The 57,541-nt window shown below is 66.9% G+C and carries 46 protein-coding genes; 26 read left to right on the top strand and 20 right to left on the bottom strand.

Features of this window, described 5'->3' with window-relative positions:
- Positions 1 to 36: 36 nt before the first annotated feature.
- The 3 genes from AX676_RS05350 to AX676_RS05340 all read left to right on the top strand — a co-directional run bounded on the left by AX676_RS05350 (position 37) and on the right by AX676_RS05340 (position 2,535).
- Positions 37 to 1,698: an FAD-dependent oxidoreductase gene (locus tag AX676_RS05350; RefSeq protein ID WP_066480411.1), complete on the top strand. Its 1,662-nt coding sequence runs from the start codon at positions 37 to 39 to the stop codon at positions 1,696 to 1,698.
- 11 nt (positions 1,699 to 1,709) lie between these two features.
- Complete coding sequence (locus AX676_RS05345) at positions 1,710 to 1,991, top strand: DUF3297 family protein (RefSeq protein WP_066480412.1); 282 nt, start codon at positions 1,710 to 1,712, stop codon at positions 1,989 to 1,991.
- Positions 1,992 to 2,058: 67 nt separating this feature from the next.
- Positions 2,059 to 2,535, top strand: a complete 477-nt coding sequence (locus AX676_RS05340; protein WP_231726055.1) for a hypothetical protein — start codon at positions 2,059 to 2,061, stop codon at positions 2,533 to 2,535.
- Here the strand turns inward: AX676_RS05340 and aac(3) are convergent.
- The 3 genes from aac(3) to AX676_RS05325 form a co-directional block, all read right to left on the bottom strand.
- Entirely contained in the window at positions 2,519 to 3,337 is an 819-nt protein-coding gene (gene aac(3) / locus AX676_RS05335; RefSeq protein WP_066480414.1) for an aminoglycoside 3-N-acetyltransferase, read from the bottom strand. The genes AX676_RS05340 and aac(3) overlap by 17 nt on opposite strands.
- Positions 3,338 to 3,437: 100 nt before the next feature.
- Complete coding sequence (locus tag AX676_RS05330) at positions 3,438 to 4,241, bottom strand: LytR/AlgR family response regulator transcription factor (RefSeq protein WP_066480415.1); 804 nt, start codon at positions 4,239 to 4,241, stop codon at positions 3,438 to 3,440.
- Positions 4,238 to 5,332 (bottom strand): sensor histidine kinase, encoded by a 1,095-nt coding sequence (locus AX676_RS05325; protein WP_066480416.1) that lies wholly within the window; start codon positions 5,330 to 5,332, stop codon positions 4,238 to 4,240. Before AX676_RS05325 ends, AX676_RS05330 begins: the two co-directional genes overlap by 4 nt.
- A 117-nt stretch (positions 5,333 to 5,449) precedes the next feature.
- Between AX676_RS05325 and AX676_RS05320 the strand changes: the two genes are divergently transcribed.
- On the top strand, positions 5,450 to 6,058 hold the full coding sequence (locus tag AX676_RS05320) for an HD domain-containing protein (protein ID WP_066480609.1): 609 nt from the start codon (positions 5,450 to 5,452) through the stop codon (positions 6,056 to 6,058).
- A gap of 95 nt (positions 6,059 to 6,153) precedes the next feature.
- On the opposite strand, the gene AX676_RS05315 is transcribed toward AX676_RS05320, so the two are convergent.
- The 3 genes from AX676_RS05315 to AX676_RS05305 form a co-directional block, all read right to left on the bottom strand.
- A complete protein-coding gene (locus tag AX676_RS05315) occupies positions 6,154 to 9,327 on the bottom strand; it encodes a TonB-dependent receptor (RefSeq protein WP_066480418.1) in 3,174 nt (1,057 codons plus the stop codon).
- Between the two features lie 174 nt (positions 9,328 to 9,501).
- Positions 9,502 to 11,556, bottom strand: a complete 2,055-nt coding sequence (ligA, locus tag AX676_RS05310; RefSeq protein WP_066480611.1) for an NAD-dependent DNA ligase LigA — start codon at positions 11,554 to 11,556, stop codon at positions 9,502 to 9,504.
- Positions 11,557 to 11,632: 76 nt separating this feature from the next.
- Positions 11,633 to 13,645 carry an EAL domain-containing protein gene (locus AX676_RS05305; protein WP_066544165.1) on the bottom strand — a complete coding sequence of 671 codons (2,013 nt, stop codon included), beginning with the start codon at positions 13,643 to 13,645 and terminating at the stop codon, positions 11,633 to 11,635.
- A 210-nt stretch (positions 13,646 to 13,855) separates the two neighbouring features.
- Here AX676_RS05305 and AX676_RS05300 point away from each other — a divergent pair, with 210 nt between their 5' ends.
- The 4 genes from AX676_RS05300 to AX676_RS05285 all read left to right on the top strand — a co-directional run bounded on the left by AX676_RS05300 (position 13,856) and on the right by AX676_RS05285 (position 17,477).
- Positions 13,856 to 15,373: a fumarate hydratase gene (locus AX676_RS05300; protein WP_066480422.1), complete on the top strand. Its 1,518-nt coding sequence runs from the start codon at positions 13,856 to 13,858 to the stop codon at positions 15,371 to 15,373.
- Between the two features lie 63 nt (positions 15,374 to 15,436).
- A complete protein-coding gene (locus AX676_RS17055) occupies positions 15,437 to 15,841 on the top strand; it encodes an endonuclease domain-containing protein (protein ID WP_156437754.1) in 405 nt (134 codons plus the stop codon).
- On the top strand, positions 15,838 to 17,052 hold the full coding sequence (locus AX676_RS05290) for an MBL fold metallo-hydrolase (RefSeq protein ID WP_066480424.1): 1,215 nt from the start codon (positions 15,838 to 15,840) through the stop codon (positions 17,050 to 17,052). The genes AX676_RS17055 and AX676_RS05290 overlap by 4 nt, the downstream gene beginning before the upstream one ends.
- Positions 17,049 to 17,477 (top strand): hypothetical protein, encoded by a 429-nt coding sequence (locus tag AX676_RS05285; RefSeq protein ID WP_066480426.1) that lies wholly within the window; start codon positions 17,049 to 17,051, stop codon positions 17,475 to 17,477. The genes AX676_RS05290 and AX676_RS05285 overlap by 4 nt, the downstream gene beginning before the upstream one ends.
- 12 nt (positions 17,478 to 17,489) lie before the next feature.
- Here AX676_RS05285 and AX676_RS05280 read toward each other — a convergent pair whose 3' ends face one another.
- From AX676_RS05280 to AX676_RS05270, 3 genes are read right to left on the bottom strand one after another with little or no spacing between them, the layout of a single operon-like run.
- Positions 17,490 to 17,882, bottom strand: a complete 393-nt coding sequence (locus AX676_RS05280; protein ID WP_066480428.1) for a VOC family protein — start codon at positions 17,880 to 17,882, stop codon at positions 17,490 to 17,492.
- A gap of 39 nt (positions 17,883 to 17,921) precedes the next feature.
- Positions 17,922 to 18,503 (bottom strand): DUF3617 domain-containing protein, encoded by a 582-nt coding sequence (locus tag AX676_RS05275; protein ID WP_066480430.1) that lies wholly within the window; start codon positions 18,501 to 18,503, stop codon positions 17,922 to 17,924.
- Entirely contained in the window at positions 18,500 to 19,858 is a 1,359-nt protein-coding gene (locus AX676_RS05270) for an amidohydrolase (RefSeq protein ID WP_066480431.1), read from the bottom strand. Before AX676_RS05270 ends, AX676_RS05275 begins: the two co-directional genes overlap by 4 nt.
- A gap of 277 nt (positions 19,859 to 20,135) precedes the next feature.
- Here AX676_RS05270 and uvrB point away from each other — a divergent pair, with 277 nt between their 5' ends.
- From uvrB to AX676_RS05250, 4 genes are all read left to right on the top strand, one after another.
- Positions 20,136 to 22,340, top strand: coding sequence for an excinuclease ABC subunit UvrB (gene uvrB, locus AX676_RS05265; RefSeq protein WP_066480432.1), 2,205 nt, complete (start codon positions 20,136 to 20,138; stop codon positions 22,338 to 22,340).
- 178 nt (positions 22,341 to 22,518) lie between these two features.
- Positions 22,519 to 22,800, top strand: coding sequence for a type II toxin-antitoxin system RelE/ParE family toxin (locus tag AX676_RS05260; RefSeq protein WP_066480436.1), 282 nt, complete (start codon positions 22,519 to 22,521; stop codon positions 22,798 to 22,800).
- Positions 22,766 to 23,092 carry a HigA family addiction module antitoxin gene (locus AX676_RS05255; protein WP_066480437.1) on the top strand — a complete coding sequence of 109 codons (327 nt, stop codon included), beginning with the start codon at positions 22,766 to 22,768 and terminating at the stop codon, positions 23,090 to 23,092. The genes AX676_RS05260 and AX676_RS05255 overlap by 35 nt, the downstream gene beginning before the upstream one ends.
- A 56-nt stretch (positions 23,093 to 23,148) precedes the next feature.
- Positions 23,149 to 23,658, top strand: coding sequence for a hypothetical protein (locus AX676_RS05250; RefSeq protein WP_066480438.1), 510 nt, complete (start codon positions 23,149 to 23,151; stop codon positions 23,656 to 23,658).
- 549 nt (positions 23,659 to 24,207) lie between these two features.
- On the opposite strand, the gene mutS is transcribed toward AX676_RS05250, so the two are convergent.
- Positions 24,208 to 26,787, bottom strand: a complete 2,580-nt coding sequence (mutS, locus tag AX676_RS05245) for a DNA mismatch repair protein MutS (protein ID WP_066480613.1) — start codon at positions 26,785 to 26,787, stop codon at positions 24,208 to 24,210.
- 724 nt (positions 26,788 to 27,511) lie between these two features.
- Here mutS and AX676_RS05240 point away from each other — a divergent pair.
- Positions 27,512 to 29,773: an NADP-dependent malic enzyme gene (locus AX676_RS05240; protein ID WP_066480439.1), complete on the top strand. Its 2,262-nt coding sequence runs from the start codon at positions 27,512 to 27,514 to the stop codon at positions 29,771 to 29,773.
- A 32-nt stretch (positions 29,774 to 29,805) separates the two neighbouring features.
- On the opposite strand, the gene AX676_RS05235 is transcribed toward AX676_RS05240, so the two are convergent.
- The 3 genes from AX676_RS05235 to AX676_RS05225 all read right to left on the bottom strand — a co-directional run bounded on the left by AX676_RS05235 (position 29,806) and on the right by AX676_RS05225 (position 33,124).
- Positions 29,806 to 30,921 carry an acyltransferase family protein gene (locus tag AX676_RS05235; RefSeq protein WP_066480616.1) on the bottom strand — a complete coding sequence of 372 codons (1,116 nt, stop codon included), beginning with the start codon at positions 30,919 to 30,921 and terminating at the stop codon, positions 29,806 to 29,808.
- Positions 30,922 to 31,030: 109 nt separating this feature from the next.
- A complete protein-coding gene (locus AX676_RS05230; RefSeq protein WP_066480441.1) occupies positions 31,031 to 31,819 on the bottom strand; it encodes an SDR family oxidoreductase in 789 nt (262 codons plus the stop codon).
- Between the two features lie 159 nt (positions 31,820 to 31,978).
- Positions 31,979 to 33,124, bottom strand: coding sequence for an acyl-CoA dehydrogenase family protein (locus AX676_RS05225; RefSeq protein ID WP_066480442.1), 1,146 nt, complete (start codon positions 33,122 to 33,124; stop codon positions 31,979 to 31,981).
- Between the two features lie 206 nt (positions 33,125 to 33,330).
- Here AX676_RS05225 and AX676_RS05220 point away from each other — a divergent pair, with 206 nt between their 5' ends.
- Genes AX676_RS05220 through AX676_RS05210 form a run of 3 tightly spaced genes read left to right on the top strand, consistent with a single transcriptional unit; the run spans position 33,331 to position 35,415 of the window.
- On the top strand, positions 33,331 to 34,791 hold the full coding sequence (locus tag AX676_RS05220) for an MFS transporter (RefSeq protein WP_082731019.1): 1,461 nt from the start codon (positions 33,331 to 33,333) through the stop codon (positions 34,789 to 34,791).
- Positions 34,792 to 34,798: 7 nt separating this feature from the next.
- Entirely contained in the window at positions 34,799 to 35,026 is a 228-nt protein-coding gene (locus AX676_RS05215; protein ID WP_066480443.1) for an AbrB/MazE/SpoVT family DNA-binding domain-containing protein, read from the top strand.
- A 20-nt stretch (positions 35,027 to 35,046) separates the two neighbouring features.
- Entirely contained in the window at positions 35,047 to 35,415 is a 369-nt protein-coding gene (locus AX676_RS05210; RefSeq protein ID WP_231726113.1) for a type II toxin-antitoxin system death-on-curing family toxin, read from the top strand.
- Positions 35,416 to 35,615: 200 nt separating this feature from the next.
- Here AX676_RS05210 and aceA read toward each other — a convergent pair whose 3' ends face one another.
- Positions 35,616 to 36,896: an isocitrate lyase gene (gene aceA / locus AX676_RS05205; RefSeq protein ID WP_066480446.1), complete on the bottom strand. Its 1,281-nt coding sequence runs from the start codon at positions 36,894 to 36,896 to the stop codon at positions 35,616 to 35,618.
- Between the two features lie 163 nt (positions 36,897 to 37,059).
- On the opposite strand from aceA, the gene AX676_RS05200 reads away from it, so the two are divergent.
- Positions 37,060 to 38,445 carry a helix-turn-helix domain-containing protein gene (locus tag AX676_RS05200; RefSeq protein WP_066480449.1) on the top strand — a complete coding sequence of 462 codons (1,386 nt, stop codon included), beginning with the start codon at positions 37,060 to 37,062 and terminating at the stop codon, positions 38,443 to 38,445.
- 17 nt (positions 38,446 to 38,462) lie between these two features.
- Here the strand turns inward: AX676_RS05200 and AX676_RS05195 are convergent, their stop codons facing one another.
- On the bottom strand, positions 38,463 to 38,741 hold the full coding sequence (locus AX676_RS05195) for a hypothetical protein (RefSeq protein WP_066480450.1): 279 nt from the start codon (positions 38,739 to 38,741) through the stop codon (positions 38,463 to 38,465).
- A 157-nt stretch (positions 38,742 to 38,898) separates the two neighbouring features.
- Here AX676_RS05195 and AX676_RS05190 point away from each other — a divergent pair, with 157 nt between their 5' ends.
- From AX676_RS05190 to metH, 4 genes are all read left to right on the top strand, one after another.
- Positions 38,899 to 39,858 (top strand): ArsR/SmtB family transcription factor, encoded by a 960-nt coding sequence (locus tag AX676_RS05190; protein WP_066480451.1) that lies wholly within the window; start codon positions 38,899 to 38,901, stop codon positions 39,856 to 39,858.
- Positions 39,855 to 40,796, top strand: a complete 942-nt coding sequence (metF, locus tag AX676_RS05185; RefSeq protein ID WP_066480452.1) for a methylenetetrahydrofolate reductase [NAD(P)H] — start codon at positions 39,855 to 39,857, stop codon at positions 40,794 to 40,796. Before AX676_RS05190 ends, metF begins: the two co-directional genes overlap by 4 nt.
- 164 nt (positions 40,797 to 40,960) lie before the next feature.
- Positions 40,961 to 42,007 (top strand): homocysteine S-methyltransferase family protein, encoded by a 1,047-nt coding sequence (locus AX676_RS05180; protein ID WP_066480453.1) that lies wholly within the window; start codon positions 40,961 to 40,963, stop codon positions 42,005 to 42,007.
- Between the two features lie 125 nt (positions 42,008 to 42,132).
- Complete coding sequence (gene metH / locus AX676_RS05175) at positions 42,133 to 44,748, top strand: methionine synthase (RefSeq protein WP_066480454.1); 2,616 nt, start codon at positions 42,133 to 42,135, stop codon at positions 44,746 to 44,748.
- A 128-nt stretch (positions 44,749 to 44,876) separates the two neighbouring features.
- Here metH and AX676_RS05170 read toward each other — a convergent pair whose 3' ends face one another.
- Entirely contained in the window at positions 44,877 to 46,076 is a 1,200-nt protein-coding gene (locus AX676_RS05170; RefSeq protein WP_066480455.1) for a cation:proton antiporter, read from the bottom strand.
- A gap of 208 nt (positions 46,077 to 46,284) precedes the next feature.
- Between AX676_RS05170 and AX676_RS05165 the strand changes: the two genes are divergently transcribed.
- A complete protein-coding gene (locus tag AX676_RS05165; protein ID WP_082731021.1) occupies positions 46,285 to 47,838 on the top strand; it encodes an MFS transporter in 1,554 nt (517 codons plus the stop codon).
- Positions 47,839 to 47,890: 52 nt separating this feature from the next.
- The gene (gene alr / locus AX676_RS05160; RefSeq protein ID WP_066480457.1) at positions 47,891 to 48,946 is read left to right on the top strand and encodes an alanine racemase; all 1,056 of its coding nucleotides are present in this window, start codon (positions 47,891 to 47,893) and stop codon (positions 48,944 to 48,946) included.
- A gap of 60 nt (positions 48,947 to 49,006) precedes the next feature.
- On the opposite strand, the gene AX676_RS05155 is transcribed toward alr, so the two are convergent.
- The 3 genes from AX676_RS05155 to AX676_RS05145 form a co-directional block, all read right to left on the bottom strand.
- Positions 49,007 to 52,075: a TonB-dependent receptor domain-containing protein gene (locus AX676_RS05155; RefSeq protein ID WP_066480458.1), complete on the bottom strand. Its 3,069-nt coding sequence runs from the start codon at positions 52,073 to 52,075 to the stop codon at positions 49,007 to 49,009.
- A gap of 239 nt (positions 52,076 to 52,314) precedes the next feature.
- Entirely contained in the window at positions 52,315 to 53,487 is a 1,173-nt protein-coding gene (locus tag AX676_RS05150; RefSeq protein ID WP_066480459.1) for an acetyl-CoA C-acetyltransferase, read from the bottom strand.
- 64 nt (positions 53,488 to 53,551) lie between these two features.
- Positions 53,552 to 54,568 (bottom strand): alpha/beta hydrolase, encoded by a 1,017-nt coding sequence (locus tag AX676_RS05145; protein WP_156437755.1) that lies wholly within the window; start codon positions 54,566 to 54,568, stop codon positions 53,552 to 53,554.
- A gap of 94 nt (positions 54,569 to 54,662) precedes the next feature.
- Here AX676_RS05145 and phaR point away from each other — a divergent pair, with 94 nt between their 5' ends.
- Positions 54,663 to 55,232: a polyhydroxyalkanoate synthesis repressor PhaR gene (gene phaR, locus AX676_RS05140; RefSeq protein WP_066480462.1), complete on the top strand. Its 570-nt coding sequence runs from the start codon at positions 54,663 to 54,665 to the stop codon at positions 55,230 to 55,232.
- Positions 55,233 to 55,400: 168 nt separating this feature from the next.
- Positions 55,401 to 55,868, top strand: a complete 468-nt coding sequence (locus AX676_RS05135; RefSeq protein WP_066480464.1) for a GNAT family N-acetyltransferase — start codon at positions 55,401 to 55,403, stop codon at positions 55,866 to 55,868.
- Between the two features lie 351 nt (positions 55,869 to 56,219).
- Here the strand turns inward: AX676_RS05135 and AX676_RS05130 are convergent, their stop codons facing one another.
- Positions 56,220 to 57,032 (bottom strand): class I SAM-dependent methyltransferase, encoded by an 813-nt coding sequence (locus tag AX676_RS05130; protein WP_082731020.1) that lies wholly within the window; start codon positions 57,030 to 57,032, stop codon positions 56,220 to 56,222.
- Positions 57,033 to 57,093: 61 nt separating this feature from the next.
- Here AX676_RS05130 and AX676_RS05125 point away from each other — a divergent pair, with 61 nt between their 5' ends.
- On the top strand, positions 57,094 to 57,288 hold the full coding sequence (locus AX676_RS05125; RefSeq protein ID WP_066544159.1) for a hypothetical protein: 195 nt from the start codon (positions 57,094 to 57,096) through the stop codon (positions 57,286 to 57,288).
- The last annotated feature ends 253 nt before the right edge of the window (positions 57,289 to 57,541 follow it).

Below are 57,541 nucleotides of genomic sequence, written 5' to 3'. Positions count from 1 at the left end.
TCGCAATATCGTGCCGGGCGCGTTATGGGATGACGCATGAGCAGCCCGCCAGATTCGCCGCCACGTGCCGGGCTCGACCCGTCCGATCCCTATGCCCGCACGGCGCAAACCTTTCCGGTGCTCGACGACGCCATGGCGGAGCGGGTCGCGTCATTCGGCACGATCGAGACGGTCGAGGACGGGACCTTCATTTTCGAGCGCGGCCAGCGCAGCGTCGATTTCTTCCTGATCCTGTCGGGCGAGATCGAGATCATCGATCATAGCGGCGAGACGGACAGCATCGTCCACAGTCATCGCGCCAACCAGTTCACCGGCGAGCTCGACCTGTTCAACGACCGCAAGATCCTGGTCAGCGGGCGCGCAATCGGCGACACGCGCGTGGTCCGCATCAAGCGGCCCGATTTCCGGCGCATGATCGCGGCCGAGCCCGACATCGGCGAGATCATCATGCGGGCCTTCATCCTGCGCCGCGTCGCGCTGATGAAGCATGCCCAAGGCGGCGTGACGCTGGTCGGCCCGGCGCACCTCTCGAACATGGTGCGGCTGGAGACGTTCCTGACCCGCAACGGCTATCCGCATCGGACCATCGACACCGAAAGCGACGCCGATGCGGCCGGCTTCCTCGCCTGCTTCAACTTGACCGAGGCGGACCTGCCGGTGGTGATCGCCGAGGGGGCGCCGCTGCGCAACCCGACCAACGCCGCGCTCGCCGATGCGCTGGGCCTGACAGTGCAGATCGATTGCAACCGGGTCCACCATCTTGCCGTCATCGGCGCGGGCCCCTCCGGATTGGCGGCGGCCGTCTATGCGGCGTCCGAGGGGTTGGAGACGGTGGTGGTCGAGGCAGTCGCGCCGGGCGGCCAGGCAGGCACCAGCAGCAAGATCGAGAATTATCTCGGCTTTCCCACCGGAATCTCCGGCCAGGCATTGGCGGGGCGCGCCCAGGTACAGGCCCAGAAATTCGGTGCCCAACTCGCTATCTCGCGCGCCGTCGCCGAACTCGACTGCAGCGAACGTCCGTTCCGCCTGCGGCTGGAGGACGGCCAGCAACTTTGCGCCGAAGCCATCGTGGTTGCGACCGGCGCGCGCTATCGCAAGCTCGACCTGCCCGACTATGCGCGGTTCGAGGGCAACGGCATTCATTATGCCGCAACCGCGATGGAGGCGTCGCTATGCGCCGACACGCATGTCGTCGTGGTCGGCGGCGGCAACTCGGCTGGGCAGGCCGCGATCTTCCTGTCGCGGACCGTCGCGCACGTCCACATCATGGTGCGCGGGGAGGGGCTGGCGTCGACGATGTCCCGCTACCTGATCGAGCGGATCGAGGCAGCCGACAAGATCACGCTTCATCCGTTCACCGAAATCAGCGAACTCCACGGCGATGCCCAGCTGCGCGAGGTGACCTGGACCGACCGGCGCAGCGGCGCGACGCATCGGCAGGCGGTCGGCGCGCTGTTCGTGATGATCGGTGCCGAGCCCAACACCCACTGGCTCGACGGGTGCCTCGAACTCGATGAAAAGGGCTTCGTGCTGACCGATCGCAATTCGCGGCTGTTCGAAACGTCGCGCCCGGGCATTTTCGCGGTCGGCGACGTGCGATCGGGATCGATCAAGCGGGTCGCTTCGGGCGTGGGCGAGGGGTCGGTCGTGGTGTCCGCCATTCACAAATATCTGGCGGAAATCGGCGCGGTCGAGTAACGGCGCTCGCCATGAGCGATACACCCCCCGACCGCCTGTCGATCAATCCGCGCAGCCCGTATTTCGACGGCGACCTGCTGCAACGCGGCATAGGCATCCGCTTCAAAGGTACCGAGCGCAAGGATGTCGAGGAATATTCGATTTCCGAAGGCTGGATCCGCGTCGCCGTCGGCAAGAAGGTCGACCGGCACGGCCACCCGCTGACGATCAAGCTGAGCGGCCCGGTCGAGGCATGGTTCCAGGACAGCGGCGTCGGTGCCGATGCGGCGGACGCGGACGCGGGCGAGGCGTGACGCACGCGACGCGGTCACGGCGGCTGCGTCCATGCTTTCTTAGGCAGCCCCGGCTATGTTCGGCGTCATGACCGACGTCCCGTGCATGAAGCCGGTCGAGCCGCTCGCGCTGAACCACAGCTGGCCGCTGTTCGATCGCACCCGGCGGTTCGACCTCGGATCGGTTCAGCTCGAACCCGTGCTGCGCTGGCCGCTCGATCCGAATGCCGCGCAGAGCCAGGCGCTCGCCGAGCATGGCGTCGGGCTGTGGGAATGCGATCTGTCGAGCGGGCGTCTCGCATGGTCGGGTGCCGTGCACGACCTGTTCGGCGTACCGCGCCACGTGGCGCCCAGCCGTCCGCACGCGCTGTCGGTCTATGCCGACGAATCACGCGCGGCGATGGAGCGCCTGCGCGACTATGCGATCAAGCATCGCCGCGGTTTTACGATCGATGTCGAGCTCCGCCCCGGCGGGACGACACGCTGGATGCGTCTGATCGCCGCGCCGGTCTGTGCCGACGATGGCACCCCGCTCAGCCTTCACGGGATCAAGTTCGCGCTCTAGCCGCGGCCCGCTCGATCCAGCCGACCGCGAAGGCGGTGATGTCGGCTGCATCCACCAAGATCGCCGTTGCGCTGCCGACCCGCCCCGTGCTTCCGGAACCGGTGGCGAGATAGTCGGCGACGATCTCGTCGAAATATCTGTCGGACAGGCCCTCGACGATCGCCTCGCTGTCCTCGAAATAGGTGCACCACCGCCATGATGTGCCGCCATCCGGGTTGCGAAACGGGATTTCGACCCGGAAGGTGCGCTTGTCGGGAATGTCGGCAAGATGTTCGGCGTGGTGCAGAAGGGTCAGCGATTGGCCCGGTGCGCCGATCAACAATGCGCGCCCCTGCGCCTCGACCAGCCGGGCGAGCGGCGACCCGGGGCCATAGCCATAGTCGAGCGGTTGCCCATCGGTGAGCCACGCAGCGCGCGCGCCGATCGCGGCCATGCTGCAATTCGGATTGCCGCTTCGCCTCGCGCCCGGAGTCGTCCGGACGAATTCGGCGAAGGCGCCATTTTCGCGCATCGACCGCGACGTGAGCGGATCGAAGGGGGGCACATGATCCCGCCATTGCGCGGGTACGCTGCCGTCCTCGGCCGTCAGGCTCTCCTGATAGTCTCCGTTCCAGTCGGTGGCGACCAGCAGCGTGCCGCCATCGCCGATCGTGTCGCGGATCGCGCCGATCAGCGTGTCCGGCCCGCCCAGGATCGGCCCGACGGCGCGCAGCCCGACATGCACCTCGACCGTGTCGCTCGCACCCAGCCCGAGCGCGGCCAGGTCACGGGCCAGCGCGGTGCGCGTCCACAGCTCAGTCATCCGCGATGTGCCGCGGTTGCCGCCGCGATCCCGGATCGTGGCGCATCCGAAACGCCCCGGTCAGCCATATGATCGGCGGGTCGCATCCAGCGGTCCGCGATCAGTGGACGAAGCGCGCCACGACGTCGCGATAGGAGCGGCTGACCTTCACCTGCGCGCCCGAATCGAGCACCAGGAAACATTCGCCGTTGGTGTGCGGCTTGACCTGCTTGACCAGGTCGAGATTGACGATCGTCGACCGGTGCACGCGCTGGAAACGACGGGGATCGAGGCGCTTTTCCAGGTCCTTCATCGTTTCGCGCAGGATCAGCGTGTTGTCGGCGGTATAGATGCACATGTAATCGCCCGCCGCGTCGATGCGTTCGATCGTGTCGACGTCGACGCGGAAAATCTGGCCGCGGTCCTTGATGTTGATCAGCCGCTCGAACCGGCTGGACGTCACCGGATCGGTGCCCGCATCGGCAAATTCCTCGGCGGCTTCGGGCGCGACCTCGGCCAGCACTTCCTTGAGCTTCTCGACCTCGGCCTGGCCGCGCTTTTCCGACAGGCGCTGGCGCACGCGGTCCAGCGTGTCGGCAAGCCGCGCCTCCTCGACCGGCTTGAGCAGATAGTCGACCGCCTGCGCCTCGAACGCGCGGATGGCATGGTCGGAATAGGCGGTCACGAAGACGAACAGCGGCGGTTCGACCTCCATCAGCCCCTGGACGACCGAAAAGCCGTCGAACCCCGGCATCTGGATGTCGAGGAACACCAGATCGGGCTTGTGGGTCTTGATCGCGCGGATCGCCTCGCGACCGTTGACGCATTTGTCGATGATCTCGACGTCCTCATGCTCCTGCAGCCGGAGCTCCAGTCCCTGGATCGCCAGGGGTTCGTCGTCGACTAGGATGGTACGGATGGTCATGCTGCCTCGCGGTTGGGTTCTTCAACCTGGAACGGTATCTCGATTTCAACGCGGAACCCGCCGCCCGGGTTCGATCGTGCTTCGAAACGGTGATCGGGACCGAACGCCTGTGCCAACCGCTCCCTCGTATTGGCCAGACCCACGCCCGTGGACAGGCTTGGCCGACGCGCGCGTTCGTTCAAGCCCGGACCGGTGTCGGACACGATGATCTGCACCCTGTCTCCGTTCAACCGTGCGGCGACCGCGATATCCGCACCCTCCTCCAGCGGCGTCACGGCATATTTGATCGCGTTCTCGACCAGCGGTTGCAGCAGCAGCGACGGCAGGCGCGCCTTCACGGTGCGCGCGTCGATGTCGAAGCTCGTGCGCAGCCGCTCGTCGAAGCGCATCTTCTCGATATCGAGATAGAGTTTCAGCGTCTCGACTTCCTGTGCCAGCGTCACCTGTGCGGTCGGTTCGTTGGCGAGCGTGTAGCGCAGGAACGAGGACAGCCGGCTGAGCATCGCATTGGCGCGCTCGGTCTGCTTGAGCAGCACCAGCGTCGAGATCGAGTTGAGCGTGTTGAAGAGAAAATGGGGGTTGAGCTGATAGCGCAGCATCGCCAGCTGCGCGGTCGACGCCTGGCTTTCCAGCAGCTGCATCTGGTCGATCTGCCGTTCGACGATCAGGTAGAAGTTGATCCCGAAATACAGCGCCGACCACCCCGCCAGCACGGTGAAGGTGAGGAACAGCACGCCGAGGAAGAAGCGCAGCGTGATCTCCGGCGTGCCGGTGCGGATGAACGAGAAGATGAAGGCGTCGATGAACGCATAGAGGACGGTCGCCGCCGCCAGCGTCGCGATCGTCAGCGCGATGCTCTGGAACCGCGGCAGCTTGCGCGAATAGCCGTAGAGCACCGACATGAGCAGCGTCAGGCAATAGCCGACGATCGCCTCGATGATCGCCGCCACCGCCGGCTCGATCGACGGGTTGTTGCCGAGCAGCGAAACCGCGCGCAGGATGAGGTAGCCGCTCCAGCCCGCCGCCTGCAGGATCCAGAAGGCGCGGGATTTGTCCTCGAAAAACGGCCGGGAGAGCAGGGCGGAGGTCATGGGCGGGCGTGCGGTCTTTCGGGTCGGCGCAGTGCCCTCTCACATATCCCGGCTTAACGATTGCGGCAAACCGGCATAGGCTGGCGTCACGACACGATGATGGAAAGGACGAGCCGGATGACCGATCATCCCCATGCCGATCAGGCGCGCGCGCAGTTTCGGGCCATGACCGAGGGGACGGCTGAGGACTGGGCGATCATTGCCGGGCATTTCCGCGACTTTGCCGACGGGCTCGCCGACCGCGTGCTCGCGCATCTCCGGCTGCTCGACGGCGACTATGGCGGCTTTCCGGTCGACCGGCTGACTCATTCGCTGCAGACCGCGACCCGTGCGCATCGCGACGGGCGGGGCGAGGATTACGTCGTGATGGCGCTGCTCCACGACATCGGCGACACGCTCGGCAGCTACAACCATCCCGAAATCGCCGCCGCGATCCTCAAGCCCTTCGTGTCGGAGGAGTTGCACTGGATTGCGCAGAACCATGGCGCGTTCCAGGGCTATTATTATTTCCACCACCTCGGCATGGACCGCGACCTGCGCGAGCGGTTCCGCGGCAGCGCGCATTACGACGCCTGTGCCGAGTTCTGCCATCTCTACGACCAGGCCGCGTTCGATCCCGACTATGCGAGCGAGCCGCTCGCGTTCTTCGAGCCGATGGTGCGCCGCGTCTTCGCGCGCCCGATCAACAGCATGTACGCGAAGGTGAGCGCCCCGGCGGCCGCCTGAGCCCCACGCCCGCTCACCAAAGGACACGGCACCAGCGAAAACCGCCGCCCCATTGCTGGGGCGGCGGCTGTCGTTTCGTTCGGCCTTGCGGCGCGTCAGAAGCGGAAACGCGCGCCCAGACGGATCTGATACAGCGACGGACGCGTCACCAGCTGGACGTTCGGCTGCTCGACGCGCGAGTAGCGATACTGGGTGCAGTTGCCGCCGCTGAGCGCCGCGCACTCGACGGTGACCGCAGCCGCGGTCTGCGGGAACGCCACCTGGCGCAGCGAGCCCCAGTCCGAGTCGATCAGGTTGAGGACGTTTTCGATGTCCGCATAGACCTCGATCCGGCTCTTTCCGATGAAGGTCGGAATTTCCTGACCGACGTGCAGGTCGACCTTGAAGAAGTCGGGCGACTGCTCGCTGTTCTTGCGCACCACCGCGCCGCGCTTCAGGCCGAACTGGTCGACCAGATTGTTGAACGCGGTCTCGGTCGCCGCCGAGTCGAATACGACGCGGGGATCGTTGAGCTGGGGCACGTAAAGCAGGACGCGCGAACCGTTGCCGACGGTTCCGAACACCGGCAGACGCCCGGTGCCGCGATCGATCATGGTCAGGCTGTACGGCCGACCCGAGCGATATTCGCCGAACAGGCTGACGCGCGTCTTGTAGTCGCCGAAGAAGGCGTGGTTGTAATCGATCGAGAATTTGTACTGGTCCTTGATCTGATAGATCGAGGTGCCTTCCGCCGGGATGTTCGGGTCCACGAACGCGTTGTTGCTGTAGAGCGAACCCGCCGTCGCCGAGGTGATCGCATTGACGTCGGTGACGTCGGAGCGGGTGTAGCTCGCATCGACAGTCAGGCCGAAATCCCAGGCCTTGCTGACCCGCGCGACGCCGATAAACGAGCGTCCGCCGGTCGAATTGGTCATCACCAGGTCCTGGTTGGTCGTCGCGATGCCGTTCAGCGGGCCATAGCGGGTGCGGCCGTCCGGAAGCGTGCCGATCGGCACCGAGCGCCGGTCCGTCCACTGATAGGCATTGACGATATTGCCGTAGAGGAAGTCGGCGCCGAACAGCCAGCCGTCACCGAGCGGGCCGAGATCGGCTTCATAGCTGGCCGACAGGGTCGCGCGCAGCTGCGATGCCAGTTCCAGGTCCGGATCGATCGCATTGACCGGTGCCAGCGCGAGCGACGCCGTGTTGTTGACCAGGAAGTTGGTCAGCGACGCCGGGTAGCTGGTGCCGGTCACGCCATCCAGCGCGCCGCAGGTGCCGGAAGCCGCGCAATTGGCGCGCGTGATGTCGACCAGGTTGGTCAGCTGGCCCGTGTTGGAAAAGCTGTTCGACAGGAACACGTCGGGCGTGCCGCCGCCGAAGATGCCCGCGCCGCCGCGAATGATCAGGCGATCGGTCGCCTGCCAGTTGAAGCCGATACGCGGCTGGAGCACGCCGCGACCGGTGAACGTGAAGCTGTTGGGAAAGCCGAGGCGGCCGGTGAAGTTGGTGTTCAGCTGCGGGCGCTCGGGATTGTTGAACAGGTCGTAGCGCGCACCATAGGTCAGCTGGAAATCGGTCGTGATCTGCCAGTCGTCCTGGAACCCGATCGTGTACGACTGGGTCGAGAAGCGCGCGGCGGCGTCGTCCGAATCGAGGCTCGGCACCGCACCGGCAAGGCGAAGGCGATCGGCACGGCGCGCCTGGAACGACGCGATCGAGTCGAAATAGATGTCGCCCAGCGAGCGCTGCAGGAACAGGTTGAAGGTCGAGATGTCGGTATAGCCGAACAGCGCGCGGATGGTGTGATCGCCCAGCGTCGCGCGGGCGGTGAAATCGAGCGACAGGTTTTCCTGGCGCAGCGAGTTGGCGTGGCGGCTGATGTCCGGACCGAAGAACAGACGCGAGCCGTTGCAAACTGTCGCCGAGCCGACCGACGTCGGATCGAGGCAGACTTCGAACTGGCCGATGTCGCGGCCGCCGAACGGATCCTGGTTACGGTTATAGTCGCGATAGCTGGCGCGGAACTCGGTCGAGAAATTGTCCGACCAGGTCGAATTGAGCTGGAAGACGCCCGAATTGACCTCTTCGCGCAGCTCATAGCCGTTCGACTGCAGGCCCAGCGCCTGGGGGGCGGTCAGGACGACGTTCTGCTGGAGCTGCTGCGTGCCGACGTTGCGGATATAGGTCAGCGACGCGCGGTGATCATTGCTGATGTTCCAGTCGAGCTTGCCGGCGAACTTCTCGTCGCTCTCGACCGCGTTCTGGATCAGGCCCTGGGTGTCGTAATTGTAGACCGACTGCGCGATCGATGAGACCTGATCGACATTGGCGAGCGTGATGCCCGGAACCTGGTTCGCGAACCCCGGGCCGACGCCGTCGTCGAACGGATCCTTCTCATCCAGCCGCTCATAGGCGAACATGAAGAACAGCTTGTCCTTGATGATCGGACCGCTGATCAGGCCGCCATATTGCTTCGAATCAAACTCCAACGCGATGTCGCGGCCGCGGCTGCGCGAGCCGGTCAGGCTCTGGTCGGTGTAGGTGAAGAAACCCGAGCCCGAAAATTCGTTGGTGCCTGAACGCAGGATGACGTTGATCGCGCCGCCCTGGAAGTCGCCTTCGGAAATGTCGTACGGCGCGACCTTGACCGACAGCTGCTCGATCGCGTCGAACGGCACCGGGCCGCGGCTGGTGGGCAGACCGCCATTGTTCAGGCCGAAGTCGTCGGAAAACTGCACGCCGTCGACCGAGAAGCGGTTGAGGCGGCCGTTCTGGCCGGCGATTTCGATGGTCCGCGAGTTGGACAGGTCGATGGTCGCGAACGGATCGCGACGAACGATGTCGCGAATGTCGCGGTTGACGGTCGCGATGCCGTCAATGTCCTCACGGTTCAGCGTCGTGAGCGGGCCGTTGCTCTGCACGCGCGCGATCCGCGAGCCGGTGATGACGATGTCCGCGGTCGCGAGCTCGACGTTCACGCGCGACACCTGGCCCGCGGTCAGGAACACGTCGGACACTTCGCCCGTCTGGCCCTCGGCCGTCCGCGCGGTGATGGTGAAGGGACCGCCGACGCGAAGGCCGGAGGCATTGAAGTTGCCGCCTTCGTCGGTCGTCGCGGTGCTGGTCGTGTTCGAGGGCAGGTGCGTGATCGTCACCTCCGCATTGGCCGCGGGCGCGCCTTCGATCACGACCTGGCCGCGGATCGATGACGTGGTATCCTGGGCATAGGCCGCTACGGGAACGACCAGGGCAGCCGCAGCTGCGCCGAAAAGCAGATGATGTCGCATCGAAAACCCCTTGGTTTTTGAAAGAACCGGCTCAACCGGCCGGTTTTGATTCCGTTAACGCGGCCCCTGCGCGCGGAATGTGTCAGATGAGTTACAGCTTTGACGAGTCCGCAATGTCGGTCATGCTGCGTTGCAAAATAGCATCACCGCCCGCGGACGGTATCGTGCCGGGCGTCAGGCGCGTGCCGCCGCGACAATCGCGGCCCAGGCGGCTTCGTCGATCACCTGAACCCCGAATTCGGCGGCTTTTTTGAGCTTCGATCCCGCGCCGGGACCGGCGACGACCAGGTCGGTCTTTGCCGACACCGATCCGCTGACCCGCGCGCCCAGCGCTTCGGCCTGGGCCTTGGCCTCGTCGCGACTCAGCGTCTCGAGGGTGCCGGTGAAGACGACGGTCTTGCCGGTTACCTCCGACTGCGCGACCACGTGGACGAACGCGTTCGGCTGGACCTGGGTCAGCAGGTCGTCCCACACCGCGACATTGTGCGGCTCGGCGAAGAAGTCGCTCAGCGCCTGCGCGACGCTGGGGCCGATGCCATCGATCGCCTCGATCTCGCCGCGGCGATCGGAGTCGCGGGCGACGGCAGCGACCGCCTCGACCGTCCCGAAGGCTTTCAGCAGGTCGCGCGCAGTGACCTGGCCGACATGGCGGATACCCAGCCCGAACAGGAAGCGCACCGGATCGGGCCTGCGCTTCGCCTCGATCGCGGCGAGCAGATTGTCGACCGACGTCTCCGCCCAGCGTTCGCGGCCCAGCAGCACGTCGCGCCGTGCGTGCAGGCGGAAGATGTCGGCAGGCGAATGGACCAGGCCGTCGCGGAAGAAGGTCTCGATAGTGACCCCGCCCATCCCCTCGATGTCCATCGCGGCGCGGCTGACGAAATGGCGCAGGCGTTCGACGCGCTGGGCGGGACAGATGAGCCCGCCGGTGCAGCGGATGTCGACTTCGCCCGCCTCGGCGACCGCGTCCGACCCGCATTCGGGGCAGGCGGCGGGGAAGGTCCATGCCGCCCGCGCGACCTCGCGCGTCAGGTTCTCGACGATCTGGGGAATGACGTCGCCCGCGCGCTGCACGACGACGCGGTCGCCGGGGCGCACGCCCAGCCGGGCAATCTCGTCGGCATTGTGCAGCGTCGCGTTGGTCACGACGACGCCGCCGACCGTCACCGGTTCCAGCCGCGCGACCGGGGTCAGCTTGCCGGTGCGGCCGACCTGGATGTCGATCGCGCGCAGCGTCGTTTCGGCGCGCTCGGCCGGGAATTTGTGCGCCAGCGCCCAGCGCGGCGCGCGTCCGACGAAGCCAAGCCGCGCCTGCCAGTCGAGCCGGTCGACCTTGTACACCACACCGTCGATGTCGAAGGGCAGGTCGGCGCGCGCGCGCTCGATCGCGCGATAGACCGCAAGCGCGCCGTCGATGTCGTCGGTGACGGCGAAGGCGTCGGCGACCCCGAAGCCAAAGCCGCGCAATGCGGCGACCACCTCGCCCTGGGTTTCGCCCGGCACCCGGCTCGCCTCGCCCCAGCCATGCGCCAGGAAGCGCAACGGCCGCGATGCGGTGACGCCGGCGTCCTTCTGGCGCAGCGATCCGGCGGCGGCATTGCGGGGATTGGCGAACTGGCGTGCCGGCTTGCCGGTCGCCTCTGCCGCCGCAGCCAGTTGCCGGTTCAGCGCGGCAAAGGCGGCCTTCTCCATATAGACTTCGCCGCGCACCTCGAACACGTCCGGGGCGCCGGCCAGCGTCGCGGGAATATCCGCAATCGTGCGGACATTGGCGGTCACGTCCTCACCCACCTGGCCATCGCCGCGTGTCAGCGCACGCACCAGCGCGCCGCGCTCATAGCGCAGCGCGCAGGACAGGCCGTCGATCTTGGGCTCGGCGGTCAGCCGCACCGGGGCGTCGTCGGGCAGCGCCAGAAACCGGCGGACGCGCGCGACGAAATCGGCGACATCCTCGTCCGAAAAGCCGTTGTCGAGGCTGAGCATCGGGCGGCTGTGCGCGACCTTGGCGAGATGCTCGGCGGGGGCCGCACCGACGCTCAGCGACGGCGAATCGCTGCGCACCAGATGCGGAAACGCCGCCTCGATCGCGGCATTGCGGCGGACCAGCGCATCGAACGCCGCATCGCTGATCTCGGGTGCGTCGTCGCCGTGATAGCGCGCGTTGTGATAGGCGATCTGCTCGGCCAGCCGCGCCAGCTCGGCTTCAGCCTCGATATCGGTGGCGGGCAGGGGCTCGGGCGGGCTCACGACGCGTGCGGTACGAAGCGCGGCGGCCTCGATCAAGCCCCTGTGCGTCGCCGCAGGCTCAGCCCGTGCGGCGCCCGCGCGGCGGATTGGTCTGGGCGTTGAGGCGACGCATGTCGAAGGGCGTGGCGAAGGCGACGCCGGCCTGTCCCTCGTCCGCCCAGCGGATTTCGCCGGCCATGGTCGCGTCGGTCATCACCTCCAGGCTGACCGGCGTGCCGACCGCTTCCTTGGCGAGCTCGACGCCGTCGACCATCGCACCCGATGTCGACAGGTTGCGGATGCGGACATCGCCGACATGACCGCCGATTTCCATCCGCGCCCAGCGCAGCATCCGCATCCGCGGTGCCCGGCTGATCCGGAATCCTTCCGCGACAGCGACGCCCCCATTTTCCCGCAGCTGTTGCGCCACCTCGTCACGGCGCAGCGGCAGGCCATAGACATGGCCCTGGATCTGGCCGCACCCCAGCGCCCGGATCACGTCGATCTCGTCGCGCACCTCGACGCCTTCCGCGGTCGTTTCCATCCCCAGCGTCTCGGCCAGCGCCACGATCGCCTTGATGATCGCCGGGTTGCGGTTTCCCGCCATCGCCGATCCTCGCACGAACGACTTGTCGATCTTGATCTTGTCGAAGGGCGCATGGCGCAGATAGCCGAGCGAGGAATAGCCCGTCCCGAAATCGTCGAGCGACAGCCGGACCCCCAGCGCCTTCAGCCGGCGGAACATGGTGTCGGACGTGTCGCTGTCGGTCAGGAAGACGCTTTCGGTGATCTCGAGCTCGAGCCGGCCGGGCGCGATCCCCGATGCCGCCAGCGCACTGGTGACGGTGGCCGGAAACGCCGCGTCGACGAACTGGATCGGCGATACGTTGACCGCGACGCGAACCTCGCCGGGCCAGGTCGCGGCCTCGCGCGTGGCCGTGCGCAGCACCCATTCGCCGATCGCTTCGATCAGCCCCGATTCCTCGGCGACGGGAATGAAGTCGACGGGCGAGATGTCGCCGCGTGTCGGGTGTCGCCAGCGCAGCAGGGCCTCATAGCCGATGATGCGGTGGTCGCTGGTCGCGACGATCGCCTGATAGACCAGATAGAGCTGGTTCTCGACCAACGCGACGCGCAGGTCGTCCTCCATCTGTCGCCGCGACCGCGCGTCGGACAGCATTTCCTCGCGATAGAAATGGTGCATCCCGCGCCCGTCCGCCTTCGCGGCATAAAGCGCCAGGTCGGCGCTGCGGGTCAGCGTTTCGGAATCCTCGCCGTCATTGGGGGCGACCGCGATCCCGATCGAACAGCCGATGCTGATCGACGAGCCCGAGATGAAATAGGGTTGCGACAGCGACGCGATGATCGTGCGGGCCAGGTCGGCCAGCGCCTCGCGATTGCCCTCGTCGGGCAGCAGGACCTGGAACTCGTCGCCGCCGAGCCGGCCGACCAGCCCCATTTCGCCGACGGCGCGCGTCACCCGCTGCGCGACCTGCACCAGCAGCGCGTCGCCCGTCTGGTGGCCCAGCGTGTCGTTCACCGCCTTGAAGCGATCGAGATCGAGCAGCAGCAGCGATGTCGCGCGATAGGACCGGATCGACTGCGCCAGCGTCTGGTCGATCGCCAGGCGCATGCGCTGGCGATTGGCGAGGCCGGTCAGCGCATCGTACAGCGCGAGCCGCTTGATCTCCTCCTCCGCGTGCAGGCGCTGGGTCAGGTCGCTGCCGCTGCCGACAAAGCCCTCGAACTTGCCGAACGCGTCGAAGCAGGGGCGGCCCGACATCGACCAGCGCCGGTCGCTGCTGGCGATCGGCCGCACCGAATAATCGGTGAACACGGTGCGCGACGTCATGTGAAACGCCAGCGTCCGTTCGGTCGCGGGATCGTCGCCGTCCATCTGGAACAGGCTGACGAGCGTCGCGCCGATCACCGGCTCGCCGGTCGCCGCCTCGATCGTCCGGCGGACGGTATCGCTCAGATAGGTCAGCTTGCCCTGGCGGTCGGTCTGCCAGAACCAGCCGAGGCCATGTGCCTCGAACCCCGTCACCAGCTGGAGTGCGATGTTCGCGCGGTCGGCCGCGCTGACGACCATGCCGCCCGCGCGCAATTCGTCCTCCGTTCGACCGCGAAAACGCTTCAGGATACTCACCTGTCCCCGCTAGCGGCGCGGCGATTGCGAAATGGCTTGCAGGCGTGGTTAATCGGCTGGCGATCGGTCAAGGCGGGGGTTGGAGGATGGCGGCGGGGCGATTAGGGCTGCGGCATCGCACTGCCCTTCGTTCCTAATGCCGGGACCCGCCGCATGACTGTGACCATCCGCGAATCCGACCTCATCGAAAGCGTCGCCGACGCGCTGCAATTCATCAGTTACTACCACCCGATGGATTATATCCGCGCGCTGGGCGACGCCTATCGCGCCGAACAGTCGCCGGCAGCCAAGGACGCGATCGCCCAGATCCTGACCAACAGCCGCATGTGCGCGGAGGGGCATCGTCCGATCTGTCAGGACACCGGCATCGTCACCGTCTTCGTCAAATGGGGTCAGGATTGTCGGTTGGACAGCACGCGCTCGCTTCAGGACGTGATCGATGAAGGCGTGCGCCGCGCCTATCTCCACCCCGAGAACAAGCTGCGTGCCTCGATCCTCGCCGATCCCGCCTTCACCCGCCGCAACACCCGCGACAACACGCCGTCGGTCCTTCACGTCGAAATGGTGCCGGGCGCGACCGTCAGCATCGACGTCGCGGCCAAGGGCGGCGGCAGCGAGAACAAGTCCAAGTTCAAGATGATGAACCCGAGCGATTCGATCGTCGACTGGGTGCTCGAAATGCTGCCGCAGATGGGCGCCGGCTGGTGCCCGCCGGGGATGCTGGGCATCGGCATCGGCGGCACCGCGGAAAAGGCGATGCTGCTCGCCAAGGAGTCGCTGATGGGCGCGATCGACATGGCGCAGCTGAAGGCGCGCGGGGCGCAGAATGACATCGAGGCGCTGCGCATCGAGATTTTCGACAAGGTCAACGCGCTCGGCATCGGCGCGCAGGGGCTGGGGGGCTTGTCCACCATCCTCGACGTCAAGATCGCCGACTGGCCGACGCACGCCGCGTCGAAGCCGGTGGCGATGATCCCCAATTGCGCCGCCACCCGTCACGCGCACTTCACCCTCGACGGATCGGGGCCCGCCTATCTGGAGGCACCGAAGCTGGACGAATGGCCCGACGTCAACTGGACACCCGACAAGGCGGCGATCCGCGTCGATCTCGACACGCTGACGCCGGAGGTGGTGCAGGGGTGGAAGCAGGGCGACCGGCTGCTGCTCAACGGCAAGATGCTGACCGGGCGTGACGCGGCGCACAAGCGGATCAAGGACATGCTCGACCGCGGCGAGAAGCTGCCCGTCGAGTTCAGGGGCCGCGTGATCTATTATGTCGGCCCGGTCGACCCGGTGGGCGAGGAAGTGGTCGGCCCCGCCGGGCCCACCACCGCGACGCGCATGGACAAGTTCACCCGCATGATGCTCGATCAGGGCCTGCTTGCCATGGTCGGCAAGGCCGAGCGCGGCCCGGCCGCGACCGAGGCGATTGCCGAGGCGAAGAGCGCCTATCTGATGGCGGTCGGCGGCGCGGCCTATCTCGTCGCGCGCGCCATCAAGGGGAGCCGTGTGGTGGGCTTCGCCGACCTCGGCATGGAAGCGATCTACGAATTCGAGGTGCGCGACTTCCCGGTCACCGTCGCGGTGGATGCGGAAGGCAACAATGTCCACCAGCTCGCCCCTCTGGTTTGGCGGGAGAAGATCGCGAAGGAGGGGTTGCTGGTCGGGTGAGGACAAGATCCTCCCCGTCGTGGACGGGGAGGGGGACCAGCCAAAGGCTGGTGGAGGGGTTTGATGCCGGCACCACGAACAAGCGTTGTCCGCGCCCGAAAGCTGCGTACCGACATGACCTTACCCGAAGTCCTGCTATGGCAGCGGCTTCGAACAAGGCCGGGCGGTGTAAAGTTTCGTCGCCAGCATCCGATCGGGCCCTATGTGCTCGATTTCTACGCGCCCGCTGCCCGCATCGCGATCGAAATAGATGGCATGACACATGAACTTGGCGATCGGCCGCAACGCGACGCACGACGGGACGCTTGGCTTGAGGAACAGGACATCATGACGATTCGAGTGGCGGCGGTGGAGGTCTTGCGCGACCCTGACGCGGTGGTTGTCCATCTGCTCGATCGTTGCACAATTCCCCTCCACCGTCCTGCGGACGGTCCCCCTCCCCATGCGAGGCATGGGGAGGATCTATGACCCTCCTCCGCTACCTTCTCGCCGTCCTGCTCTGGCTCGTCATCCTCGCGTTGCTTGCCATCGCGATCGTGCCCTCGTTCCTCGACCGGCGCTATTATGACGGGCGCGAGAGCGGGCATTATGATGGCGAACGCTTCTTCAATCCCGATGGCGAGGACACCGCATCCACGCCGACGCGGCGCAGCCGGGGGGCGTTTCTGTTCGCCCAGGCGACCGGCAATGACGGGCGGCCGCCCTGGCCCGCGCGCGTCGCGGTCACGCCGGCCAAGCCGCCGCGCCGGGTCGCGGGCGATCGGATGCTGGTCACCTGGGTCGGACACGCGACCGTGCTGGTCCAGACCGCCGGCCTCAACATCCTGACCGATCCGATCTGGTCGGACACCGCCGGCCCCTTCGGCTTCGGCCCGAGCCGGGTGGCCGAACCCGGCATCCGCTTCGACGACCTGCCGCCGATCGACCTGGTGGTGGTCAGCCACAATCACTACGATCACATGGACCTCGCCACGCTCAAAAGGCTGTGGGATCGCGACCGGCCGCAGATCGTCACCAGCCTGGGCAATGACAGCGTGATCCGCCAGGCGGGCGTGCCCGCGGCGGCGCTTGACTGGGGCGGGCGGACTGAGATCGTACCGCGCTGCGACGATAGCGACGCGTGCGCGCGCGATCCCCGGATCAGCGCGCCGGAAGTGATTGTCACCCGCAACCATCATTGGTCGAGCCGCTGGTTCACCGATCGCAACCGGGCGCTGTGGTCGAGCTTCGTCGTCAAGCTGCCGAGCGGCGGCAATTTGTTCTTCGCCGGCGACACCGGCGCGGGCGATTACGCCTGGGCGGACGAAGCGCGCGGCTACGGGCCGATCCGCCTCGCGCTGCTGCCGATCGGTGCGTTCCGCTTCCAGCCGGGGCAGATGTCGACCGGCAGCCATGTCGGTCCGGTCGAGGCGGTCGAGCTGTTCCGCCGGCTGGGCGCGACGCGAGCGATCGCGATCCACTGGGGCACGTTCCGCCTGTCCTATGAAGCGCGCGACACCCCGCCGCGTCTGCTAAAGGCCGCAATGGCTTGTGCAAGGGTGCCAGGGCGCTTCGACGCGATCGCCATCGGCCGCACGGTCGAGGTGCCGGTGGCTACCGACGCAACCCTCCCGCCGCCGCGTCCGCGGGGGGAAATCGATCGCTGCCTCGACACGCCGGCGGTGCGTGCGCTCAAATGATCCGCCGCCGGCTCGAACATGCCAGCCTGGACCGGATCGGCCTCGCCTGCCTGGCCGGTGGTCTTGCGACCGGCACCCTCGCCACCGCGCTCCATGCACTGGGCGGCGGCCATGACGTCGCGGCGCTGCTGCTCGTCTGGGGACTGGCGAGCGTCGTTGCGACACCGGTCGTCGCGGTGCTGGGCGGGCTGTTGTGGGTGATGGTACGGCGCATCGGGCTGACCGGCCCGACCGCGGCCATCGTCGCCGGAGTGGCGGCCAGCCTGTTGTTTGGCGTGCTGCTCAATGCCGATGCCGACATGCTCGGCGCGGCGAGCGCGCGCTATCGCTGGATCAGCGCGCTGGCGACCGGCATTGCCGCCGCGCCGCCCGGCATTGCCGTTGCGCTGCTGATGTGGCGCGTCGCCTATCGCCGGCTCGGCTGAGCCACCCCTGCCTCAGCCCGGCATCGGGGCGTTGAACGCGGCGATCTTGTTGCCTTCCGGGTCGCGGAAATAGGCGCCGTAGAAGCCCATCTCTTCCGGCGCGCGCAGTCCCGGCGGTCCGTCGCAGGTCCCGCCGAGCTCCAGCGCCTTGGCGTGGAGCGCATCGACCTTGTCGCGGCTGTCCATGATCAGCGCGACCATGTTGCCGTTGCCGGCGCGTGCTGCATTGCCGTCATAGGGTTTGGTGATCGCGATGCCCGGCATCTTCCAGTCGGTGCCGTACATGGTGAAGCCGTTTTCCTCCATCTGCATCAGCCGCTTGGCCCCGATCACGCCCAGCAGCCCATCGTAGAAGGCGCGTGCGCGATCCAGATCGTTCACGCCCAACGTCACATAGCCGATCATGTCCCTCTCCCTACGTCCGATATGTCCGTTCCGGCGACCTCAGCCCTTGCACGCGCCGATCCGCTTGCCGCTGACCTTGGCCCTCATCTTCATCACGCTGTCGCCCATGCGCGTTTCCATCGCATTGTCGAGCGCGAAGGCGGTGTCGGAAAAGGTGCCGTTGACCGACATCCGCATGTCGCCGCCGCCGTCCTTGCCCCGACATGCCAGAGTGCCGTCGATCCGGCCGCCGCCCATGCGAAAGCGTTCATAGCGGCACTGGCCGTTGGAGCCGGTGAAGACACCCGATTCCGGGTTCTCGGCCTCCTCGGGCGTGACGCAGTTGGTGACGGTGGTCTTGGCCTCGCGCATCACCTTCATCACGTCGCTATGCGGACCGCCCTTGGGCATTCCCGGGATGTCGATATCGACCACTTCGACTGTGGTTTCCCACTCGCCCGGATTGAGCCGCATTGCGCCCGATGCCTTGGCCTGCTTGGCGACTTCGCCGGGTGCTGCATTGGTCAGATCGACCTCGCCGGTCTCCGCCGCCTGCTCGACGGTGCTGTTACCGCCGCTGCCGCCGCCACAGGCCGCCAGCATCAGGATCATCGGCGCGATCAGGATCCGCGCGGCGGTCATTGCCCGGCACCCGCGCCCGCGCCGCCCGGCTTCATCAGTTCCAGCACCGCGGCGGTCATCGCGATCGTGCCGGTGACGATCGCGGGTTCGGGCGCGACCTTGAACAGCGGCGAATGGTGCGAGGGGACGGCGGGGCCACCCTTGGCCGCGGCGTCGAACGCCGCCTGCGGCGTGCCGCCGACCGCGAAATAATAGCCCTTCACCCCCGTGTCGGGCTGGACGAAATAGGTGAAGTCCTCCGCACCCATGCCCTTCTGCTCGAACGGGACGAAGGCGTCGTCGCCCAGCGCGGCCTTCATCACGCCGTTCAGCCGCTGGGCGAGGTCGCGGTCGTTGATCGTGGTCGGCGTGCCTTCGATCACGTTGACCACCGGCATCTTGTCTTCGGGCATGCCGTTCAATTCGCCGACCCCGCGCGCGATGCGCTTGATGCCGTCGATCAGCCGCTTGCGTTCCGCCTCGTCATTGGCGCGCACCGTGACCTGCAGGCGCGCTTCGTCGGAAATGATGTTGTGCTTCAGCCCTGAATGGAACGAGCCGACGGTGATGACGCCGGGCTTCAGCGGCTGCTGTTCGCGGCTGATCAGCCCCTGGAGCGCGATGACGAGTTGCGACGCCATATAGACCGGGTCCTTGCCCGCATGGGGGCTTGCGCCATGCGCGCCGATGCCCGGCACGATGATGTCGACCGAATCGGACGAGGCATATTGGATGCCCTCCGACGCCGAAACCTTGCCGCTCGCCAGGTCGGCGGCGACGTGGAAGGCGAGCGCATAGTCGGGCTTGGCGAAGCGGGTATAGAGCCCGTCGGCCACCATCGCCTTGGCGCCGCCGACGCGCTCCTCGGCGGGCTGGACGACAAACATGACCGTACCGGCCCAGCGGTCCTTCATCGCCGCCAGCCGCCGCGCGGTGCCAATCATCGACGTGATGTGGGTGTCATGGCCGCAGGCGTGCATGACCGGCGTCTCGACCCCGTCGACACCGACCTGGCGCACGGTCGATGCATAGCCGAGCCCCGACTTCTCCTCGACCGGCAGGCCGTCCATGTCGGCGCGTACCAGCACCACCGGACCCGCCCCGTTCTTCATCACGCCGACCACGCCGGTGCCGCCGACCCCTTCGGTGACGACGACGCCGGGCACCTTGCGCAGCTCGGCCGCCATGCGCGCCGCGGTCCTGGTTTCCTTGAACGACAATTCGGGGTTGCGGTGGAACCACTCGAACGTCTGCGCCAGGTCGCGCGCGTAATCGGCGCGGACGGCCTGGGCGTAATCGGGCTCGGCATAAGCGGGCATCGCGATGGCGCTGCCGATCAGCAGCGCGGACACGAAGGTGGCGGACGAACGGCGCATCGATCTCTCCCCGGAAGTTTTTCCCAGCCTATCGCAACCGTATGCCAAGTCGAGTCCGGAGCCTGAGTCACCGAACACAATCGCTTGAGATTTACCTGTCACCCCGGACTTGATCCGGGGTCCCACTGCCTGTTCCGTCGCAAGATAAAGCGGGACCCCGGGTCAAGCCCGGGGTGACGCGGATAGATGGTTGGTGCCCGGACCCAAAAGCCAGTTTGCGGTCGGCCTGTTCGGCTTCCGGTTGCCGCGGACCCGGTTCGTTCTCATATTGCGGCGCATGGCCATTCAGATTCGCACCAGCCTCGCCGAGCCCGATACCGGGCAGAGCTTCGTGCCGCACCGGCCCCAGCGCCCGGACAAGGTCGAGGGTGGGAAGCGATTCAAGCTGGTGAGCGAATACACCCCGTCCGGCGACCAGCCGGGCGCGATCGCCGAGCTGGTCGAGCAAGCGCGCGCGGGCGAGAAGGACCAGGTGCTGCTGGGCGTCACCGGATCGGGCAAGACGTTCACCATGGCCAAGGTGATCGAGGAGCTCCAGCGACCGGCGCTGATCCTGGCGCCCAACAAGATCCTCGCAGCCCAGCTCTATGGCGAGTTCAAGAGCTTCTTCCCCGAAAACGCGGTCGAATATTTCGTCAGCTATTACGACTATTATCAGCCCGAAGCCTATGTGCCGCGCTCCGACACCTATATCGAAAAGGAGTCGAGCGTGAACGAAGCGATCGACCGGATGCGCCATTCGGCGACCCGGTCGTTGCTGGAGCGCGACGACGTGCTGATCGTCGCGTCGGTCTCGTGCCTCTACGGCATCGGCTCGGTCGAGACCTATTCGGCGATGATCTTCGACCTGAAAAAGGGCCAGGTGGTCGATCAGCGCGAGATCATCCGCAAGCTGGTCGCGCTTCAGTACAAGCGCAACGAGGCCGCGTTCGCGCGCGGCAATTTCCGGGTGCGCGGCGATAGCCTCGAACTCTTCCCGTCGCACTATGAGGACACCGCCTGGCGGATCAGCTTTTTCGGGGATGAGATCGAGGAGATTGTCGAGTTCGATCCGCTGACCGGATCGAAGGTCGCCAGCCTCAACTATGTCCGGGTCTACGCCAATTCGCACTATGTGACGCCAGGCCCGACGCTCAAGCAGGCGACCGAAGCGATCCGTTTCGAGCTCGCCGAGCGGCTGAAGGAATTGCAGGCCGAAGGCAAGCTGCTGGAAGCGCAACGGCTGGAGCAGCGCACCCATTTCGACCTGGAGATGATCGCCGCGACCGGCAGCTGCGCAGGCATCGAGAATTACAGCCGCTTCCTGACCGGGCGGCTGCCCGGCGAGCCGCCGCCGACGCTGTTCGAATATCTGCCCGAGAACGCGCTGCTGTTCGTCGACGAAAGCCATGTGACCGTGCCGCAGATCGGCGGCATGGCGCGCGGCGACCACCGGCGCAAGATCACGCTCGCCGAATATGGCTTCCGCTTGCCGTCGTGCATCGACAACCGGCCGCTGCGCTTCAACGAATGGGACGCGATGCGCCCGCAGACGGTGTCGGTATCGGCAACCCCGGGCAGCTGGGAAATGGAGCAGACCGGCGGCGTCTTCGTCGAACAGGTCATCCGCCCGACCGGCCTGATCGACCCGCCGGTCGAAATTCGCCCGGTCGAGGAACAGGTGCAGGACCTGATCGTCGAGGCACGCAAGACCGCCGAGCTGGGCTATCGCACCCTCGTCACCACCCTGACCAAGCGGATGGCCGAGGACCTGACCGAATATATGCACGAAGCGGGGCTCAAGGTCCGCTACATGCATTCCGACGTCGAGACGCTGGAGCGGATCGAGCTGATCCGCGACTTGCGGATGGGCGTCTATGACGTGCTGATCGGCATCAACTTGCTGCGCGAGGGGCTGGACATTCCCGAATGCGGGCTGGTCGCGATCCTGGACGCGGACAAGGAGGGGTTCCTGCGTTCGGAAACCTCGCTCGTCCAGACGATCGGCCGCGCCGCGCGCAACGTCGAGGGGCGCGTTATCCTGTATGCCGATCGCATCACCGGCAGCATGGAGCGCGCGATGCGCGAGACCGACCGCCGGCGCGAAAAGCAGATCGCCTACAACACCGCGCACGGCATCACGCCGACGACGATCAAGCGCAACATCGGCGACATCATCGCGCACGTCGCCAGCAAGGACCAGGTGACCGTCGAGATCGACGCCGATCGCCCGCACATGGTCGGCCACAATCTGCGCAGCTATATCGAGGATCTCGAAAAGAAGATGCGCAAGGCCGCCGCCGACCTCGAGTTCGAGGAAGCCGGCCGCCTGCGCGACGAAATCCGTTCGCTTGAGGCCCAGGAACTCGGTCTCCCCGACGACCAGCGCAAGGCCCCGATCATGGGCCGCTCCAACGAAGGCAAGCCGGGCACCCGCAAGGACCGCTTCGGCAAGACGCAGCGGAAATTTTCAAAAAGTTTTCGCGCAGGGTCGAATAGCTAAATAATTGAAAAGTAATATTTGTCGCATGATGGGAAGTTAGAATACGATCCGAATAATTGATTTATTCTTCGTGACTTAGGGAAAATGGTTTTGTCGCACCGTGCGACATAAGCTCTTGTTTAAATTCAATTGTTGGGCGCTAATGAGATGGCTTGTCCCGTATTGATTAGGTCGAGCCATGATCCACTCTTTCGTCGATCCTGAAGCCGAACGCATCTGGCGCGGCGAGCGGAGCCGGAAGCTGCCGCCTGACATTCAGGATCGCGCCCTCGACAAGCTGAAGCTGCTCAACCGGGCGCGGACGCTGGACGACCTGCGCAACCCGCCCTCAAACCGACTCCATGCGCTCAAGCGCGACCGCGTTGGCCAGCTCAGTATTTCAATTAACGACCAATGGCGTATATGCTTCGTCTGGAAGGACGGACATGCAGAGCGCGTCGAAATCACCGACTACCACTAACCCGGACTGGCTGCACAACAGCCATGCTGGCGAATTGCTGTGGTCGGAATTCATGGAGCCGCTGGGCATGGATGCGGCTTCGCTGGGCCAAGCGATCGGCGTCGATAGCGCGCGCGTTCAGGCGGTGATCGCAGGCACTGTGCCTATGGATGGCGAACTTGACCTGCGCCTCGCCCGCTATTTCCGCATGTCCGAGGGCTTTTTCCTTGGTCTCCAGACGGATTACGAACTACTCGAAGCCAAGCGTGCGCTGAATGGCGAGCTCGATCGCATCGTGCCCCGGGCGGCCTGATCGCAAGCTGCTATCGAGCGGTTGAGCGGGGGCGCGGGTTCGCCCATAAGCGCGTGATGCGTATCCTCATCCCGTTTGCGTCGCTGGTCGTGCTCGGCGCGTGTGTCGCGCCTTCCAAGCCGCCGCCGGCGCCCGTCGCTGCTCCGCCGCCCGCGGCGGTGCCTCCGGTTGCGCCTAACCCCTATGTCGGGGATTGGCGCGACTGGCCGATGGCGGCGGGGACATGGGCCTATGCGGCGACTTCCGGCGGATCGCAGGCGACATTTGGCAGCGCGCCCGCCGCCGCGCTGGCGGTACGGTGCGACCGGGCGGGGCAGCGCGTGGTGCTGACGCGCGCGGGCGTGCAGGGGACGGCGGTGACGATCCGGACGACGAGCACCGTGCGCGCGCTGACCGGCACCGCAACGGCGGCGGGGGTGGAGGTCAGCCTGGGCGCGCGCGACCCGCTGCTCGACGCAATGGGATTCAGCCGCGGGCGCTTCATCGTCGAGGCGCCGCCGGCCGCGCCGCTGGTCGTGCCGGCCTGGCCAGAATTGCTGCGGGTGACGGAGGACTGCCGACGCTGATCGCCGATCGGCAGGGCGAGCAGAATCGTCGATAATTATTTTCAATTCAAGTCTTGTTCTGCGACTCGCGGTGATTCACATTCGTCGTGCATCCAGCAGGGTGCGCAGGCTTCAACTAGCGAAAGGAGGTGATCCGATGTCTCATGGTTCAGCAATGGGGTCGGTTCAGTTCGTTCGGGAGACGCGCCGCTGAGCTGAAGCGCGGACGGAAGCCCTCCGTCCGTAATGACATGCGGGAGGTATCCTCCTCCAATCAACGCATGTCCGCTTCGGTAACGCGGCCCGCATGGTCTCCCGGGCTGGAGCTCTCCGGCCGCTGACCATGTCGGAGGTCGCCGGGGTCCTCGAGTGCGAGGCCCCGGCGGCCTCTTTCATTTCAAGGACGCGCGATTGCGCTTGTCCTTCGACACGCCGCCCTTCGACTGCCTGCCAAGGCAGGCGCTCAGGACAGGCTTCGACAAGCTCAGCGACTACTCAGGATGAGCGGGTTCATTCACTCTCCTCGATTTTTGGCGGCCCCGGCCTGCGCCGGGGCGATGCGGTCGCATTTCATTCCAGCGCCAGTCCCTTCAATCGATAGAGCAGGTCGAGCGCCTCGCGCGGGGTGAGGGCGTCGACGTCGAGCGTCGCGAGCTGGTCGCGCAGCGGATCGGTGGCGGGTGCCGCCTCGGGCGTGGCGACTGCTGCGAACAGCGGCAGGTCGTCGAGCCCGGCGGCGATTCCGCCCGTCCGCTCGCGCCCGGCCTCCAGCTTTGCCAGTACCGCCTTGGCGCGCGCGATGGTAACCGGCGGCAGCCCGGCGAGGCGCGCGACCGCCAGGCCGTAGCTGCGGTCGGCGGGTCCGTCCGCGACTTCGTGCAGCAGCACCAGATCGCCCTTCCACTCGCGCGCGCGGACATGGTGGAGGCTGAGCGCGGGGCAGCGCTCCGCCAGCCGGGTCAGCTCGTGATAATGCGTCGCGAACAGGCAGCGGCAGCGATTATCCTCATGAATCGCCTCGACCACCGCCCAGGCGATGGCGAGCCCGTCATAGGTGCTGGTGCCGCGCCCGACCTCATCCAGGATGACGAAGCTGCGCGGGGTCGCCTGCGCCAGGATCGCGGCGGTTTCGACCATCTCGACCATGAAGGTCGATCGGCCGCGCGCCAGATTGTCCGACGCGCCGACCCGGCTGAACAAGCGGTCGACCAGGCCCAGCGTCGCCTGCGCCGCCGGGACATAGCTGCCCGCCTGTGCCAGCACCGCGATCAGCGCGTTCTGGCGCAGAAAGGTCGATTTGCCGCCCATGTTGGGCCCGGTGACGAGCCACAGCCGCGAATCCTCCGACAGGCGGCAGTCATTGGCGACGAAGCGTTCGCCCGCGCGCGCCAGCGCGTCCTCGACCACCGGATGCCGCCCGCCGCTGATTTCGAAACAGGCATGGTCGACCAGCGCCGGCCGCGTCCACCCGGCCTCTGCGGCGCGTTCGGCGAGGCCGGCGGCGACGTCGATCCGCGCGAGCGCGTCGGCGGTCGCCGCAATCGCCTCGCGCCGGTCGACGGCGCGCGCGGTCAGCTCCTCCAGATGCGCGGCCTCCGCAGCGATGGCGTGGGCGCCCGACTGGGTGACGCGCAGCGCGACGTCATGAAGGTCGGGGGCGTTGAAGCGTACGACGCCCGCGAGCGTCTGGCGGTGGGTGAAGCCGCTGTCGGGGCGCATCAGCGCGTCGGCAGCGCGCGCCGGCACCTCGATATGGTAACCGAGCACGCCGTTATGGCGGACCTTGAGCGCGGAAATGCCGGTACGCTGGCGATATTCGGCCTCCAGCGCGGCGATGGCGCGTCGCCCCCCGGCACCCGTGGCGCGCAGGTCGTCGAGCGCGATGTCATAGCCCTCCGCGATGAAGCCGCCGGCGCTGGCATCGACAGGCGGTTCGGGCACGAGCGCGCGTTTCAGCAGATCGACCAGCTCGCCATGGCCGCGCAACTGCGGCGCGAGCGTGCGGAGTAGCGCGGGCGCGTCGGCGATCTGCCCCAGCCGCTCGCCCAGCCGCCACGCGCCGTCCAGCCCGTCGCGCAGCTGGCCGAGGTCGCGCGGGCCGCCGCGCCCCGCCGCCAGCCGCCCGATCGCCCGGCCGATATCGGGGAGCGCGCGCAGCGTCGCGCGCACGCCGTCGCGCAGGCCGGGCGTGTCGTGGAAATACTGGACCACATCGAGCCGCGCCTCGATCGCCGCGCGGTCCATCAGCGGGGCGGCGATGTCGGCAGCGAGCAGTCGCGCGCCCGCGCCGGTGACGGTGCGGTCGACCGCGTCGAGCAGGCTGCCGCGCCGGGTGCCTGCGCTCGACTGGGTCAGCTCCAGGCTTTCGCGCGTCGCGGCGTCGATCGCCATGCTGGCGTCGCTTCGGTCGAGGCGCGGTGGGCGCAGAAAGGGCAGCGCGCCCTTTGCCGTATGGTCGAGATAGGCGACCAGCCCGCCGGCAGCGGCGAGTGCCGCGCGCCCGAACGGGCCGAAGCCGTCAAGCGTCGCCACGCCGAACAGCGCGCGCAGCCGCGCCTCGCCCGCGCCGCTGTCGAAGCTGGCGCGCGGGCGGATGCCGGTCGCCAGCGCCTCGTGCGGCGATCCTTCGGCGACGATGGTCTCGGCCGGTGCGAGCCGGGCGAGCTCGGCCACGAGCGCGTCCGCGCGGGTGGCCACGATCTCGAACCGGCCGGTCGACACGTCGGCGGCGGCAATGGCGACCTCGCCCGCCGCCTCGCCGATGGCGACGCACCAGTTGGTGCTGCGGCTGTCGAGCAGGGCCTCCTCGGTCAGCGTGCCGGCGGTGACGACGCGGACAATCGCGCGCCTGACCAGCGCCTTGGCCCCTGCGCGCTTCCTGGCCTGCTCGGGTGTCTCGACCTGCTCGGCGATGGCGACGCGGTGCCCGGCCTTGATCAGCCGCTGGAGATAGGCGGTGGCGGCGTGGACGGGCACCCCGCACATCGGCACCCGGTCGCCGCCATGTTCGCCGCGTGCGGTCAGCGCGATGTCGAGCACGCCGCTCGCCACTTTGGCGTCGTCGAAGAACATCTCGAAAAAGTCGCCCATGCGATAGAAGAGCAGGCAATCCTGCGCCTCCGCCTTGAGCGCGAGATATTGCGCCATCATCGGCGTGGGCGGGGCGGGTGCATCAGCCATCGGCGCGAGCGTTAGCGCAGCCATGCGGGCGCGCCAAAGGCCAATTGCGCGCGACGGCGACGGCACAAGGCCGGGGTGACGATTTGAAAAGTGACGGGACGATGATTGGAAAGGCCGGGGCGACGAATGTGATGCACGGGTGACGATTGGAAACGGATCGCAACCGGCCGTAAATGTCACGTGCCCGTTTCGTCTCTATTGTGTGGCATCGTGCCTGGATGCTGCATCAGGTCCGGCATGACGGGATCGACGCACGTTCGCCACATGCCGTCACCCCGGCCTTGTGCCGGGGTCCACCGCGCCAAGCCGTGCAACGCGCAGCGGCGAATGCGCGGGATTGGGCCGGTCGCGCGCGACCAGTGGCCAGCGACATCGCGGGCTGCACGGTGGACCCCAGCACAAGGCCGGGGTGACGATCTGAAAAGCGGCGGAGTGACAATCTGAAAAGGGGCGGGCGATGATTGGAAGGGGTCGGGGTCACGATCTGAAGGGCAAGAGTGCCGACCGGAACGCGATCGCAGCTGGCTCCGAACGCTGCGCGTTTCCGCGTCGCTTCAAAAGGTGGGGACCGGGATGCGGGACCCGTTTCGATGTCACCGGTCGGCGGGTGGCGACGGCAATCGTCATGCCGGGGCTGGATCAGTCGCGGCCAGCGTCCTAGAGGCTGGGGCATGGCGAGGGAGAGCGCGCGGCGATGACCGAAGAGACGACCAACCAGTTTTCCGACCGCGAGGCGCTGCTGTTCCACTCGGAAGGGCGGCCGGGCAAGATCGAGATCATCGCGTCCAAGCCGATGGCGACGCAGCGCGACCTGGCACTTGCCTATTCGCCGGGCGTCGCGGTGCCGGTGAAGGCGATCGCCGAAGATCCCGCCACCGCCTACGACTATACCGCCAAGGGCAATCTGGTCGCGGTGATTTCCAACGGCACCGCGATCCTGGGACTGGGCAATCTGGGCGCGCTCGCCTCCAAGCCGGTGATGGAGGGCAAGGCGGTGCTGTTCAAGCGCTTTGCCGATGTCGATTCGATCGACCTCGAAGTGGCGACCGAGGATGTCGACGCCTTCATCAACTGCGTCGCGCTGCTCGAGCCGTCGTTCGGCGGCATCAACCTTGAGGACATCAAGGCGCCTGAATGCTTCATCATCGAGCAGGCGTTGCGCGAGCGGATGAACATTCCGGTGTTCCATGACGACCAGCACGGCACCGCGATCATCACCGCCGCCGGCCTGATCAATGCCTGCCTGCTGACCGGGCGGCGCATGGACGAGATCAAGGTGGTGGTGAATGGCGCGGGCGCGGCCGCCATCGCCTGCACCGAGCTGATCAAGGTGATGGGCGTGCGTGGCGACAATGTCATCATGTGCGACCGCCAGGGCGTGATCTATCAAGGCCGCACCGAGGGCATGGACCAGTGGAAGTCGGCGCACGCCGCGGTGACCGACCGCCGCACGCTGACCGAGGCGCTGGTGGGTGCCGACGTGTTCCTGGGCCTGTCGGCGGCCGGCGCGCTCAAGCCCGAGATGGTCAAGGACATGGCGCCCGCACCGATCATCTTCGCCATGGCCAATCCCGAGCCGGAAATCCGCCCCGAACAGGCCAAGGCCGCGCGCCCCGACGCGATCATCGCCACCGGCCGGTCGGATTATCCCAACCAGGTCAACAATGTGCTCGGCTTCCCCTTCATCTTTCGCGGCGCGCTCGACGTGCGGGCGACCGGCATCAACGATGCGATGAAGATCGCCGCCGCCAACGCCATCGCCGAGCTGGCCCGCAAGCGGGTGCCCGAGGAAGTGGCGATCGCCTATGGCGTGCAGCATAATTTCGGTCCCGACTACATCATCCCGGCGCCGTTCGATTCGCGGCTGATGGAGGTGGTGCCGGTCGCGGTGGCCAAGGCGGCGATGGATTCAGGCGTGGCGACGCGGCCGATCCTCGACATGGCGGCCTATCGCCAGACGCTGCGCGCGCGATTGAACCCGACCACGTCGGTGCTGACGCTCGCCTATGAAGGCGCGCGCGCGCGGCCGAAGCGGGTGCTGTTCGCGGAAGGCGAGGAGGAAGTCGTGCTGCGCGCGGCGATCGCGTTCAAGGACGGCGGCTATGGCACGCCGGTGCTGGTCGGGCGCGACGATGTCCATGACCGGCTGCGCGCGCTGGGCGTGACGGATCCCGACAGCTTCGAAGTGCACAACAGCCGCGTGTCGCCGTTGGTGCCGCGCATGGTCGACTTCCTCTATGGCAGGTTGCAGCGCCGCGGTTATCTGCGCCGCGATTGCGAGCGCATGGTCAACCAGGACCGCAACATCTTCGGCGCGCTGATGCTCCAGCTCGGCGAAGTCGACACGATGATCACCGGCATCACGCGTACCTATGCGCAGAATATCCGCGAGGTGCGCCGCGTCATCGATCCGCTGCCGGGCAAGACGCCGTTCGGCATCCACATCCTGGTCGGCCAGAGTCACACCGTGTTCATCGCCGACACGACGGTGAACGAGCGGCCGAGCGCCGAGGAACTGGCCGACATCGCCGAACAGACCGCGCAGGTCGCGCGGCGGATGGGGCATGAGCCGCGCGTCGCGTTCCTGAGTTATTCGACCTTCGGCAATCCCGAGGGCAAGTGGATCGACAATATCCGCGGCGCGGTGTGCGTGCTCGACGGGCGCGATGTCGGCTTCGAATATGAAGGCGAAATGGCGCCCGACGTGGCGCTCAATCCGGTGCAGCTGGCCAAGTTTCCATTCGCGCGGCTGTCCGGCCCGGCCAATGTGCTGATCATGCCCGGGCTGCAGTCGGCGAACATCTCCGCGAAATTGCTGCGCGAACTGGGCGGCGACACGATGATCGGTCCGATGCTGCTCGGCATGGAGAAATCGGTGCAGATCGCGCCGATGACGAGCACCGCGAGCGAGCTGGTGACGCTGGCGGTGCTCGCCGCGGGCGGGATCGCGCGCTAGCCGATCCCGCCAGGGCGGCACCCGCCTGGCGCCTAGAGCGCCTCGCGTGCTTCCTGATCGAGCGCGTTCGTCGCCGGCCTGGACTGCGCGGGGTCGGCGATCGCATAGCGGCGGCGATAGGCGAGCGGCGGTGCCTCGATGAAGCGATAGCTGAGATACCCGATCGGCAGCATCGCCAGGAATGCCGGCACGGCAAAGGCGAGCGCGACGTAGAAGTTCGACAGGTCGAAATATCGGTCGAGCAGGCGCGCCATGTGGTGCACGACGAACGCGTGAAGCAGGTAGATCGAATAGCTGTACGCGCCGGCTTTCGCGACCAGCCACGACACGCCGCGGTCGCGGAACGCCGTCGACTGGTCATAATATGCAATCAGCGCGGCGAAGCAGGCCGCTTCGATCGTCGGCAGGATGATCCAGATCGGTGATCGCTCCAGCCCATTCGAGCCGCCCAGTCGGTCGAACGCCCAGTAGAAGGCGCAATAGACGAGCAGGACCAGCAGCGCGAGCCGATGACGCCGGGCGAAGTGGTGCCGATACTGAAACGCGAGGATCCCCAGCACGAAATCGTCGTATCGGCCGATGATGGTGAAATAGGCCGCCGTCTTCACCTCGCCCAGCTGAAGGAAAATGCCGGTCCGCAGCGCGATCGATCCGAGCAGCGAGAGCGCGAGCCATGCCGGGTTGCGGCGCAGCACGACCAGCAGCAAGGGCAGGATGACGTAGAAGTGCAGCTCGACCGCGATCGACCAACCGCCGTTCGGCCAGCTGGGCAGGATCAGGCCCAGCGGCAAGGATGCGGCATAGCCGGCCCAGTCGCCGCCATGCAGCACGATATTGGCACCCGCAAGCGCCATGGTGACGAGGAGGAGCGGGGCGAGGCGCAGCAAGCGGTTCCAAAGGAACCAGCCGATCAGGATGCGGCGCCCGTCGAGCAGCTTGGCGAAGATGTAGCCCGACAAGGCCATGAACAGCGCGACGCCGGTGTGCCCTTCGTCAAATGGTGCGAGCACGAAGACATCGGGCGCGCCGTCGAAGGATACCGGCGTGCCGTCCATCCAGTGGAGGAAATGCCAGCAGAAGACGAGAAAGGCCGCGAGCGCACGAATGTGATCGAGCGCGATCCAATGTTCACCGGTCGTTGACCGCACCACTATCCCCCATGTCGCCTGCGCAGGCGCCTATCGTCGACCCGTGCCGGGAGCGATAGTGGCTGGCCGTGTCGTTGGGAAGAGCGGCGGGGATGCGCAGGGATGCGGCTCACGCGTCGATGCTGGTCCCCAGCGATGCATTGACCAGGCCGCCGTCGACCGTGATCGTGTCGCCGACCACATAGTCGCCGGCGCGGCTGGCGAGGTAGATGGCGGCGGCGGCCATGTCCTCCGCCTCGCCGATGCGCCTGGCGGGGATCGCTTGGCCGACCGCGTCGCCATGATCGCGCGCGGCCTTGTTCATGTCGCTCGCGAAGGCGCCGGGGGCGATCGAGGTGACGTTGATTGCGTCGCGGATCAGCCGGGCGGCCATGCGCTTGGTCAGATAGATCAGCGCCGATTTGGATGCGTGATAGCTGTAGGTTTCCCACGGGTTGAGCCGCTGGCCGTCGATAGAGGTGATGTTGATGACCTTGGCCGGGCGCGCGCGCGACGCGGCGGCTTTCAGCGCGGGGTGCAGCGCCTGAGTGAGGAAGAAGGGCGACTTGACGTTGAGGTCCATGACCTTGTCCCAGCCCTTTTCGGGGAAATCCTCGAACGGCTCGCCCCAGGCGGCACCGGCATTGTTGACGAGGATGTCGAGCCGGTCCTCATGCTCGGCAAGCTGCGCGGCGAGCGCCTTGCACCCGGCGACGGTCGACACGTCCTGGGGCAGCGCGATGCAGTTGGGGCCGAGTTCCTCGGCGGTGGCGAAGCAGGCGTCGGCCTTGCGGGCCGAGATATAGACCTTCGCGCCCGAGGAGACGAAGCCCGCGGCGATCATCTTGCCGATACCGCGCGAGCCGCCGGTGACCAAGGCGACGCGGCCGTCGAGGCGGAACAGGGTGGTCGTGTCCATGTGCATCCTTTCACTGGTGGTCGGACCCGAGGCGGGTCGAGTCAGGCTTGGTATCGGGCAGCCCGCCGCGGCAAAGCCGCGTCGTCAGACGGCGCAAGCGCCGCTGACCGGGCTCGCCGCCGGGTCACGGATCGGGTTCCCCGATCCGCTGCGGCGAGCCTATCCCCCGCGCTTCATCGTTTCGCGGGCGATGATGAGCTGCTGGATCTGGCTGGTGCCTTCGTAGATGCGGAACAAGCGGACGTCGCGATAGAGGCGCTCGATGCCGTAATCGGCGATGTAACCGGCGCCACCGTAGATCTGCACCGCGCGATCGGCGACGCGGCCGACCATTTCGCTGGCATAGTATTTGGCTGCCGCGCTTTCCATGACCACGTCGTCGCCCGCATCCTTGCGCGCGGCGGTTTCCAGAACGAGGGCGCGGGCGGCGAGGGCTTCAGTCTTTGAGTCGGCGATCATCGCCTGGATCAGCTGGTGTTCGGCGATGGGTTTGCCGAACTGGCGGCGCTCGCCGGCATAGGCGACGCAGTCGGCGATCAGCCGCTCGGCGACGCCCACGCACACCGCGGCGATGTGCAGCCGGCCGCGATCGAGCACCTGCATCGCGATCTTGAAGCCCTGGCCCTCCGCGCCCAGCCGGTTGGCGGCGGGGACGGGCACCTCGTCGAGGTTGAGGTCGGCGACTTTCGCGCCCTTCTGCCCCATCTTCTTTTCCGGCTCGCCCACCGACACGCCGGGCAGGTTGCGCGGCACCAGGAAGGCGGAAACGCCGCGCCCGCCGGGTTCGTCGCCGGTGCGCGCCATGACGGTGAACAGGTCGGCCTTGTCGGCGTTGGTGATGTAGCGCTTGGTGCCGGACAGCCGATAGACGTCGCCGTCCCTGACCGCGCGGGTCTTCACGCTGCCGCTGTCGGACCCGACATCGGGTTCGGTCAACGCGAAGCTGGTGACGATCTCGCCGCTGGCGATGCGCGGCAGCCACTGCGCCTTCTGGTCGGGCGTGCCGGCGATCACGAGGCCCTGGCTGCCGATGCCGACATTGGTGCCGAAGGTCGAGCGGAAGGCGGGCGTGGTGCGGCCAAGCTCGATCGCGACGCGGCACTCCTCGCCCATGGTCAGGCCGAGCCCGCCATATTCGGGCGCGATCGACAGGCCGAACAGGCCGAGCGCCTTCATCTCGTCGACGATATCGGCGGGAATCGCGTCGTCGGACTCGACCCGCGCCTCGAGCGGGCGCAGGCGCTCCGCGACGAAGCGGCGGACCGTGTCGATCAGCGCGTCAAAGGTTTCCGGATCCAGCGCCATCCCCTGCCTTTCGCAAGCCGTGCGACGCTGGCGACCTCCAGCGTTCCTGTTGTTCGAACGGGCCATTCCCGCCGGCCCCGTGCTAGCGTGAAGCCCGGTCACGGGCAAGCGGGTGGGCATACCCGATCTTCCAACCGGGATGGTTTGACCGATGCGCGCGGTGGCCTATGCTGGGGTTGGCGGGCACGGAAGGTTTGACAACGCACATGACCGAAGCTGTGACGGCCGCAGTGCCGCCATCCCGCCGGGTGCGGACCGGCACGACCCTGTCCTTCGGTGTCGGCGCGATCGCCTATGGCGTGAAGGACAACGGCTTCGGCACCTTCCTGCTGCTCTTCTACAACCAGGTGATCGGGCTGCCGGCGGCGTCGGTGGGCTTCGCGATCATGTGCGCGCTGATCCTGGATGCGTTCATCGACCCAGCGATCGGCGTCGCGTCCGACCGAACCCGCACCCGCTGGGGCCGGCGGCACCCGTGGATGTACGCGTCGGCGCTGCCGATCGCGATCGGCTGGCTGCTGCTGTGGAACCCGCCGGCATGGTCGCCCGGCGCGACGCTCGCCTGGCTGTTCGCGACCGCGGTGATGGTTCGGTCGGCGGTGTCGGCCTATGAGGTGCCGAGCCAGGCGCTCGCACCCGAGCTGAGCGCCGATTATGACGAGCGCACGCGGCTGACCGCCTATCGCTATCTGTTCGGCTGGCTGGGCGGACTGGTCGCGCTGCTCGCCGCCTATACGGTTTTCCTGGTGCCGGAGACGCCCGGCGCGGACGGGTTGGCCAATCGCGGGGGCTATGCGAGCTATTCGGTCGCCTGCGCCGTGGCGATCATGCTCGCCATCCTGATCTCCGCAGCGGGCACGCACCGCGAGATCGCGTCGCTGCCCCGGCAACCGGCGGTCGAGGGCGGCATGGGCCAGGCGTTTCGCGAACTGGTGGAGGCGGTGCGCAACCGGGCGTTCGCGGTGCTGATGCTCGCGGGGCTGTGCGTGTACACCAACCAGGGCATCAGCTTTGCCCTGTCCAACTATCTCTATTCCTATGTCTGGCAGTTCGGCACGGGGGCCTTCACCGTGCTGGCCGGCGTGCTGTTCGCGGGCGTCGTCATCGCGTTCGCCATCGCCGGGCGCGTCGGTGCGCGGATGGGCAAGCCGCGCGCGGCGGCGATGTTCACGCTGTTGACGGCGATCCTGGCGACGCTGCCCTATTGGCTGCGGCTTGCCGGGTGGTTCCCGGCGGTCGACAGCCCGATGATGCTGCCGGTGCTGTTCGGCATCTATGTGCCCAACACGGCGTGCAGCGTGGCGGCGATGATCCTGGGCGCGTCGATGATGGCCGATGTGGTCGAACATTCGGAAGTCACGACCGGCCGCCGTTCCGAAGGCGTGTTCTTCGCGGGGTCCTTCTTCATCCAGAAATGCACCGGCGGCGTCGGCATCTTTCTCAGCGGGCTGATCCTGTGGGCGGCGGATTTCCCGCAGAATGCGGTCCGGGGCGCGGTGCCGGTCGACGCGCTCGACCGGCTGACGCTGATCTTCTCGATCGTCTATCTGGTCATCGGGCTGGTCGGGACCGCAGTGTTCGTGCGCTTTCCCTTTGGCCGGGCCGAGCATGAGGCCCGCATCGCCCGGCTCGCGGCGGCTGGCGCGGAAGCGAAAGGCGTGTTATAACGTTTGTATGACCAAGCCCTTGAAACTGATCAAAATCGGCAATTCGACGGGGATCGTTTTGCCGAAGGAATTGCTTGCCCGGCTTCGCGTGGAGCTTGGTGACGAGCTGTTTGTGAGCGAGGTCCCCGAAGGATTCACGATCAGCAAGCGTGACCCGGATTTCGAGGCCCAGATGGAGGTTGCACGCGAGGTCATGGCGCGCCGTCGTGCCGCGCTTCGTGAGCTTGCCAAATAGTGCCTCGCCAATGGGTGTGGGTGGACGTCGGCGTGGCCGTTGCCGCTCATCACGAACAGCTGGCCGAGCATGGCGGCGCCGCAGGGCTGCGCGACGAAAACATGCTACACAGCGCCATGGCGCGGCCGTTGAACCTGATGGCCTACGGCGACCCTGACGCGGCGGAGCTTGCCGCCAGCTATGCGTTCGGGATCGCGCGGAATCATCCGTTCGTAGATGGCAACAAGCGAACCGCAGCGGTGGTGAGCGAAACCTTCCTTTCGCTGAACGGCTATCGATTGGACTGCAGCGATGCGGAGCTGGTGGTGACATTTCTCGCTTTGGCGGCGGGAGAGCTCGGGGTTGATCAGCTTACGGACTGGTTCCGCGCACATTTGCGGCAGGATTGAGCCACAAGCGATCGGCTTCCCGCTGAGGCAGCGCATGGACCCCGAATCAAGTCCGGGGTGACGGGAAGGGGTGGGCGCGGCTGAATGGCTTGGGGCGGCCGACAGAGACGTTTTTCCGCGCCCCGTAACGGAAATGCCCGCCGGACACATGGTCCAGCGGGCACCCTTTCCTCCCCAGGAAACTTGAACGAAGGTGCGGCTTATGCGGCTTCTTTCTTGAACTGCGCGGCCTCGGTCGATTCGGCGAGCGCGGTGGTCGAGCTGGCACCGCCCGCAAGCGTTGTCGCGACCAGGTCGAAATAGCCGGTACCGACCTCGCGCTGGTGGCGGGTCGCGGTGTAGCCGTTGGCTTCCGCCGCGAATTCGGCCTGCTGCAGCTCCGAATAGGCCGCCATGCCGCGATCCTTGTAGCCGCGCGCCAGCTCGAACATGCCGTAGTTCAGCTGGTGGAAGCCGGCGAGCGTCACGAACTGGAACTTGTAGCCCATCGCGCCGATCTCGCGCTGGAACCGCGCAATGTCGTCCTTGTCGAGATTCTTCTCCCAGTTGAAGCTGGGCGAGCAGTTGTACGCCAGCATCTTGTCGGGAAACTGCTTCTTGATCGCTTCGGCAAAGCGGCGCGCATCGTCCATGTTGGGCTTCGACGTTTCCCACCACAACAGGTCGGCATGTTCGGCGAAGGCCAGGCCGCGCTTGATGCAGTGATCGACGCCGGTGCCGTCCTTCAGGCGGAAAAAACCCTCGGGCGTGCGTTCGCCCGTCAGGAATTCGTGATCGCGCTCGTCGACGTCGCTGGTGATCAGCTTGGCGCTTTCCGCATCGGTGCGCGCGCAGATGATCGTCGGCACACCGGCGACATCGGCGGCGAGGCGCGCGGCGTCGAGGTTGCGGATATGCGCCTGGGTCGGGATCAGCACCTTGCCACCCAGATGGCCGCACTTCTTCTCGCTCGCCAGCTGGTCCTCGTAATGCACGCCCGCAGCGCCGGCGGCGATATACGCCTTCATGATCTCATAGCAATTGAGCGGGCCGCCAAAGCCGGCTTCGGCATCGGCGACGATGGGGGCGAACCAGTCGCGGGTGGCGCCACCCTCCGAATGCTCGATCTGGTCCGCGCGCTGCAGCGTCGCATTGATCCGCCGCGCCAGTTCCGGGCCGGCATTTGCGGGATAGAGCGACTGGTCGGGATACATCTGGCCGGCGGTATTGGCGTCCGCGGCGACCTGCCAACCCGACAGATAGATCGCCTTCAGGCCGGCGCGCACCATCTGCATCGCCTGATTGCCCGACAGCGCGCCGAGCGCGTTGATGTAGTCTTCGCTTTTCAGCAGTTCCCACAGCTTTTCCGCGCCCTTGCGCGCCAGCGTATGTTCGATCGTGATCGATCCGCGCAGCTTGGCGACATCGTCGGCGCTGTACGGCCGCACGATGCCGTCGAAGCGCCCGGCGGGAGCGGGGACGAGGTCGTTGAAGCTGGCCATCTGTCGTTCCTTTACAATCTTGCGCCCGAAACGCCGCGTGATGCGTGCCGACTACCCCCGATATTTTGCAGACGCGAACGAAATGCGGGCAAAATCGGGTGTCGGTGTCGCGGATCGCCCGCCGCGGCTTGTCAGCATGTAAATATGCGTACAAGCTGCACATATGGCAGAAGGCAAGCTGTTCGCCGGGCACGCGGTGCGCCGGCTGCGCCGCGCAGCGGGGCTGACCCAGGCGGCGATGGCCGCCGCGCTCGGTATTTCGCCCAGCTATCTCAACCTGGTCGAGCGCAATCAGCGGCCGATCTCCGCCGCCCTGCTGGTCGCGCTCGCCCAGCAATTCGATTTCGACCCGCGCAGCATCGCGGCGAGCGAGCCGGGCGGCGGGGTCGAGGCGCTGCGACGACGGCTGGCGGATCCGATGTTCGCCGACCTGGCGATCGACCGGGGCGAGCTTGATGCATGGGTGGCGGCGGCCCCGGGCGGGGCGGAGGCCTTTGCGCGCGCGTTCGACCGGGCAGGATCGGGCGCGCCGGCGGCAGGAGACGGCGACGATCCGCAGCTTGCCGCGCGGCGTGCGGTCGAACGCTGGCGCAACTATTTTGCCGACCTGGACGGTGCGGCGGAACGGCTGGCCGACGACCTGCGCGTCGCGGGCGGCGACCCCTATGGCGCGATGGCAGACCGGTTGCGGGTCAAGCACCAGCTGTCGGTGCGCGTCCTGCCGGTGGAGGTGATGCCCAACCGGCTGCGGCGGCTCGACCTGCACGCGCGGCAGCTGCAGCTGTCGGAGATGCTCGATCCGGCATCGCGTGTGTTCGCGCTCGCGACGCAGCTCGGACAGCGTGAGGCGGCGACCGAGATCGACGCGCTCAGCCGGGGCGCGGCCATCACCGATCCGGTCGCGGAGCGCCTGTTCCGCCGCTACCTGGCCGGCTATTTCGCGGCGGCGGTGATGATGCCCTATGCACGCTTCCACCGTGCGTGCGAGGCGACGGGGTACGACATCGAGTTGCTGATGCGCCGGTTCGGCGCGGGGTTCGAGCAGGTCGCGCACCGCATGACGACGCTGCAGCGCGTCGGCGCGCGAGGGCTGCCCTTCTTCATGCTGCGAGTCGACCGGGCGGGGCAGATTTCCAAGCGGCTGGCGGGGGCGAGCGGCGCGCCGCTGGTCGAGGGCGGGGGGCTGTGCCCGCTATGGGATGCGCTGGACGCGTTCGCGCGGCCCGGCGACCTGATTACCCAGTTGGTGGCGCTGGAGGATGGCAGCCGCTGGTTCACGCTGGCGCGAACCGTGCAGCCGCAAGGCGCGCGGGTCGGCGCGGTACGCGCGCGCTTTGCGATCGTGCTGGGGCTGGCGGCGGGCGACGCGGTCACGCTGGCGGCGGCACGCGGCCAGGATCTGGCGGGGCGCGCCGCGCCGACGGGGCTGGGATGCGCACGCTGCCTGCGTGCCGATTGCCCCCAGCGGTCGCTGCCGCCGCCGGGGCGGACGCTGGTCGTCCACGATCGCGAGGCGGGGCTGACCCCGTTCGTGTTCGCGGACGATTGATCCAGCGCGCCAGCGGCTCAGTTCTGGAGGTCGCGCCCGGCTTCTTCCAGCTCCTCGCCGGCTTCACGCGTACCGTTGTCGATCGCGGCACCGGCGGCATCGGCGGTGTTCTCGGCTGCCTGGAAGGCATCCTGGCTCGCCGCGCTGACATCGTTGGCGGCTTCGCCCATCGTCGCTTCGGCATCGGCGGCGACGGTTTCCGCGGCCTCCGACGTTTCGTCCTGAGCGCGCTCCGAACAGGCGCCCAGCGTCAGGGCGGCGGTGGCAACGGCGATTGCGAACACGGCTTTCTTCATGGATTTCCCTCAAAAAAAACATGGTGACGAACGGCGCGTATGGCCCCGGAGGGCACACGGATCCCGATGGGCCGGGCCGATCGGTATCGGAGGTGCAACGAGCAATCCGGCCGAACGATCCATTGACCTCATATAAAGAAATCTTTATATCATATCCATGGCCAATGCCCTCGACCTGTTTCGCGCGCTGGGCGACCCGACGCGGCTGCGCATCCTTGCGCTGCTGCGCTCTATGGAGCTCGCCGTCGGCGAATTGGCGCAGGTGCTGGGGCAAAGCCAGCCGCGCGTGTCGCGGCACGTGAAGATCCTGTGCGATGCCGGCGTCGCCGAACGGCGCAAGGAAGGCAGCTGGGTGTTCGTCGCACTGGCCGAAGGCGCGCGGATCGATGCGTTGATCGACGCGATCGATGCCTGGCCGCTCGGCACGCTGGGGCGCAATGTCGAGGCCGATGCTGCGCTGCTCGCCGCGGTGCGCGCGGATCGCGCGGCCGCGGCGGCGCAGTGGTTCCAGGACCATGCCGGCGAATGGGATGCGATCCGGTCGCTCCATGTCCCCGAAGCCGAGGTCGAGGCGATGATGGCGCGGCTGTTCGGCAACGGCTCGCTCGGCCGGCTGGTCGACATCGGCACGGGGACGGGCCGGATGCTGGAACGCTTCGGGCCCCTTGCCGAAAGCTCGATCGGGATCGACCGCAGCTCGGAAATGCTGCGGCTGGCACGCGCCAAGCTGAGCGAGCGTGGGCTGGCCGCCGCCGAGCTGCGTCAGGCGGATTTCCTGGCGCTGCCGGTCGAGGACGGCGCGGCCGACACCGCGATCCTGCACCATGTGCTGCATTTCGCGCAGGCCCCCGAAGCGGTCATCGCGGAGGCCGCGCGCGTGCTGCGCGCCAACGGCCGCTTGATGATCGTGGATTTCGCCCCGCACGCGCGCGAGGAACTGCGCACCCGCGACGCGCATGCGCGGCTGGGTTTTTCGGACGAGCAGGTGATCGGCTGGTTCGACGAGGCGGGGTTGATGCCGACGCGGACCGAGACGCTGGAGGGCGGGGAATTGACGGTGAAGATCTGGCTGGCGCGCAAGGCGGCCGGTCCTGTGTTGGAGGTTGAGGCGGCATGACCCTATCGGTTCCCCAGCTCGAGGAAGCGCGCCGCGCGCTCGACGCGCCGCTGTTCGCCGACCTGGCGGGCGATGCGCAGGTGAGCTTCGAGTTCTTTCCGCCGCGCACCGAGAAGATGGAGGCGGCATTGTGGGACGCGGTGACGACGCTGGCGCCGCTGGGCCCGCGCTTCGTTTCGGTCACCTATGGCGCGGGCGGATCGACGCGCGAGCGCACCCACGCGACGGTCGCGCGGATCGGGCGCGAGACGCCGATCCCGGCGGCGGCGCACCTGACCTGTGTCGAAGCCTCGCGCGAGGAGATTCACGCAGTCGCGGAGGAATATTGGGCGGCCGGCGTGCGCCATATCGTGGCACTGCGCGGCGATCCGCCGGAAATGGGCGCCAGGTTCGTGCCGCACCCCGACGGCTACGCGAGCGCGGCCGACCTAGTCGCCGGCCTGCGCCGCATCCGCCCGTTCGAGATTTCGGTGGCCGCCTATCCGGAGGCGCATCCCGAAGCCGTCAGTCAGGCGAGCGACATCGACAATCTGAAGCGCAAGCTGGACGCGGGCGCGACGCGCGCGATCACGCAGTTCTTCTTTGAGGCGGAGACGTTCTTCCGCTTTCGCGACGCCGCCGCAGCCGCGGGCATTTCGGCGGAGATCGTGCCCGGCATCCTGCCGGTGTCCAACGTCGCCCAGACGCGCAAGTTCGCCGGCATGTGCGGTGCGGCGATCCCGCAATGGATGGACCGGCTGTTCGAGGGGCTGGACGACCATCCCGCCGCGCGCCAGCTGGTCGCGGCGACGGTGGCGGCTGAACTGTGCCGCAAGCTTTATGCGGGCGGGGTGCGCCATTTCCATTTCTACACGCTCAACCGCGCCGAACTGAGCTTTGCCATCTGTCACCTGCTGGGGCTGAGGGCACGGCCGGTGGCCGGGCTGGCGGCGGCTTAATTCAACGAGGAACCCAAAGCGCCGTTCGTTTCGAGCGAAGTCGAGAAACGTCGACCCGGTCCCGCGTTTCTCGACTTCGCTCGAAACGAACGGGGAAGAGATCATCCGGTTTACCAGGTGCAGCGCCCGGGCATCGACAACCATTCAAGGCATACGGATTAGATATGACCGCCAGAGAAGCCCTGCTCGCCCAGGCCCGCACCCGCATCCTGATGACCGATGGTGCGTTCGGGACCGAGATCCAGAACTGGAAGCTGGCCGAGGCCGATTATGCCGGCACGCTGGGGCTGAGCCACGACCAGAAGGGCAATAACGACATCCTGGCGCTTACCGCGCCGCATGTGCCGGAGACGATCACGCGCGCCTATCTGGACGCCGGGTCGGACATCGTGTCGACCAACACGTTCAGCGCCAACCGGATCAGCCAGGCGGACTATGGCGCCGAACATCTGGTGCGCGAGATCAACGTCGCGTCCGCGCGGATCGCGCGCGCCTGTGCCGATGCGGCGGCGGCGAAGGACGGGCGGCCGCGGTTCGTCGCGGGTGCGATCGGCCCGACCAACAAGACGCTGTCGTTGTCGCCCGACGTCAACGATCCCGGCTATCGCGAGATCGATTTCGACACGCTGAAGCAGGTGTATCGCGAGCAAGTCGATGCGCTGGTCGAAGGCGGGGTGGACTTCATCCTGATCGAAACCGTGTTCGACACGCTGAACGCCAAGGCGGGGATCATGGCGGTGATCGAGGCGGAAGCGGCGCTGGGTCGCGACCTGCCGATCATGCTGTCGATGACGCTGACCGACCTGTCGGGGCGCAATCTGTCGGGGCATACGGTCGAGGCGTTCTGGCACGCGGTGCGTCACGCGCGGCCGGTGACGATCGGGCTCAACTGCTCGTTCGGGGCGGAACAGCTGCGCCCGCACGTCAAGGTGCTGGCCGGCATCGCCGATACGCTGATCATGGTCTATCCCAATGCCGGGCTGCCAAATGAACTGGGTGCCTATGACGAGCTGCCCGAAACGACTGCCACGCTGGTGCGCGAATGGGCGGAAGCGGGGCAGGTCAACATCCTGGGCGGCTGCTGCGGATCGACGCCGGCGCATATCCGCGCGATTGCCGATGCCGTTGCCGGGATGGCGCCGCGCGTGCTGCCCGAGCCGCCGGTGATGACGCGCCTCGCCGGGCTGGAGCCGTTCACCATGGCGGCCTGACCCTTCAAAGCCCTCTCCCCGTCGGGGAGAGGGTTGGGAGAGGGGATGAAGCCAAGTCTCACCTCCCGCTCGACTTCCCCTCTCCCCGACCCTCTCCCCCACAGGGGAGAGGGAGAAGGAATGAAATGACCACGCCTCCCTCCTCCACCAATTTCGTCAATGTCGGCGAGCGCACCAACGTCACGGGCTCCGCGGCGTTCAAGAAGCTGATCATGGCCGGCGATTATGCCAAGGCGGTCGAGGTTGCGCGCCAGCAGGTCGAAAACGGCGCGCAGGTGATCGACGTCAACATGGACGAGGGGCTGCTCGACGCGGTCCACGCCATGACCACCTTCCTGAAGCTGATCGCCGCCGAGCCCGACATCGCGCGCGTGCCGGTGATGATCGACAGCTCGAAATGGGAGGTGATCGAGGCCGGGCTGAAATGCGTGTCGGGCAAGCCGATCGTCAATTCGATCAGCATGAAGGAGGGCGAGGCGCAGTTCCTGGAGCATGCGCGCAAATGCATGGCCTATGGCGCGGCGGTCGTCGTCATGGCGTTCGACGAGGTCGGGCAGGCCGACACGAAGGACCGCAAGGTCGAGATTTGCGCGCGCGCCTACAAGCTGCTGACGGGCATCGGCTTCCCGCCCGAGGACATCATCTTCGACCCCAATGTGTTCGCGGTCGCCACGGGGATCGAGGAGCATAACAACTACGCGGTCGACTTCATCGAGGCGACGCGCGAGATCAAGGCGCGCTGCCCGCATGTCCATATCTCGGGCGGGCTGTCCAACCTGTCGTTCAGCTTTCGCGGCAACGAGCCGGTGCGACGCGCGATGCACAGCGTGTTCCTGTATCACGCCATCCCCGCCGGCATGGACATGGCGATCGTCAATGCGGGGCAACTCGACATCTATGACACGATCGATCCCGAACTGCGCACCGCGTGCGAGGACGTGGTGCTCAACCGCGACCCTGAGGCCGGCGACCGGCTGGTGGCGCTGGCCGAACGCTATCGCGGCACTGATGCGGTGGCGGAGAAGCAGGCGGCGGAATGGCGCGGCTGGGGCGTGTCGCGTCGGCTGGAACACGCGCTGGTCAAGGGCATCGACCTGCATGTCGTCGAGGATACCGAGGCCGCGCGGATCGAGGTGGCGGCGCGCGGCGGCCGCCCGATCGAAGTGATCGAAGGGCCGTTGATGGACGGCATGAACGTCGTCGGCGACCTGTTCGGATCGGGCAAGATGTTCCTGCCCCAAGTGGTGAAATCCGCCCGCGTGATGAAGAAGGCGGTCGCCCACCTGCTCCCCTATATCGAGGCGGAGAAACAGCCCGGCGCGCGCGGCAAGGGCAAGGTGATCATGGCGACCGTCAAGGGCGACGTGCACGACATCGGCAAGAACATCGTCGGCGTGGTGCTCCAGTGCAACGGCTTCGACGTCGTCGACCTGGGCGTGATGGTGCCGTGGTCAAAGATTCTCGACGCCGCGAACGAGAATGACGCCGACATGATCGGGCTGTCGGGCCTGATCACGCCGTCGCTGGACGAAATGGTGACGGTGGCGGAGGAAATGCAGCGCGCCGGCATGACCATGCCGCTGCTGATCGGCGGGGCGACGACGAGCAAGGTGCACACCGCGCTCAGGATCGCGCCGGCCTATGCGGGCCCGGTCGTCCATGTGCTGGACGCCAGCCGCGCGGTCGGCGTGGCGACGACCTTGGTCTCCGACACCCAGCGCGACGATTTCGTCGCGAAGGTCGCCGACGAATATCAGGCCGTGCGCGACGCGCGCGAGGGACGGACGCAAAGCGAGCTGGTGCCGATCGCGCGCGCGCGCGACAATGCGTTCGAGGCCGACATGACGCTGAAGCCCGCCGCGCCCAGGCAGCCCGGCGTCCATGTGTTCCGCGACTGGGACCTCGCGGATCTCAAGGACTATATCGACTGGACCCCGTTCTTCCGCGCCTGGGAACTGCACGGCAATTATCCCGCGATCCTCGACGACGCGGTGGTGGGCGAGAGCGCGCGCAGCCTGTTCGCCGACGCGCAGCGGATGCTGGACCGCATCATCGCGGAGAAATGGCTGGTCGCGCGCGGGGTGTGCGGCCTGTGGCCGTGCGCGCGCGACGGCGACGACGTCATCCTGCATCTCGACAGCGAGGAAAATGTCCGCCTGCCCTTCCTGCGCCAGCAGGTCGCGAAGCGCGAGGGCCGCGCCAACATGTGCCTCGCCGATTTCATCAGCCATGATGGTGACTGGATCGGCGGCTTTGCGGTGTCGATTCACGGCATCGAGCCGCATCTGGCGCGGTTCAAGGCGGCGATCGACGATTATTCGGATATTCTGTTGAAGGCGCTGGCTGACCGGCTGGCCGAGGCGTTCGCCGAGCGGCTGCACGCGCATGTCCGCACCGACCTGTGGGGCTATGCGGCGGGCGAGCAGCTGACCGGCGAGGCGCTGATCCGCGAACAGTATCGCGGCATCCGCCCGGCGCCCGGCTATCCGGCGTGCCCCGACCACAGCCTGAAACCGATCCTGTTCAAGCTGCTCGACGCGCATCATGCGACGGGGATCAGCCTGACCGAGAGCTTTGCCATGCTGCCGACGGCGGCGGTCAGCGGCTTTTATTTCGGGCACCCCGACGCGGCGTATTTCGGCGTGGCGCGGGTGGGGCGCGACCAGCTGGAGGATTATGCGGCGCGGCGCGGGGTCGATCTGGCGACGGCGGAACGCTGGCTGCGGCCGAACTTGGATTGAGCGAAGCGTGAGGGATTAAGGCTTCTCGAAACGGGGCAACCCAACCCGTCGCCCCGGCGGAGGCCGGGGCCGCTCACCAAGGTTGCGCCACCCTGCCAGTGGCCCCGGCCTTCGCCGGGGCGACGGCGTTATCCTGCGCGCCCCACGACCCCCGCCAGCCGCTTCAGCCGGGGCGCGACCATCGGCACGGTCAGCATCGTCGATCCCACCGCCATCAGCAGCAGCGCGGTGAACGTCGCGTTCGTAATGATCTGACGATCGAGCAGGATGTTGGCGAAGATGATCATGATCAGCGCCTTGGTCTGGAGCAGCCAGCCGATGATCGCCGCTTCGCCCCGCGCCCAGCCGAGGATGCGCCCGGCGAGGTGGACCCCCGCCAGCTTGCCGGCGACCGACGCGACGAGCAGCAACGCGGCGGCGGCGAATACCGCCGTGCCCCCGACATCCCATCGGGTGCGCAGGCCCGTCGACAGGAAGAAGACCGGCATCATCGCCAGCAGCACATGGTTGCGGAACAGGTCCATGCGCGCCTGGTCGAACCATTTCGCATCGAGCACCGCGCCCGCCAGAAACGCGCCGACCATGAAGTGGATGCCCGCCCAGTCGGCGGCGAAACCACAGCCCGCCAGCCAGATCAGGCTGACATACCAGCGGTCGCGTTCATCGATCCGCGCCATCACGCGCCGCATCAGCAGCGCGGCGGCCGCGAAGCCGCACAGAAAGCCCGCCTGGCGCCCGACGCGTGCCCAGTCGAGCAGGATGATCGCGAGCACGCCCCAGATCGCGATGTCGTCCAGGCTGGCATAGCGCAGGATGCGCTGGCCGACGGGCGCGCGCAGCACGTCCAGCTTTTCCATGAGCAGGACGAGGATGGGCAGCGCGGTGACCGCGCACGCCATGCCGATGCCGAGCACCACCTGCCACGGTGCGCCCTGTGCTCCCGCCCAACCGGGAAAGCGCAGCATGACCAGTGCCGCCACACCGCCGAAGGCGAGTGGGGTCACCAGCGCGAGGCCCGCGGTCACGCCGGTTTCGCGCCGCTTTGCCCAGGCCTGGCTGAGGTCGAGTTCGATCCCCGCGATCCAGACGAACAGCATCACCGCCCACCAGGCGATGCCGTTCAGCGCGGCGATGACCTGGGGGTTGAAAACGAAGGCATAATAATCGGGAAAGGCCGCCCCCAGCACGCCGGGGCCGAGCAGGATGCCGCCGACAATCTGGACCACCACGAGCGGTGCCCAGTAATCGGTGCGCCCCAGCCGCCAGGCGAGATAGGGCACGCTGAAGATCAGCAGCATCGCGATGAGGAAAATCTCGGTCGTCGTCATCGCTTGCGGTCTGGCGTCCTCCCCTGGCGGCGGGCTTTACCGGCGTGCGCGCCCGCCAACAAGTCCGGCACCCGCCGTCCCGCGCCCCTTGTCCGGCGATGGCGACCCGCTACACAGTCGAGGACGAGTGGAAGAGGGGAAATTCATGGTCAGCCGCGCCGACCCGGTCGCCTATGTCGAGAGCGAGGACGAGCCGTCGCCCGCGGAGATGCGCCTGGTCATCACCGCGTCGTCGCTTGGCACCGCGTTCGAATGGTATGACTTCTTCATCTATGGCACGCTGGCCGCGTCCGGCATCATCGGCCGCACCTTCTTCCCGAGCGGCAATGAAACATTGCAGGCGCTGCTCGCCTGGGCCGGCTTTGCGGTCGGCTTCGGCTTCCGGCCGCTCGGCGCGATCGTGTTCGGCTATCTGGGCGACCGGCTGGGACGCAAATACACGTTCCTGGTGACGATCACGCTGATGGGCGTGGCGACGGCGGGCGTCGGGCTGGTCCCGGGCTATGCGACGATCGGGATCGCCGCGCCCGCGATCATCATCCTGCTGCGCGTGCTGCAGGGGCTGGCGCTGGGGGGCGAATATGGCGGTGCGGCGATCTATGTCGCCGAGCATTCGCCCCGCGGCAAGCGCGGTTTCCACACCAGTTTCATCCAGGCCAGCGTCGCGGGCGGCTTCATCCTCAGCCTGATCGTCGTGCTCGGCTTCAAGGGCGTGTTGCCGCGCGAGGTGTGGAACGACTGGGGCTGGCGTCTGCCCTTCCTGTTCTCGATCGTGCTGCTCGCCATTTCGCTGTGGATGCGGCTAAAGCTGTCCGAAAGCCCCGTCTTCGCCAAGATGAAGGCGGCGGGCCAGATGTCGGCCAACCCGTTTCTCGAAAGCTTCACCTATCCCGGCAACAAGCGCCGCCTGCTGATCGCGTTGTTCGGCATCGCGGCGGGCCTCACGGTCATCTGGTACACCGCGATGTTCTCGGTCCTGTCGTTCCTGCAGGGGCCGATGCGGGTCGAGGAGACGACCGCGCAGCTGCTGGTCGGCGGCGGGGCGATGGCGGGGCTGGGCTTCTTCATCCTGTTTGGCCGTATCTCCGACCGCACCGGGCGCAAGCTGCCGATCACGCTCGGCTATTTCGCGACGCTGGTGCTGCTGTTCCCGATTTTCTGGACGATCGGGTCGGCGGCCAATCCCGGACTGGCGCGCGCGTCGGCGCATGCGCCGATCATCGTGTCGGGGCCCAACTGTGCGTTCGATCCGTTCGCGAGCGTCCAGGCCGACGAATGCGGGCGGGTGCTCGACTATCTGTCCAAGCGCGGCATCAGCTACACGACCGAGGTGACGCCGGTGCTCGCCATGTCGATCGGCGGCACGCCGGTGCCCGACCGGATGATGGCCAGCCTGGACGACGTGCTGCGCGCCAACGGCTATCCGGTCGACCCGGTGGTGCCGCCGGCCGGGCACATCGTCGTCATCCTGTTGTCGATCATCCTGCTGAGCGCGCTGGCGGGCGCGACCTATGGGCCGGTTGCCGCGCTGCTGACGGAGATGTTCCCGGCGCGGATCCGCTACAGCTCGATGTCGATCCCCTATCATATCGGCACCGGCTATTTCGGCGGGTTCCTGCCCTTCATCAGCCAGTACATCGTCGCGCGCACCGGCGATCCCTATGCCGGGTTGTGGTACACGATGGCTGTCGTGGTGGTCGCGCTGGCGGTGACGCTGGTCGGGTTCAGCTATGGCCCGCCGCGCGGGGTGGAGGATCGCTGATCGCCGCGCGCGGGCTGGCGCATCGCCGCGCCCGGCGTTATCCGCCGCGACGATGATCGATCCGACGCCGCCGCCCGCCGCCCCCCTTCGCCTGATGCTGGACGGCGCGGCGCTGTGCGACAATTGGCGGGCATTGGCGCGAATGAGCGGCGCGGCGGTGTGCGGAGCGGCGGTCAAGGCCGACGGCTACGGGCTGGGCGCGCGTGCGGTGATGACCCGGCTGGCGGCGGCGGGATGCCGCGATTTCTATGTCGCGACCTGGGCAGAGGCGCTGGCCGTCGCCGATCTGGGGCTGGAGATCGCGGTGCTGCACGGGGTGCGGGCCGACGACCTGGCCGTCGCCATGGCCGCGCCCGCCCATCTGCGCCCGGTGTTGAACAGCGTCGACCAGGTCGCCCGCTGGCGCGACGCCGGCGGCAGGCGCTGCGACGTGATGATCGATACCGGCATGAACCGGCTGGGCCTGTCGCCGGCGGAAGCGGGCGGCGGCGCGCTGGCAGGTCTGACGATCGACACGCTGATGAGCCACCTGGCGTGCGCGGACGCGCCCGACGACGCGATGAACGCGCGCCAGCGCGATGCGTTTGCGGCCATGGCGGCGGGAGTGCCGGCGCGGCGGCGCAGCCTCGCCAACTCCGCGGGGGTGGCGCTGGGGGCGGATTATCAGTTCGACCTGACCCGGCCGGGCCTCGCGATCTATGGCGGCGTGCCGGTCGCCGCCCTGGCGGACGCGTTGCGCCCGGTCGTAGGGATCGCGGCGCAGGTGTTGCAGTGCCGCGACATCGCGGCGGGGGATGCGGTCGGCTATAATGCGACCTTCACCGCCGCGCAGCCGATGCGGCTGGCGACGCTCAACCTGGGATATGCCGACGGTTATTGGCGCGGATTCAGCGGCGTCGGTCGGGTACGGATCGGCGGCGACGTGCGCGCGGTGCTTGGCCGGGTGTCGATGGACCTGACGATCGTCGATGTAACGGGGCTGGACGCGCGCGAGGGCGACTGGATCGCCGTCGATTATGGCTTGCCCGAAGCGGCGGCGGCGAGCGGGATGTCGCAATATGAGCTGCTGACCGGGCTGGGCCGACGGTTCGAACGGGTGTGGTGCTGACACGAAAAAAAGGGCCGCCCGCCTTGTGGCGGACGGCCCGGAATGCGTTGAACGAACGGATCAGTAGCGAACGCGCGCCGTGATCGCGAAACGGCGTCCGAACGGGTCGTTGACGGATGCCGGGGCGATGATCCCGAAATATTCCTGACCGACGCGGTTGGTCAGGTTGGTGACCGAGCCGCTGAGCTGGAACGTTTCGTTCACGTCGAAGCTGATGCTGGCGTCGATCGTCACGTAATCGTCATACTGGTCGAATTCGCGGTTGTCGTTCGGGCCAGGGGCGCGATTGAAGCGCGAAACGAGCTGTTCGCCGGTATAATTGATGTTGGTCGAGATCGCGAAGCTGTCGTTGAAGTAACGCAGACGCAGCTGACCCTGGAATTCCGGATCGCCAAGGATGCCGTCCGAACGTGCCGGTGCGATACCCGTCGTGTCGACGATACGGCGCTTCACGTAGAACAGGCTGCCCGCCATCGAGACGCTGCCCGGCACCTTCAGGCCGGTGAGCTTGGTGACATAGTCGGCCTCGGCCTGAATGCCCTCGAACAGGACACGCTGGCCGTTGACGAAGCCGCTGGTCACCGCCGGATTGGCGGGATCGGCGGGAACCTGGCCATTCGCATCGCGACGGATTTGCGAGCAGAAGCTGTTGCCGTTCGCCGGATCGTCGGCATTGAAGTTCGCATTGTCGAAGCAACCCGAAACGATCTGTGCGACGGTCAGGTTGGCGATCGGCTGGCTCAGATCGATATCGAGATAGTCGACCGAAACGACCAGTCCGGGGATGAAGCGCGGCCGCACGACCACGCCGAAGGTGAAGCTGTTGGCTTCTTCGTTCAACAGCGCCGAGTTGCCGCCTGAACGACCCGGCACGGTTGCCGTTGCCGCGCTGAGCGGGGTCGCGTTGGGGAAGCGGGCGAGGAAGGCGGCGCAGTTGCGCGACCGGATGTCCGGCACCGGACCCGCGTTGATGTTCCCCGGCGCGCAAAGGTCGGCGACTGTGGTGAAGGTATTGGTCACCGGCGCGAACAGCTCGACGACGGCGGGTGCGCGGAACGACTTCGTATAGTTGCCGCGGAACTGGACGTCCTTGATCGGCGAGAAGGTGCCGCCCGCCGCCCAGGCAAAGAACCCGCCGTTCACGGTGTTGTCGACATAGCGACCGCGCGCGAACAGTTCGAGATTGTGGAAGAAGAAATCGTTGTTCGGCGTGAAGATCGGCAAGTTAATTTCGCCGAACACTTCATCGAGGTTGAACGAACCACTGGTCGGCAGGATCGCGACCGAACGGCCCAGACCTTGCTGCAGGAAGGGATCGGGAACGAAATTTGCGCTTTCGTCGCGGTGTTCATAGCCGACGTTGAAGCTGACCGGGTTGCCGAACAGGTCGAAGGGCGAGCCGCCGACGTTGGCGTTGATGACCCATTGTTCGACGCGGCTGTTGGCGATGGTGTCCTGGATCACATAGGCCGAGGCCGCACGCGACGGCGCACCTTCGCCGAAAACGCTCAGCGGGACGCAGCGCGCGTCGGCCGTGGGCGTGAAGCCCGGCGTTGCGTTGACCGTCGGGTTGGTCACGCAGCCGTTGATCGCGTTGACGAAGTTCTGCTGGTTGATCTGCTGAGAGATATCCCGATAGTCGGTGCGGCCCCACGTGCCTGTGACTTCGAAGTTGAACGAGCGCCCGAACGCCTCGAACGTGCCGTCGGTGCCGCCGACGACGCGATACAGGTCATTTTCCGAAACGCCGGTCGCGTCGCCGAGGTCAAGGTTGATGCGGCTGACGCGGAAGGTCGAGTAGCCGTTGGCGACCAGGAGGTTGCGCGCCTGGGTCGACAGCAGCGGGTTGTTGACGCTGAAGGTCAGCGGGCCGCTGGCACCGCCGAACAGCGTCGACTGGAACGACTGCTGCTGGATCAGCTCGTCGCCGCGACCGTTGAAGTACAGGCCCTCGGCGAACACGCGGATATTGTCGGTCAGCTCGTAATTCGTGAACAGATTGGCCGAAATGCGGCGGACATTGCTGGTGATCTGGGTGAAGTCGTTGAAGACGAAGCCGTCACCGTCCGAGTTGCGTGAAGCCGCGGCCGTGATGACGCCGCCATACAGCGTGCCGCGGTCATACGGGATCAGCGTGCCGTCCGGCGCGAACTGGTAATTGAAGTCGAGCGGCCGCAGCGCGCCGATGTTGGCGATCACGCCGCCGCGGCTGAGCGAGGGGATGCCCGCGCGGGTCACCAGCACGGTGCCGGGGAAGCCGTCGCTCGCGCTGTCGTTGAACCCGATGTTCGGATTGATGCGGCCGTCGTTGAGCGGCGTACGACCCGCCGGCCCGAGCTGCGCCGCCAGAGCCGAGGTCGGGTTCAGCTGGCCGCCGACACCATTGCGCAGGAAAGGCCGGTCGTTGGTCAGGACGCCGTCGACCTCTTCATAGCTCGCCGCGATCGAGATGTTGCCCCGACCGCCGGCAAAATCGTGGCCGTAGCCGGCCGAGAAATTGTACCGGAAATTGTCACCATATTCGGTGACGGCGGCGGTGCCCTGAATCTCCAGCTTGTTGAACCGGTTCTTCGTGATGACGTTGAGCGTGCCCGCGATTGCGTCCGAACCGTAAATCGGGGCGCCGCCGATCGCGACGCGGTCGATTCGCTCGACCAGGATCGGGTTGACGATGTTGAGGTCGACCTGCGTACCCGGCGCGGCGTTGCCGAAGATGGTCGTGACGTTCGACGACACCACGCGGCGGCCGTTGATCAGGGTCAGCGTGCGGTTCGAACCGAGACCGAAGGAGTTGATGAAATTGACGCCCTGGCCGAAACCGCCCTGCGCGCCGTTCGGCGTGACCGAGCCGCGGAAACCCGGCAGTTCGTTCAGCGCGTCGGCGACGTTGGTCAGACCGCGGTCTTCGAGATACTGGGAACCGATCGAAATGGTCGGTTCGAACAGATCGAACGACGTGCGGCGGATGCGCGAGCCGGTGACGACGATCTCTTCCGGATTCTCATTCTCAGTTGCCGGAAGCTCGCGGCTTTCTTCAGTCGTTTCCTGGTCCTGCGCGATGGCGGACTGAGGGAAAAACGCAACGGCGCCGGCAAGCGCCGTTGCAGACAGCAACTGGCTGATTTTCATTTTCATTGACCCCATGGTTGTCGTGCGTGGCAGCGATTTCCACCGCTTCGTCGCTAACTGATGGGATTGTTCAGATTCTGGCAAGGTTTCGCCGCGGGAACGAAACGAATTTAGCCCGAACCTGTGGTACCAATGTCACATTGCTGCAATGCAAAATAAATGGCGCGCGCGAATCGTTCGCGCACGCCACCTTTCGCTTTCCAGATATTACGTGAGTGCAACCGCCGGGCGAATCGCCCTCAGCGTTCCACGCACATCGCGATTCCCATGCCGCCGCCGATGCACAGCGTGGCGATTCCCTTTTTCGCGTCGCGCCGGACCATTTCGTGGAGCAGCGTGGTCAGCACGCGCGCGCCCGATGCGCCGATCGGATGGCCGATCGCGATCGCGCCGCCGTTGACGTTGATCCGGTCGGGGTCCCAACCCATTTCCTTGCCGACCGCCAGCGCCTGGGCGGCGAACGCCTCGTTCGCCTCGATGAGGTCGAGATCGGCGATCGTCCAGCCCGCCTTCTCGAGCGCGCGCCGGCTCGCGGGGACCGGGCCGATGCCCATGATCGACGGATCGACGCCCGCCGACGCCCAGCTGGCGATGCGGGCCAGGATCGGCGCGCCCCGGCGCTCGGCTTCCTCGCGGCGCATCACGACGAGCGCGGCCGCCCCGTCATTGAGTCCGCTGGCGTTGGCGGCGGTCACCGTCCCGTCCTTCTTGAACGCAGGACGCAGGCCCGACACCCCGTCGATCGTCGCCCCGGCGCGGATATATTCGTCCTGGTCGATGACGGTGTCGCCCTTGCGGCCCTTGACCGTCACCGGCGCGATCTGGCCGGCGAAGCGGCCTTCGCTGCGCGCGGCTTCCGCCAGGTTCTGCGAGCGGACGGCGAATTCGTCCTGCTCGCCGCGCGTGATCTGATATTGCTCGGCCAGGTTCTCCGCGGTCATCCCCATGTGATAGCCGTTGAAGACGTCCATCAGCCCGTCCTTGATCATCGTGTCGACGAGGCTCAGGTCGCCCATCTTGGTGCCGGGGCGCAGCGACTGGGCGTGCGGGCTCATCGACATCGATTCCTGGCCGCCCGCGACGACGATGGTCGCATCGCCATTGGCCACCGCCTGGGCCGCGAGCGCGACCGCGCGCAGGCCCGATCCGCAGACCTGGTTGACGCCCCATGCCGGCACTTCCTTGGGCACGCCGGCCGCCATCGACGCCTGGCGCGCGGGGTTCTGCCCCTGCGCGGCGGTGAGCACCTGGCCCATGATGACTTCGGACACCTCATCGCCGCTGACGCCCGACGCCGCCAGTGCCGCCTCGATCGCGACCCGCCCCAGTTCGTGCGCGGGGGTGGCGGCGAACGCGCCCAGGAAACTGCCGACGGGCGTGCGCTTGGCGGCGGTGATGACGATGTCGGTCATGGGCATGGGCTCCTGTCGCGGGTTGACGCCCTCTGGCGGGGCACCGATCTGAGTCGGATCGCGCCTATCTAGCGAGCGCGATCCCCGATAACCAGTCCGCGAGCGGTGCCCAGAGCTGGTCGCGGGCGCGCTGGCCGACGACCATACCGACATGGCCGGCATCGAGCGGGCGGACCTCGCCGCGACCGAGCGCACTGGCGGCGGGGACGATGCGGTCGTTGCGCGCGACGAACTCGATTGTCGGGATGTCGATCGCGTGCGGATCGACCGGCGTGCCCGCAACCTGCCACGCGCCGCGACCGGGCGTATCGGCGGCGAAGAACTGCTCGAACATCTGCGCGCCCGCGCCATAGGTCAGCGGCGCGCCGCCATTGGCCCAATCCTCCAGCACCACGAAGTCGCGCGCGGCCGCGTCGTCAGGATCAAGCGTGGCGAAACGTTCGTATTTGGCGATCGTGCGCGCGGGATCGAGCTGCCAGAAACAGGCCTGCAGCACCTCCATCGGGACCAGTCCCAACGCGTCGCATACCGGCTGCGTCTGGGCCCAAAGCCGCCCGATCTGCGCGCGCGCAGGCTCGCCAAAGCCCGAATAGTGCCACGGCGCGGCGATGAGGGCGAGGGCGGCGACCGGGCGCAGCGCCGCCGCCGCGATCGCCATCGTGCCGCCCAGGCAATAGCCGACCAGCAAGGGTTCGGCCCCCGCATCCTGCGTCACCGCGTCGATCAGCGGGACGAGCCGGTCGGCGACGTGCGCGGAGATATCCTCGTCGCGCTCGGCGGGATCGGGCGTGCCCCAGTCGACCAGCATCGCGCGCAGCCCGCGCGCGGCCAGCCACGCGACCAGCGAGCGGCCAGGCGACAGGTCGAGGATGAACGGCGCGTTGATCAGCGACGGGACCAGCAGCACCGGCCGCCCCGATGCCGCCGCGCCGCCATGGTCACGCACGCTGACCCGACCGCACCGCGCAATTTCCCGGCCCGCCGGCGCGCGCGCCACGCGCGGCGCGGCCTGATAGGCGGCGAGCCCGGCCAGTGCGGCGCGGCGGCGCGCGGCGCATGCTGCGGTTTCCCGCTGCAACATGGCAAGAAACAGGGGCAGGGGGCGGGGGCCGTGTTGCGGTGCCGCAAGAAATGATGATAGGCTCGGATCTGACACAGTCGAGGGCTTTCATCCCATGAAGAAGCAATCCGCCGCGGGCGGTCCCGTCATCATCAAGAAATACGCCAATCGCCGGCTCTACAACACCGAAACCTCGTCCTACATCACCCTCGACCACCTCGCCGCGATGACTCGCGAGGGGCGCGACTTCAAGGTGATCGACGCGAAGAGCGAGGAGGACATCACGCATAATGTCCTGACGCAGATCATCATGGAAGAGGAAGCGCGCGGCCAGACGATGCTGCCGGTCAATTTCCTGCGCCAGCTGATCGCGCTTTATGGCGATTCGATGCAGGCGATGGTGCCGGGCTATCTGGAAGCGTCGATGGAGAGCTTTCGCCGCAACCAGGAACAGTTCAAGTCGGCGGTCGAGGGCGCGTTCGCCAATTCGCCGTTCGCCGAAATGGCCAAGCGCAACATGGCGATGTTCGAAGCCGCGACCTCCGCATTCAAGCCGGGCGGGTCGCCCAGCGACGCGGCGCCCGCAGCACCGACAGCCGAGGGCGGCGTCGGCAAGGACGCCGAAATCGCGGCGCTGCGTGCCCAGTTGGCCGACCTGCAATCGAAGATCGAAAAGCTGGGCTGACGCCGACCGGGGGCGGCGGGGCGCGTTCATTGTCCCGGCCCAAGCCGTTAAGCGCCGGCCAATTTCAGCCAGGCCGTAGACGCAAAAGCTGCCGGTCGGCTGTCGACCCCATCGCGGACATAGCGAGAAGGATTGCAGTCCACCCGAGACCGGACGTAGTCGTGACAGATGCATATACGGCCATTCGAGGCTTCAGACTCCGAGGCCCTCGCCAGTCTTTTTCATGCGTCGGTCCGTCAAGCTGGGCTGGCCTATTATTCCTCCGAACAGGTTGATGCGTGGAGCCCGTCCAAGCCTGAGCCTGACAAGTACGTGCAGCAGGCTCGCGACAGAATATTCTTGGTTGCCGTCGATGACGATGGTGCCCTAGCAGGGTATGGGGACTTGGAGGCGAATGGACATATCGATCACCTGTATTGCCGACCCGATATAACGGGACAGGGTGTCGGCTCGGCGATCTATGCGGCATTGGAAAGCGCGGCCAAAGCAGCTGGGATAACGACGCTTTTCGTCGAAGCGAGCGAAGGCGCTCGCCGTCTTTTCGAACGTCGAGGCTTCGTTGTCGAAGCTCGCAACGACTTCACCTACAATGGCGTTGCCATGCACAATTACAGCATGTCAAAATTGATCGACTGACCGAGCTTAACGTTTGTTGTCTCCTCGCTTGGAGTGCAACCCGACAGTCCGCTTTCCACCCAGTTCCGGCCGGCCGGTCCTCCCGCCGAAATCCGCCGTTCATCCGCTCACGACCTCGATCGACCTCAGTGCGTCTCTCGGGCCTCGTGCTGAGGGCCAGCCTGCGCCGGGCGAGCGGAAGCCCCGGAGTTGCCGATGCGGCCCGGTGGAGTCCGGTACGAGGTCGGGTTGACGACGCGACGCCGGTCGGGGCCTGCCTCCCGTGTCCTTTGCCGGTCAGCTTTCGGGCGAAAGAAAAGGGGCGCTGCCGGCCGGCAGCGCCCCTCAATTGTTGGCATGACGCCGTGCTGGTCAGGCCGGCTTGCGGAACTTGATCGTCATGCGGTCGCTTTCGCCGATCGCCTCGTACTTGGCGCGATCCTTGTCCTTCTCGGCGAAGTTGGGGGGCAGCGTCCACACGCCCTGGGGATAGTCCGCGGTGTCCTTCGGGTTCGCGTTGACCTCCGACTGGCCGACCAGCTCGAAGCCCGCCGCCTTGGCATAGGCGAGGACCGAACTGGTCTTCATATAGCCGCTCTTTTCCTCGGCCGCACCGTCGCGGCTTTCGGGCAGGCGGTGTTCGACGACGCCCAGCGTCCCGCCCGGCTTCAGCATCTTGAAGATCGCGTTGAACGCGGCCTGGGTCTGATCGGTGCCACCGAAGCGCCAGTTATGGACGTTGCGGAAGGTCAGCACCACGTCGGCGCTGTTATCGGGCACGGTTGGTTCGCCGTCCTTGGCCGGAAACGCCGCCATCTTGACCGCGCCATAGGTCGCGGCGTCCTTTTCCTTGAGCGCGTTCAGCCCGCGAAAACCGTTGGGCATCGGCGCGGCGGCATAGAGCGTGCCCTTGCCCTTGGTCAGCGGCGCCAGGATCTCCGTATACCAGCCGCCGCCGGGCCACAGCTCGACCACGGTGTCGGTCGGCTTGACGCCGAAAAAGGTCAGCGTCTCGACCGGGTGGCGATATTTGTCGCGCGCCATATTGGCGGGCGTGCGGGTCGGCGCCTTGACCGCCGCGGCGATCGGGCTTTCCTCATGATGATTGGCGACGGCGATGCCGGCCGCGCCGGCAATGCCGACGCAGGACGCAAGGGCGGCGATCAGGACGAAACGGGTGCGCATAACGGCTCCTCAGCTACGGGGGGTCTTGTCGTGCGGCAGTGATGGGATAGGGGCGGTCGCGATGCAAGTCGGACTCTGGATCGCCGCCGCGCTTTCGCTGGCGCTGGCCGTCGTGGCGGGCGTGGCGGAGCGCCGCCGGTTCAACCGCCGCGATCCCGACCGCGCCGGTTTCATGCCGTGGAACCTGATCCAGGTGATGGCGCTCCTCGCCGCCGTGGTGCTGGCGGCGCTGGCGATCACCGGCGGGCTGCCGTGAGCGGCGGTGGCAAGGTTTCGGTCGCAATGCCCGCGGATTTCGGCGAAAAGGACGGCAATGCGCCGCACCGCGCGCATCCGCTTCACCCCAGGGCTCGTTTCGCGTGTTTCAGCCGGTCGATCCAGTTCATCGCCTGACCGCCGCACCGCCCGATCGGGGTTGGCGCGGACGCTGGCGATCGCGGCTCGGCCCGCGCGCCATCGCGATCCTGTTCGCACTGGCGGTCGAGGTGTTGCTGCTGCTGGTTCTGCTG

It is taken from the genome of Sphingomonas sp. CCH21-G11 (assembly GCF_001555965.1).
GTDB lineage: Bacteria > Pseudomonadota > Alphaproteobacteria > Sphingomonadales > Sphingomonadaceae > Sphingomonas.
This window is presented reverse-complemented; position numbering and strand designations above follow the sequence as displayed.

Coding starts and splice junctions, on each gene's coding strand:
- AX676_RS05145 (WP_156437755.1), bottom strand. CDS start 54,568: ATGTTGCAGCGGGAAACCGCAGCATGCGCCGCGCGCCGCCGCGCCGCA.
- AX676_RS05320 (WP_066480609.1), top strand. CDS start 5,450: ATGACCGATCATCCCCATGCCGATCAGGCGCGCGCGCAGTTTCGGGCC.
- AX676_RS05165 (WP_082731021.1), top strand. CDS start 46,285: ATGCGCCTGGTCATCACCGCGTCGTCGCTTGGCACCGCGTTCGAATGG.
- AX676_RS05280 (WP_066480428.1), bottom strand. CDS start 17,882: ATGATCGGCTATGTGACGTTGGGCGTGAACGATCTGGATCGCGCACGC.
- AX676_RS05230 (WP_066480441.1), bottom strand. CDS start 31,819: ATGGACACGACCACCCTGTTCCGCCTCGACGGCCGCGTCGCCTTGGTC.
- AX676_RS05290 (WP_066480424.1), top strand. CDS start 15,838: ATGACCCTCCTCCGCTACCTTCTCGCCGTCCTGCTCTGGCTCGTCATC.
- AX676_RS05270 (WP_066480431.1), bottom strand. CDS start 19,858: ATGCGCCGTTCGTCCGCCACCTTCGTGTCCGCGCTGCTGATCGGCAGC.
- AX676_RS05255 (WP_066480437.1), top strand. CDS start 22,766: ATGCAGAGCGCGTCGAAATCACCGACTACCACTAACCCGGACTGGCTG.
- AX676_RS17055 (WP_156437754.1), top strand. CDS start 15,437: ATGCCGGCACCACGAACAAGCGTTGTCCGCGCCCGAAAGCTGCGTACC.
- aceA (WP_066480446.1), bottom strand. CDS start 36,896: ATGGCCAGCTTCAACGACCTCGTCCCCGCTCCCGCCGGGCGCTTCGAC.
- AX676_RS05155 (WP_066480458.1), bottom strand. CDS start 52,075: ATGAAAATCAGCCAGTTGCTGTCTGCAACGGCGCTTGCCGGCGCCGTT.
- AX676_RS05240 (WP_066480439.1), top strand. CDS start 27,512: ATGACCGAAGAGACGACCAACCAGTTTTCCGACCGCGAGGCGCTGCTG.
- AX676_RS05285 (WP_066480426.1), top strand. CDS start 17,049: ATGATCCGCCGCCGGCTCGAACATGCCAGCCTGGACCGGATCGGCCTC.
- metH (WP_066480454.1), top strand. CDS start 42,133: ATGACCACGCCTCCCTCCTCCACCAATTTCGTCAATGTCGGCGAGCGC.
- AX676_RS05250 (WP_066480438.1), top strand. CDS start 23,149: ATGCGTATCCTCATCCCGTTTGCGTCGCTGGTCGTGCTCGGCGCGTGT.
- phaR (WP_066480462.1), top strand. CDS start 54,663: ATGAAGAAGCAATCCGCCGCGGGCGGTCCCGTCATCATCAAGAAATAC.
- alr (WP_066480457.1), top strand. CDS start 47,891: ATGATCGATCCGACGCCGCCGCCCGCCGCCCCCCTTCGCCTGATGCTG.
- AX676_RS05275 (WP_066480430.1), bottom strand. CDS start 18,503: ATGACCGCCGCGCGGATCCTGATCGCGCCGATGATCCTGATGCTGGCG.
- uvrB (WP_066480432.1), top strand. CDS start 20,136: ATGGCCATTCAGATTCGCACCAGCCTCGCCGAGCCCGATACCGGGCAG.
- AX676_RS05125 (WP_066544159.1), top strand. CDS start 57,094: ATGCAAGTCGGACTCTGGATCGCCGCCGCGCTTTCGCTGGCGCTGGCC.
- AX676_RS05215 (WP_066480443.1), top strand. CDS start 34,799: ATGACCAAGCCCTTGAAACTGATCAAAATCGGCAATTCGACGGGGATC.
- AX676_RS05180 (WP_066480453.1), top strand. CDS start 40,961: ATGACCGCCAGAGAAGCCCTGCTCGCCCAGGCCCGCACCCGCATCCTG.
- AX676_RS05340 (WP_231726055.1), top strand. CDS start 2,059: ATGACCGACGTCCCGTGCATGAAGCCGGTCGAGCCGCTCGCGCTGAAC.
- AX676_RS05330 (WP_066480415.1), bottom strand. CDS start 4,241: ATGACCATCCGTACCATCCTAGTCGACGACGAACCCCTGGCGATCCAG.
- AX676_RS05130 (WP_082731020.1), bottom strand. CDS start 57,032: ATGCGCACCCGTTTCGTCCTGATCGCCGCCCTTGCGTCCTGCGTCGGC.
- AX676_RS05170 (WP_066480455.1), bottom strand. CDS start 46,076: ATGACGACGACCGAGATTTTCCTCATCGCGATGCTGCTGATCTTCAGC.
- AX676_RS05300 (WP_066480422.1), top strand. CDS start 13,856: ATGACTGTGACCATCCGCGAATCCGACCTCATCGAAAGCGTCGCCGAC.
- AX676_RS05220 (WP_082731019.1), top strand. CDS start 33,331: ATGACCGAAGCTGTGACGGCCGCAGTGCCGCCATCCCGCCGGGTGCGG.
- AX676_RS05195 (WP_066480450.1), bottom strand. CDS start 38,741: ATGAAGAAAGCCGTGTTCGCAATCGCCGTTGCCACCGCCGCCCTGACG.
- AX676_RS05225 (WP_066480442.1), bottom strand. CDS start 33,124: ATGGCGCTGGATCCGGAAACCTTTGACGCGCTGATCGACACGGTCCGC.
- AX676_RS05305 (WP_066544165.1), bottom strand. CDS start 13,645: ATGGTCGTCAGCGCGGCCGACCGCGCGAACATCGCACTCCAGCTGGTG.
- AX676_RS05315 (WP_066480418.1), bottom strand. CDS start 9,327: ATGCGACATCATCTGCTTTTCGGCGCAGCTGCGGCTGCCCTGGTCGTT.
- AX676_RS05260 (WP_066480436.1), top strand. CDS start 22,519: ATGATCCACTCTTTCGTCGATCCTGAAGCCGAACGCATCTGGCGCGGC.
- metF (WP_066480452.1), top strand. CDS start 39,855: ATGACCCTATCGGTTCCCCAGCTCGAGGAAGCGCGCCGCGCGCTCGAC.
- AX676_RS05345 (WP_066480412.1), top strand. CDS start 1,710: ATGAGCGATACACCCCCCGACCGCCTGTCGATCAATCCGCGCAGCCCG.
- AX676_RS05200 (WP_066480449.1), top strand. CDS start 37,060: ATGGCAGAAGGCAAGCTGTTCGCCGGGCACGCGGTGCGCCGGCTGCGC.
- AX676_RS05325 (WP_066480416.1), bottom strand. CDS start 5,332: ATGACCTCCGCCCTGCTCTCCCGGCCGTTTTTCGAGGACAAATCCCGC.
- mutS (WP_066480613.1), bottom strand. CDS start 26,787: ATGATGGCGCAATATCTCGCGCTCAAGGCGGAGGCGCAGGATTGCCTG.
- AX676_RS05135 (WP_066480464.1), top strand. CDS start 55,401: ATGCATATACGGCCATTCGAGGCTTCAGACTCCGAGGCCCTCGCCAGT.
- AX676_RS05150 (WP_066480459.1), bottom strand. CDS start 53,487: ATGACCGACATCGTCATCACCGCCGCCAAGCGCACGCCCGTCGGCAGT.
- AX676_RS05190 (WP_066480451.1), top strand. CDS start 38,899: ATGGCCAATGCCCTCGACCTGTTTCGCGCGCTGGGCGACCCGACGCGG.
- AX676_RS05350 (WP_066480411.1), top strand. CDS start 37: ATGAGCAGCCCGCCAGATTCGCCGCCACGTGCCGGGCTCGACCCGTCC.